Annotated in this window: 52 protein-coding genes and 1 tRNA gene (2 of these 53 only partly in view); 36 read left to right on the forward strand and 17 right to left on the reverse strand. The window is 61.7% G+C overall.

Annotated features, from left to right (window positions below; translation table 11 throughout):
* On the forward strand, positions 1-202 hold the 3' portion of the coding sequence (csgH, locus tag CO664_RS05985; protein WP_097538155.1) for a curli-like amyloid fiber formation chaperone CsgH. It extends 101 nt beyond the left edge of the window; only the last 202 of its 303 coding nucleotides appear in the window; its start codon lies off the left edge, out of view; the stop codon is at positions 200-202.
* A 33-nt stretch (positions 203-235) separates the two neighbouring features.
* On the opposite strand, the gene CO664_RS05990 is transcribed toward csgH, so the two are convergent.
* A complete protein-coding gene (locus tag CO664_RS05990) occupies positions 236-1,252 on the reverse strand; it encodes a LuxR C-terminal-related transcriptional regulator (RefSeq protein WP_234820101.1) in 1,017 nt (338 codons plus the stop codon).
* A 588-nt stretch (positions 1,253-1,840) separates the two neighbouring features.
* Positions 1,841-3,865, reverse strand: coding sequence for a BTAD domain-containing putative transcriptional regulator (locus CO664_RS05995; protein WP_097538156.1), 2,025 nt, complete (start codon positions 3,863-3,865; stop codon positions 1,841-1,843).
* A gap of 522 nt (positions 3,866-4,387) precedes the next feature.
* Between CO664_RS05995 and CO664_RS06000 the strand changes: the two genes are divergently transcribed.
* From CO664_RS06000 to CO664_RS06020, 4 genes are all read left to right on the forward strand, one after another.
* Entirely contained in the window at positions 4,388-7,306 is a 2,919-nt protein-coding gene (locus CO664_RS06000; RefSeq protein ID WP_176536500.1) for a calcium-binding protein, read from the forward strand.
* Between the two features lie 880 nt (positions 7,307-8,186).
* The gene (locus CO664_RS06010; protein WP_037423483.1) at positions 8,187-8,630 is read left to right on the forward strand and encodes a TIGR02594 family protein; all 444 of its coding nucleotides are present in this window, start codon (positions 8,187-8,189) and stop codon (positions 8,628-8,630) included.
* A gap of 194 nt (positions 8,631-8,824) precedes the next feature.
* Complete coding sequence (locus tag CO664_RS06015) at positions 8,825-9,931, forward strand: endonuclease/exonuclease/phosphatase family protein (RefSeq protein ID WP_097525009.1); 1,107 nt, start codon at positions 8,825-8,827, stop codon at positions 9,929-9,931.
* 2 nt (positions 9,932-9,933) lie between these two features.
* Entirely contained in the window at positions 9,934-10,674 is a 741-nt protein-coding gene (locus CO664_RS06020) for a DNA mismatch repair protein MutT (RefSeq protein WP_097538159.1), read from the forward strand.
* A 54-nt stretch (positions 10,675-10,728) separates the two neighbouring features.
* Here the strand turns inward: CO664_RS06020 and CO664_RS06025 are convergent, their stop codons facing one another.
* Positions 10,729-11,934 (reverse strand): MFS transporter, encoded by a 1,206-nt coding sequence (locus tag CO664_RS06025; RefSeq protein WP_097538160.1) that lies wholly within the window; start codon positions 11,932-11,934, stop codon positions 10,729-10,731.
* Positions 11,935-12,262: 328 nt separating this feature from the next.
* Between CO664_RS06025 and CO664_RS06030 the strand changes: the two genes are divergently transcribed.
* Positions 12,263-13,180, forward strand: coding sequence for a PhzF family phenazine biosynthesis protein (locus CO664_RS06030; protein ID WP_037423426.1), 918 nt, complete (start codon positions 12,263-12,265; stop codon positions 13,178-13,180).
* 108 nt (positions 13,181-13,288) lie between these two features.
* On the opposite strand, the gene fabI is transcribed toward CO664_RS06030, so the two are convergent.
* From fabI to CO664_RS06050, 4 genes are read right to left on the reverse strand one after another with little or no spacing between them, the layout of a single operon-like run.
* Positions 13,289-14,074, reverse strand: a complete 786-nt coding sequence (gene fabI / locus CO664_RS06035) for an enoyl-ACP reductase FabI (protein WP_097538161.1) — start codon at positions 14,072-14,074, stop codon at positions 13,289-13,291.
* Positions 14,075-14,092: 18 nt separating this feature from the next.
* The gene (locus CO664_RS06040; protein ID WP_097538162.1) at positions 14,093-15,277 is read right to left on the reverse strand and encodes an acetate kinase; all 1,185 of its coding nucleotides are present in this window, start codon (positions 15,275-15,277) and stop codon (positions 14,093-14,095) included.
* Positions 15,278-15,281: 4 nt separating this feature from the next.
* Positions 15,282-16,238: a phosphate acetyltransferase gene (locus CO664_RS06045; RefSeq protein ID WP_097525004.1), complete on the reverse strand. Its 957-nt coding sequence runs from the start codon at positions 16,236-16,238 to the stop codon at positions 15,282-15,284.
* Positions 16,239-16,260: 22 nt separating this feature from the next.
* Positions 16,261-18,471 (reverse strand): DUF3141 domain-containing protein, encoded by a 2,211-nt coding sequence (locus CO664_RS06050; protein ID WP_097538163.1) that lies wholly within the window; start codon positions 18,469-18,471, stop codon positions 16,261-16,263.
* 428 nt (positions 18,472-18,899) lie between these two features.
* Between CO664_RS06050 and CO664_RS06055 the strand changes: the two genes are divergently transcribed.
* The 6 genes from CO664_RS06055 (at position 18,900) to eutB (ending at position 30,783) form a co-directional block, all read left to right on the forward strand.
* The gene (locus CO664_RS06055; protein ID WP_097538164.1) at positions 18,900-19,571 is read left to right on the forward strand and encodes a CBS domain-containing protein; all 672 of its coding nucleotides are present in this window, start codon (positions 18,900-18,902) and stop codon (positions 19,569-19,571) included.
* Positions 19,572-19,639: 68 nt separating this feature from the next.
* Complete coding sequence (gene adhP, locus CO664_RS06060) at positions 19,640-20,668, forward strand: alcohol dehydrogenase AdhP (RefSeq protein WP_037423488.1); 1,029 nt, start codon at positions 19,640-19,642, stop codon at positions 20,666-20,668.
* A 33-nt stretch (positions 20,669-20,701) separates the two neighbouring features.
* On the forward strand, positions 20,702-23,158 hold the full coding sequence (locus CO664_RS06065) for a phosphoketolase family protein (protein WP_176536501.1): 2,457 nt from the start codon (positions 20,702-20,704) through the stop codon (positions 23,156-23,158).
* Between the two features lie 43 nt (positions 23,159-23,201).
* Positions 23,202-27,074 (forward strand): glycosyl transferase, encoded by a 3,873-nt coding sequence (locus CO664_RS06070; protein WP_097538165.1) that lies wholly within the window; start codon positions 23,202-23,204, stop codon positions 27,072-27,074.
* 2 nt (positions 27,075-27,076) lie between these two features.
* Positions 27,077-28,396 (forward strand): glucoamylase family protein, encoded by a 1,320-nt coding sequence (locus CO664_RS06075; RefSeq protein ID WP_097538166.1) that lies wholly within the window; start codon positions 27,077-27,079, stop codon positions 28,394-28,396.
* A gap of 35 nt (positions 28,397-28,431) precedes the next feature.
* On the forward strand, positions 28,432-30,783 hold the full coding sequence (gene eutB / locus CO664_RS06080; protein WP_097538167.1) for an ethanolamine ammonia-lyase subunit EutB: 2,352 nt from the start codon (positions 28,432-28,434) through the stop codon (positions 30,781-30,783).
* A 167-nt stretch (positions 30,784-30,950) separates the two neighbouring features.
* On the opposite strand, the gene CO664_RS06085 is transcribed toward eutB, so the two are convergent.
* Positions 30,951-31,026: transfer RNA gene (locus CO664_RS06085), tRNA-Lys, on the reverse strand.
* A gap of 276 nt (positions 31,027-31,302) precedes the next feature.
* Here CO664_RS06085 and CO664_RS06090 point away from each other — a divergent pair.
* The 4 genes from CO664_RS06090 (at position 31,303) to CO664_RS06105 (ending at position 35,310) form a co-directional block, all read left to right on the forward strand.
* On the forward strand, positions 31,303-32,073 hold the full coding sequence (locus tag CO664_RS06090) for a Stf0 family sulfotransferase (protein WP_097538168.1): 771 nt from the start codon (positions 31,303-31,305) through the stop codon (positions 32,071-32,073).
* Positions 32,074-32,269: 196 nt separating this feature from the next.
* On the forward strand, positions 32,270-33,277 hold the full coding sequence (locus CO664_RS06095) for a glycosyltransferase family 2 protein (protein WP_050988333.1): 1,008 nt from the start codon (positions 32,270-32,272) through the stop codon (positions 33,275-33,277).
* A 140-nt stretch (positions 33,278-33,417) separates the two neighbouring features.
* Positions 33,418-34,425: a Tim44 domain-containing protein gene (locus CO664_RS06100; RefSeq protein ID WP_097538169.1), complete on the forward strand. Its 1,008-nt coding sequence runs from the start codon at positions 33,418-33,420 to the stop codon at positions 34,423-34,425.
* Between the two features lie 168 nt (positions 34,426-34,593).
* Positions 34,594-35,310 (forward strand): pentapeptide repeat-containing protein, encoded by a 717-nt coding sequence (locus CO664_RS06105; RefSeq protein WP_037423499.1) that lies wholly within the window; start codon positions 34,594-34,596, stop codon positions 35,308-35,310.
* Between the two features lie 49 nt (positions 35,311-35,359).
* On the opposite strand, the gene CO664_RS06110 is transcribed toward CO664_RS06105, so the two are convergent.
* The 4 genes from CO664_RS06110 to CO664_RS06125 all read right to left on the reverse strand — a co-directional run bounded on the left by CO664_RS06110 (position 35,360) and on the right by CO664_RS06125 (position 37,378).
* Positions 35,360-35,854, reverse strand: coding sequence for a hypothetical protein (locus CO664_RS06110; protein WP_234820103.1), 495 nt, complete (start codon positions 35,852-35,854; stop codon positions 35,360-35,362).
* Between the two features lie 48 nt (positions 35,855-35,902).
* Complete coding sequence (locus CO664_RS06115; protein ID WP_097538172.1) at positions 35,903-36,166, reverse strand: hypothetical protein; 264 nt, start codon at positions 36,164-36,166, stop codon at positions 35,903-35,905.
* Positions 36,166-36,492, reverse strand: coding sequence for a hypothetical protein (locus CO664_RS06120; protein WP_037423442.1), 327 nt, complete (start codon positions 36,490-36,492; stop codon positions 36,166-36,168). Before CO664_RS06120 ends, CO664_RS06115 begins: the two co-directional genes overlap by 1 nt.
* Before the next feature lie 208 nt (positions 36,493-36,700).
* Entirely contained in the window at positions 36,701-37,378 is a 678-nt protein-coding gene (locus tag CO664_RS06125; protein WP_037423501.1) for a helix-turn-helix transcriptional regulator, read from the reverse strand.
* Positions 37,379-37,778: 400 nt separating this feature from the next.
* Here CO664_RS06125 and CO664_RS06130 point away from each other — a divergent pair, with 400 nt between their 5' ends.
* The 4 genes from CO664_RS06130 to CO664_RS06145 all read left to right on the forward strand — a co-directional run bounded on the left by CO664_RS06130 (position 37,779) and on the right by CO664_RS06145 (position 40,326).
* On the forward strand, positions 37,779-38,279 hold the full coding sequence (locus CO664_RS06130) for a helix-turn-helix domain-containing protein (protein WP_097538173.1): 501 nt from the start codon (positions 37,779-37,781) through the stop codon (positions 38,277-38,279).
* A 133-nt stretch (positions 38,280-38,412) separates the two neighbouring features.
* Positions 38,413-39,021 carry a hypothetical protein gene (locus tag CO664_RS06135; protein ID WP_097538174.1) on the forward strand — a complete coding sequence of 203 codons (609 nt, stop codon included), beginning with the start codon at positions 38,413-38,415 and terminating at the stop codon, positions 39,019-39,021.
* 196 nt (positions 39,022-39,217) lie between these two features.
* A complete protein-coding gene (locus tag CO664_RS06140) occupies positions 39,218-39,712 on the forward strand; it encodes a BA14K family protein (protein ID WP_083854219.1) in 495 nt (164 codons plus the stop codon).
* A gap of 245 nt (positions 39,713-39,957) precedes the next feature.
* A complete protein-coding gene (locus tag CO664_RS06145; RefSeq protein WP_050988334.1) occupies positions 39,958-40,326 on the forward strand; it encodes a BA14K family protein in 369 nt (122 codons plus the stop codon).
* Positions 40,327-40,354: 28 nt separating this feature from the next.
* On the opposite strand, the gene CO664_RS06150 is transcribed toward CO664_RS06145, so the two are convergent.
* A complete protein-coding gene (locus CO664_RS06150; RefSeq protein ID WP_097538175.1) occupies positions 40,355-40,534 on the reverse strand; it encodes a hypothetical protein in 180 nt (59 codons plus the stop codon).
* Positions 40,535-40,730: 196 nt separating this feature from the next.
* The gene (locus tag CO664_RS06155; RefSeq protein WP_037423450.1) at positions 40,731-40,925 is read right to left on the reverse strand and encodes a hypothetical protein; all 195 of its coding nucleotides are present in this window, start codon (positions 40,923-40,925) and stop codon (positions 40,731-40,733) included.
* An 887-nt stretch (positions 40,926-41,812) separates the two neighbouring features.
* Between CO664_RS06155 and CO664_RS06160 the strand changes: the two genes are divergently transcribed.
* Positions 41,813-42,178, forward strand: a complete 366-nt coding sequence (locus CO664_RS06160; RefSeq protein ID WP_083854223.1) for a hypothetical protein — start codon at positions 41,813-41,815, stop codon at positions 42,176-42,178.
* A gap of 70 nt (positions 42,179-42,248) precedes the next feature.
* On the opposite strand, the gene CO664_RS06165 is transcribed toward CO664_RS06160, so the two are convergent.
* Entirely contained in the window at positions 42,249-42,650 is a 402-nt protein-coding gene (locus tag CO664_RS06165; RefSeq protein WP_097538176.1) for a hypothetical protein, read from the reverse strand.
* 344 nt (positions 42,651-42,994) lie between these two features.
* On the opposite strand from CO664_RS06165, the gene CO664_RS06170 reads away from it, so the two are divergent.
* Positions 42,995-43,150 carry a DUF3309 family protein gene (locus CO664_RS06170; RefSeq protein ID WP_037423507.1) on the forward strand — a complete coding sequence of 52 codons (156 nt, stop codon included), beginning with the start codon at positions 42,995-42,997 and terminating at the stop codon, positions 43,148-43,150.
* A 33-nt stretch (positions 43,151-43,183) separates the two neighbouring features.
* Here the strand turns inward: CO664_RS06170 and CO664_RS06175 are convergent, their stop codons facing one another.
* The gene (locus CO664_RS06175; RefSeq protein WP_037423455.1) at positions 43,184-43,525 is read right to left on the reverse strand and encodes a GFA family protein; all 342 of its coding nucleotides are present in this window, start codon (positions 43,523-43,525) and stop codon (positions 43,184-43,186) included.
* Between the two features lie 159 nt (positions 43,526-43,684).
* On the opposite strand from CO664_RS06175, the gene CO664_RS06180 reads away from it, so the two are divergent.
* From CO664_RS06180 to CO664_RS06240, 14 genes are all read left to right on the forward strand, one after another.
* Positions 43,685-45,115 (forward strand): terminase large subunit, encoded by a 1,431-nt coding sequence (locus CO664_RS06180; protein WP_176536502.1) that lies wholly within the window; start codon positions 43,685-43,687, stop codon positions 45,113-45,115.
* Complete coding sequence (locus CO664_RS06185; protein WP_097538178.1) at positions 45,115-47,169, forward strand: phage portal protein; 2,055 nt, start codon at positions 45,115-45,117, stop codon at positions 47,167-47,169. The genes CO664_RS06180 and CO664_RS06185 overlap by 1 nt, the downstream gene beginning before the upstream one ends.
* Before the next feature lie 537 nt (positions 47,170-47,706).
* Positions 47,707-47,943 (forward strand): hypothetical protein, encoded by a 237-nt coding sequence (locus CO664_RS06190; RefSeq protein ID WP_037423463.1) that lies wholly within the window; start codon positions 47,707-47,709, stop codon positions 47,941-47,943.
* Positions 47,944-48,100: 157 nt separating this feature from the next.
* Positions 48,101-49,045, forward strand: a complete 945-nt coding sequence (locus tag CO664_RS06195; protein ID WP_097538179.1) for a hypothetical protein — start codon at positions 48,101-48,103, stop codon at positions 49,043-49,045.
* Between the two features lie 147 nt (positions 49,046-49,192).
* Positions 49,193-50,188: a DUF5309 domain-containing protein gene (locus CO664_RS06200; RefSeq protein WP_097538180.1), complete on the forward strand. Its 996-nt coding sequence runs from the start codon at positions 49,193-49,195 to the stop codon at positions 50,186-50,188.
* Positions 50,189-50,254: 66 nt separating this feature from the next.
* Complete coding sequence (locus tag CO664_RS30590; RefSeq protein WP_176536503.1) at positions 50,255-50,431, forward strand: hypothetical protein; 177 nt, start codon at positions 50,255-50,257, stop codon at positions 50,429-50,431.
* Complete coding sequence (locus CO664_RS06205) at positions 50,428-50,751, forward strand: hypothetical protein (RefSeq protein WP_097524988.1); 324 nt, start codon at positions 50,428-50,430, stop codon at positions 50,749-50,751. The genes CO664_RS30590 and CO664_RS06205 overlap by 4 nt, the downstream gene beginning before the upstream one ends.
* Positions 50,748-51,344: a hypothetical protein gene (locus CO664_RS06210; RefSeq protein ID WP_097538181.1), complete on the forward strand. Its 597-nt coding sequence runs from the start codon at positions 50,748-50,750 to the stop codon at positions 51,342-51,344. Before CO664_RS06205 ends, CO664_RS06210 begins: the two co-directional genes overlap by 4 nt.
* A complete protein-coding gene (locus tag CO664_RS06215) occupies positions 51,341-51,943 on the forward strand; it encodes a hypothetical protein (RefSeq protein ID WP_097538182.1) in 603 nt (200 codons plus the stop codon). Before CO664_RS06210 ends, CO664_RS06215 begins: the two co-directional genes overlap by 4 nt.
* Positions 51,940-53,568 (forward strand): hypothetical protein, encoded by a 1,629-nt coding sequence (locus CO664_RS06220; RefSeq protein ID WP_176536504.1) that lies wholly within the window; start codon positions 51,940-51,942, stop codon positions 53,566-53,568. The genes CO664_RS06215 and CO664_RS06220 overlap by 4 nt, the downstream gene beginning before the upstream one ends.
* On the forward strand, positions 53,565-54,011 hold the full coding sequence (locus CO664_RS06225; RefSeq protein ID WP_097524984.1) for a GNAT family N-acetyltransferase: 447 nt from the start codon (positions 53,565-53,567) through the stop codon (positions 54,009-54,011). Before CO664_RS06220 ends, CO664_RS06225 begins: the two co-directional genes overlap by 4 nt.
* A gap of 7 nt (positions 54,012-54,018) precedes the next feature.
* Positions 54,019-55,368, forward strand: coding sequence for a tail fiber domain-containing protein (locus CO664_RS06230; RefSeq protein WP_097524983.1), 1,350 nt, complete (start codon positions 54,019-54,021; stop codon positions 55,366-55,368).
* Between the two features lie 90 nt (positions 55,369-55,458).
* The gene (locus CO664_RS06235) at positions 55,459-56,673 is read left to right on the forward strand and encodes a hypothetical protein (protein ID WP_097538183.1); all 1,215 of its coding nucleotides are present in this window, start codon (positions 55,459-55,461) and stop codon (positions 56,671-56,673) included.
* A complete protein-coding gene (locus tag CO664_RS06240; RefSeq protein WP_097538184.1) occupies positions 56,673-57,143 on the forward strand; it encodes a hypothetical protein in 471 nt (156 codons plus the stop codon). Before CO664_RS06235 ends, CO664_RS06240 begins: the two co-directional genes overlap by 1 nt.
* 101 nt (positions 57,144-57,244) lie before the next feature.
* Here the strand turns inward: CO664_RS06240 and CO664_RS06245 are convergent, their stop codons facing one another.
* Positions 57,245-57,671 carry the 3' portion of a glycosyltransferase family 2 protein gene (locus CO664_RS06245; RefSeq protein WP_097538185.1) on the reverse strand. Its footprint extends 632 nt past the window's final position, so the window shows 427 of its 1,059 coding nt (coding positions 633-1,059); its start codon lies off the right edge, out of view — the gene reads right to left on this strand; the stop codon is at positions 57,245-57,247.

A 57,671-nucleotide genomic window follows, 5' to 3' on the forward strand; every position in this document is an offset into this window, starting at 1 on the left:
CTGGATGGAGACCGGGACCTACCACTTCAAGGTAACGACGGGATCGTCCACGAATGTGCAAGCGGGCGCGTTCGCGAGCGAACAGGCGGGACGGCAGGAGCTATCGACGATCCTGGTCAGTACCGCGCCCGACGTATGGACGGCCCGCCTGTCCGTCTATGCCGCCGACGGGACGCTGCTGTGCGAAAGTTCGGTTCCGTGATGCCAGGTCCACTCCTCGGAGCGCACCGTGCCGTCACTTGGTGAAAAACGAGAGAACGGCGAGCGAACTCAGGAGCTGTGCCTGCCGGCGCACGCCGAGCCGTCCCATCGCCGAAGCGAGCTGATTATGGACGGTGTTCTTGGAAACGCCCCGGCGCTTCGCGATGTCGGACGGCGCGTCGCCGTTGGCAAGCGAGTGGACCAGGGCAGCTTCGGTCGGCGTGAGCCCGAACACCGTCTTGATGTCGTCGGGAGTGAGCAAGGTGTTCCGGCTCAATTCCCGGATCGTCAGCAGAAAGCTCGGCTCATTGCTGGAGAAAACATTGCCGAACCGGTAGGTGTCACTGCCGAACGACAGGAAATCGACGCTGACAATCCAGCTCACGCCGGTTCGCTTGCTCTTCGCCCAGCGCAGGTGGTGATCGTGCTTGTTGACGCGCGCCTGTTCGATCAGATCCTCGACCTCCGACTGAAGCTCCTCGTCCTGGAACTCGAGCACCTCGTCCCGGAACTCGATGAAGGAGCCGGAGGCATCGACGAAGCGGCCGAAGCGGCGATTGGCGAATTTGACGCGAAGATCAGCGGTGACGATGGCCGACGAGGTGGCGCAGCTTCTGAGCGCCCGTTCGGTGCGGGTCGACCTTTCCCGTTCGTTGACCATCGCTTTCTGCAAAGCGAATGCCGTCTGGAAATGCGGGAGAACCTTCATCAGCGTTTCGGCGGCGATCGCCAGATGATTGTCGGCAGCGTGCGGGAAAAAACAGGCGACGACAATTCGCCGGCTTCCTTCCTTCGACACGAGCAGAACGATGATTTTGCCATCCTCGCCGAAGCAGCGCCGCAAGGCGGATGACCAAGGCGCTCTGTTCGCCAGCGTTACCGGCAATGTCGCAATCGCTCCCAAGCCCATCGCGAGCGTCGCTTCGTCCAGCGCCGAGAGCGTATCGACGTCGAGCAGAGCCGATCTCTGCACCCCCTTGACGGCGAGGCTGATTTTCCTGTTGTCGAGCCCCTCGAAACCGAGGATGGCGCCCGACTCCGCCCGTGCCAATTTCGTCAGATCTGCGACAATTCTATCCCAGGCGGAAGGCAGTAACACCGTTTCGTAAATTGCTTGAATGAGGCTAAGCAGTAACTTGTCTTGGTACGCATCCGACATCGTCCAGTACTCCGGTTACAAAACGCCCCTTTCAATGTCGACACACGCAATAGAAATTTGGTTCTCAATTTGTTCGAGATAAATCAGTGATGCAGCAATCGGCCTTTTATAGAAAAATGTCTGCTTTCGCAGGGCGTTAAAGAAGACTCAGAAATGTCATTCTTGCAGAATATGAGTATGCTAGCCCGAAGGCGTGAATCCGGGCTTGGTGCAGCAGATATTAGTCTTATCTCTTCGTTCAATCCGCGGGGATTTTCCCCCTCCCGGGACGATCTAGCTCGAAAGATACATGTATTTTAGCAATTCCTCCAGAATAATCTTGAAATTCCGACGGAGGAGTTGCCTTGCACTGCATCAAATGGACTCCACGGCGCCGAGGATCCTTCCTGGACTGGCGAGCAATATCAGTCAATTACCGAATGCTGCAATGCAATGCGGTCGGATATGAGATTGAAGGACTTTTTTCGGCACGAAGGCCGACTATTGGAGGCCTGCCCGTTGCAATGCTTCTATGATGCGCTGACGCGGCGCCGATGCCATTCGCCCGATCAGATTGTCGAGATTGGCGATTGACAGGTTCGGCATCAGCGCTTTTGCCTCGGCCACGGCTGCCCGTGCCTCGTCGGTCCGACCGCTCTCGACGAGTGCTGCGGCGAGCCCAAGGCGCGACCAACTTTCGCGCGCCTGGCGACCAATCGCAGCTCGGGCTGCGGCCTCCGCACCAGTCATGTCGCCCATCAGAAAAAGACAGACCGAACGCACGGTCATGAACATGCTGAGAAGGGGATCGCGCGGACTGAAACGGATGGCGCGATCGATGTGGGGAAGGGCCTCGGCCGGCTGACCCGACCAGATATGCACCTGCGCCACCGCGTAATGGGCGTGGGCGTAGCTCGGGTTAAGCTCTGTCGCGATGCGAAGGTGGTCATGCGCAAGGCCGAGTTCGCCCCGGCAGGTGAGAAGCCTCCCCAGCATGACGTGCGGGTAGGGGTGGGCGCCATCGAGGGCTACGGCATGACGGGCATGCACGAGGCCGGACTCAAGCGTGGCGGGGATGTCGTCCGACATTTGCCAGACAACGCGAACGACCGCTGCCTGCGCCAAGCCGGCATGTCCGAGAGCAAAACGCGGATTGAGCTCTGTCGCGCGCCTGAAGTAGTGCTCCGCCGCCTCGATTTGGTCCATGGAGAAATTGTAGACATGCCAGAGGCCGCGGTGGAAAAATTCCCAAGCATCCATGGTCTCGGGCAGTTTGCGCAGAGCCCGCTCGCGCTCCGACGAACGCACTTCTGCGTCGACGGCGGTGATGATGAGGCCGACGATTTCATCCTGAACCGCGAATAGCTCTTCGAGCTTGCGTGCATAGCGTTCGGCCCAGACGGTACGGTGGGTAGCAGTGTCGATGAGCTGGACGCCGAGGCTCAGATCATCTCCCCGACGCCTAAGATTTCCGGTAAGCACATAACGAACATCAAGAGCTTGGGCGGCGTGCTCCGCAAGCCGCGGGCCGGCGCCGAAGGCGAAGGTCGATTGGCGGGCAATGACGAGGAAATCCTTGTGACGCGAAAGCTCGTTGATCAGATCCTCTGCGAGCCCTTCCGCGAGGAACGACTGATCGGCATCCTCCACCGGACGAAGAAATGGCAGGACGGCGATGGAAATGCGGAAATCGGTATCCGCACCGCGTGCTGCTTTCTGCTGGATGGGGGAGGGCGCGACCTCCAGGCGTCTGGCTTCCCGCGTGGGCGTTGCGTCCAACGATAGTTCATGGGCCAGAGCGACGGTCTGCGGCGAGGGCGCGGTTCCGAGCTCGTCGGCAAGCAGTTGGCGACAGGTCTGGAATTGCGCTGCGGCAAGCGAACGCTCCCCTTGGCGTGCATAGAGGCGCATCAGCAATCGATGGCTCTTTTCTCGAAAGGGGTCGAGTGCGACCAGTTGCTGGGCGAGCGCCACGGCTGCCGCTTCGTCGCCGTGCTCGGCAAGCTGTTCCGCAGTCTTGGAAAGCAATGCTTCCGATAGATTGCGGCATCGCGTCCGCTCGAACTCGAGCCATTCCGTCAGCTCTTCCCCCGAGACCGTCAGGCCTTCCAAAAGCTCAGCGGCCAAGCGTCGCGCCGTCTCGGCTTCCGCGGTGGCCGAGGTTCGGCCCATGAGCGACTTGAGTTCATCGACGTCGGTGCATAGGAAATTCGGGTCGAGCATGACCGCCTCGCGGTTCGCGATCAAAATGTGATCCCCCAGGACGGCGCGGATCGCCGCCAGCGCATTGCGCAGGCTTGCCCGCGCCTGCTCAGCGCCCCGGTCCTCCCAGAAAAGCGCGCACAGCTTGGAGCGAGCCTGATACTGGCCCGCCGACAAAGCCAGATAGGCGGCGAGAAGCCGAGTCTTGGCGGTCGGCAGGATCAGTGCCTCACCGGTGGGGGAGCGCACAGCGAATCCTCCCAGCAGTTTGAACTCGATCTGCAACCCACGGAAGTTCTCTGAAAACCGCGGTACCTCGTTCATTTCACGCTCTTTTCACGAATGGCTGTTGTTCAATTTTCAATTGGGATGCGCACCAGTGAGACAAGCGGCCTCGAAGCGCGCGACGCCCTCGGCGCCTAGCGGTGAAATATGCATGCGGCAGCGCGGAGCAGGTTTCGGAAGGAATGTTGGGAACTGCCATTGTCGCGTCAGAGTAAAGTACAACGTGCATCACAAACGGGAAAGAAGCTCAAGTCTTTCAGCATGATCCGCTCACTCCATAGGCGGTATTTCTGACGATTGAAGTAAAGTCTTCGCCTATCGCCGGCTGTATCCATGGGAACACCGCGATAGTTTTTTCTGAACAATATGGCGGACATGGACGTAAGGCGTCCGGATTCGAGGAGAAAGATTAGCGATGAGCAAAATCCGCTAGCCAGCACATTCCAACCGCATGCCGCCATTTCCCAGCTGCGGCAGCAATTTCAAAAAGTTCAATTCGCTTCGACGCCGCACGCTGCCGGCGAACGGAGTTTCTATGTCAGAAATCCTCAGGAGATACTAATGGCAACAAATATAATGGGTACGGACGGCGCCGATACGCTGAACGGCAATTTCGGCGCTGACCAGATTATCGGCCTCGGAGGCAATGATACTCTCAGCGGCTCGTTCCAGGCCGATTTTATCTTGGGCGATACGGGCAAGGACACGCTGAACGGCAACAGCGGCAATGATTTTCTCGACGGCGGCGACGAAAGCGATACCGTCAATGGCGGCTCCGGTCAGGACACGATCATGGCCGACGTGCCGCTTTCCGGCGCCGGCGACATCGCTGACGGCGGTTCGGGCACTGATCGTCTCATGGTCGATTATTCCGACCTTACCGCTGGCGTGAACATCGCGATCAAGGATTGGATCGCCCCGCAGACGCTGGTCGGCAATATCAAGACCACCAATGTCGAAGCCTTCAGCATCACCGGGACCGATTTCGCCGATACGATCACCGGCGGCAACTATAGCGACATGTTCACCGGCGGGGCCGGCGACGACAAGCTGACCGGCGGTCGCGGCGCAGACCTGCTGATGGGCGGGCTCGGCAAGGACACGCTCAAGGGTGGCTATGGCACGGATTTCATCAACGGCGATGACGATGACGATATTCTCACCGGCGACCAGGGAATGGACTTTCTTTCCGGCGACGCCGGCAATGACGATGTCCGCGGCGGCACAGGCGACGATTCCGTAGCTGGCGGTATCGGCAATGACAGCCTCTTCGGTGACGTCGGCAACGACTCGCTGGATGGCGGCGCCGGCGACGACAAGGTCGAGGGCGGGGCAGGCAACGACACGATCACCTACCGCTATGGCGAGGGCAAGGACACGATCACCGACGCCGGCGGCAATGATCGCCTCGTGCTGACGAACTTTACGGGCAATTTCACCGCGAAAGCGGCGAATGTCGTCAACACGATTGCCGGCGGAACGACCTTCATCGGCATCGAAAACTACACCATCACCGCGGCTGGAAGTGGCGCCAACACGATCACCACCAGCACCGGTGCCGATATCATCGACAGCGCGGCCGGCGATGACATCGTCAACGCCGGTGCCGGTGATGATCATGTCAAGAGCGGTCTCGGCAAGGACAGCGTCGTTGCCGGCGACGGCAGCGACCGGGTGGAACTGGGCGATGGCGGGGCAGACAAGGCCGACGGCGGCCTCGGTACCGACCATGTGAATATCGACCGGCGGACAGCAACTGCCGACCTGAGCTTCTCTGCGACGGGCGCCAGCGCCGCGCTTTCCGAGGGAACGTCGCTCAAGAACTTCGAGCGCTATCAGGTGTCCTTCGGTTCCGGCAATGACGTGGTGAAGTCGGTCGGCGCCGCTCAAAGCGTCAGCTTCTCCGGCTATGCCGGCAACGACACGCTGATCGGCACCGCCGGCTCCGACGTGCTCGACGGCGGCACCGGCAATGACAACGTGTCCTCCGGCGCCGGCAACGACCGCCTCATTGACTTCGGCGGCACCAATGCCCTCAAGGCTGGCGACGGCAACGACACGGTCACTGTCGGCGACAGCGGCAGCGTGATTGGCCACAACACGGTCGATCTCGGCACCGGCAACGACTCCTTCGAGCGCAGCGCTTCGACCGGCAAGCTGACGCTCGACGGCGGCACCGGTACGGACTTCGCGTCGATCGATTTCTCCAAATACACGGCCGGCATCACGTTCAAGCTCGCCCCCTCGGTCAGCGTCAGCAATGCGCCGGTGACGGTCAAGAACATCGAGCGGGTGAAACTCGTCGGCGGCAGCGGCAACGACGTCTTTGTCGGCGGCGCGCTGAATGACGCGCTGCACGGCGGCATCGGCCACGACAGCCTGACCGGCGGCGCCGGCGACGACGTGCTTGCCGGCAATCTCGGCAACGACACGCTGAAGGGCGGCCTAGGCGACGACACGCTCTCCGGCGACGGCGTCGGTTTCTACGGCGGCCGCGACAAGATCTCCGGCGAAGACGGCAACGACCGCGTCTATGCCGGGATCGGCGACACGGCCGATGGCGGTGCCGGTACCGACACGCTCGACCTTGATGCAAGCAACCAGACGAAGGACATCGCCTTCAGCTTCGCAACCGGCAGCGCCACCGTCGATGCGACCACCTCCTTCAAGGCCTTCGAGGTGCTGAACTATCTCGGCAGCGCCGGCAAGGACACGATCACCGGCGGCAAGCTCGGCGACCGGCTCGAGGGCAATGGCGGCAACGACACGCTGCGCGGCGGCGACGGCAATGACGTGCTCACCGACGGCGCCGGCAGCGACAGCCTGTTCGGCGACGCCGGCAATGACACGCTGACGCGCACCGTCTTCACCGGAACCGATGTCTTCGACGGCGGCATCGGCACCGACACGCTCTCGTTCAAGGACACCAGCGACATCTCGGTCGTGCTTGACCTTCAGAGCCAGGCCTCGAACAGGGGCATGGCGCAGGGCCTGACGGTGAAAAATTTCGAGATCATCAACGGCAGCGCCAATGACGATGTCATCCGCGGCGATGCCCTTGCGAATACCTTCAACGGCGGCGGGGCCGACGACGTTCTCGACGGTCGCGCTGGTGTCGACCGACTGAACGGCGGCGCCGGCGACGACTGGCTGACCGGCGGTGCCGGCAACGACCTGTTCGTCTTCGACCGCTCCGGCCGGGACGGCGAGGGCGACGTCATCACCGACTTCACCCGCGGCCAGGACAAGCTGGTGATCGACAAAAGCGACTACGGCATTGCCGCCGCCGACGCGACCGTCACGCTCGTCGTCGGCGCCGATCCGGTGGCGACGAGCAGCAAGGGTACCTTCCTGTTCGAAAGCGACAACGGCCGGCTGTGGTTCGACGCCGACGGCAAGGGCACCGAGGCGGACCTCGAACTGGTGGCGATCCTCAAGGGTGTCACGACGCTTTCGACCAGCGACTTCTCGCTGTTCTAAGCGGCTTCGCTTACCCGGGCTGATCACGAAAGGGGCGGGATGGATGCATCCCGCCCCTCATTCGTCGTGTCGCAAGCGAATGAGCTTGGCATTTGCTGAGACGCAATGGCGGCGCTCATTTCAGCGCCGGCCGCGCGCAACGCCGGTGGCCCCGGGCAATTGCACGTGCACAAAATCCCGGTGCTTCGCGATGAGGACGCGCCATTTTTGGGCCAATCCCGCGAGTCCGATAGAGAAATGCGCGCCTCTCGCATCTTGGGCGCGATCTCTGCCACAATTTCGCTGCACCTCACCGGCAAAGTCCTGCCCGCTGACCAACGGCTGGCAGGGGAATTTCATCTCTCGTTGAGCGACCGCCATCAGGTTGGGGCACGGCCATTGCAGTTCGCAGGCCGGCTGCAACTTCAAGCTGGAACCGGCAACCGGGCTTCCGGCGACAGAAGACGTGCAGCCTCAAAGCGCTAGAGAGTCTTTCGTACGTCGTAGCGAAGGCGTGGTGTAGTTTGCGTGGTTGCTGCTGCATGTCTCCTTAAATCGACTCGATAGGGACAAAGACATGCAGGAATTCAAAGTGCTACGGCGACCTTTGCGCGTCTGACAAGACGCGGCGCCGTAGTGCGGTACCGCTCTCGGGCGGAGCCATGCAAAGTTTCGACCTCCCAGGCTTGGCCGGGGTTTGTCGCGCGCCTCGATTAAGGACGCTCTAGCCCTTTGATACCGGAGCTTTCGTTCGCGCGCCAGGGACGCTTCCCGAGCGCGGGTGGCTCTTTGCGCGCAGAAATTTGCGTGCCGGAGGAAGGCGAACCCGGTGCGATGGTCGGAGACGCAGAGCGGCGCAAGCCGGCATGAGGCCGGTCCGCGCACAAAGGAGACCCGAATCATGAAGGTTGTGGCGTTTCTGACTGCGGCATTTGTCGCGCTTACATCACCGGAGACCGCGTCCGCAGGCATGCTGGCCCAGGCCCAGCAATATGCAGGACTGCACGAGGTCAAGAACAACAAGCGGCTGCGTGCCGCCCTCGGCATCAATCCGGCACGCACGCCCTGGTGCGGACACTTCATGGGCATGATCGCCCGGAAAGCCGGTCGTCAACCACCGCAGAGCTATAGTTTTGCGCGGTCGTGGCTGAGGTTCGGTGCACCGATCAAACTTTCCTATGCCCGCCCGGGCGACGTCATCGTGGTCAGAACCGGCCGGAACTACCATGTCGGTATCCTGTCCGCGCTGTCGAAATCGACGGCCCGGGTGATCGGCGGCAATCAATCGGGTAGGGTGCAACTGTCCTATTTCAGCCGCGGCCAGGTGGTCGCCGTGAGACGTTAGGACGGACGTCGGTTGATATCGGACGCCGATGGGCGGGTTGCCTTCTTGCTCATCCCGCATGAGGAGCGGGATGCGCTTGCACGTTCGCTGCCGCTCTATCTGTTTGTTTTTGCCGCATTTGTGCGACGTCAGGTGTTTCCACCTGACTGCAAAATGCTCTAATCTCCGCGGCGTCTCCAACTGCGGATGGCCCGATGTCGCTTCGCCTCGCCACGTTCAATATCGAGAACCTTCTGAGCCGGTTCGACTTTTCCGGCTTCCGCAACCAACTCAAGCAGGACCGGGTGCTGAGGCTTTTCGATGTGCGGAGCGAGGCGGAGTATCAGCGGCTGGAGGAGGCGCGCACGATCGCCCACACCGACGACACGCGACAGATGTCGGCGCTTGCCATCGCCGACTGCGATGCCGACATTCTCTGCCTGCAGGAGGCGGACAACATGGCGGCCTTGCAGGCCTTCGAATATGGCTACCTCTTCCGCATGGTCGGCAACGGATACCGGCAGAAGCATCTGATCGAGGGCAACGATTCGCGCGGCATCGACGTGGCGGTTCTGATGCGCGAGGAGACGCGCGACGGGCAGAAAATCGAATGCCTCGAGGTCAAGAGCCATGCGGCGCTGACCTATGAGGATGTCGGCCTCTTCAACGACGAACTGGCTTTGACCAACCGCCCGCGCGATCGCATCTTCAAGCGCGACTGCCTGGAAGTGGATCTGAGGATCGGCGGCCGGCCGCTGACGCTCTATGTGGTGCATTTCAAATCGATGGGACCGGCGCGCGACGGCCTCGACGGCCGACGGGCAACCATGGCCATTCGCGAAGCCGAGGCGAAGGCGGTGCGCCATATCATCGAAAGCCGCTTCGGCCGCGGCCATGCGGCGGACAAGATGTTCGCCATTTGTGGGGACATGAATGATTATCAGGAGAAGGTCGTCATCCTCGGCGACCGCCGCAACGGCTACGAATTCGTGCCGAGCCAGGAAGAGGCGAGCGCCCTCGATATTCTCAGCCGTGACGGCTTCGTCGAGAATCCCATGTCGAGACGACCGGTGCTCGACCGCTGGACACTCTTCCACAGCCGCGGTCCGGAGGAACGGCACCTCTGCCAGCTCGACTATATCTGGCTGTCGCCGGCGCTTGCGCGGCGCAATGCCGGCCGTATTCCGGAGATCGTCCGCGCCGGCCAGCCTTTCCGGACGATCTTTCCCGCGGGGCAGGAGGTGAAGCGTTATCCGCGCACCGGCTGGGACCGGCCGAAGGCCTCCGACCATTGCCCGGTCGTCATGACGCTGGACATCTGACGATGACCCTTCTCGAGAGCAATCGGACCGGCTGGCCCCCGGAAGGTAAGGTTTTCCCGGTGTCGGAGATCGACATAGAGGTTTCCGCCGAACCGCACCCGTTCCACCTTGCCGAGTCGGAGCGCGCGCGGGAGAGCTGGCAGCGCGAGATCGCCGCCAATCCGCACCTGTTCGACGGCAGGATGGTACTGCAGCGGTCGATCCGCATCGCCGAAGGGCGCATCGCCGCCCGGGCGCATATCGTTCCGTACTCGACCTTTCTCTGGTGGCGAAAGACGCGGGGACCGGGGGCCTGCCACATCTTCGGCATGCCGATGCTGCTTTCCTCGGACGGTGCCCTGATCGCCATCCGCATGGGCGCCCACACGGCCAATGCCGGACGCGTCTACAGCCCCGGCGGCTCGCTGGAACCGGAAGACGTTGTCGATGGGCGTTGCGACGTCGCCGGCAATATTGCCCGCGAAGTGAAGGAGGAAACGGGCATTTCACTCTCCGAGGCCTCCGCCGAAACGGGCTGGCACGCCATTCACGTGGCCGGCACGATCACCGTGTTTCGCGTTTTCCGGCTCCCCGCTACAGCGGACGAGGTCGTCGCGCGGGTGGCGGTGCATATCGCAGCCGATCCGCATCCGGAGGTCGACGAGGCGCTGGCGATCCGTGGGCCCGAACCGCATGCGCACAACTATCCGGAGTTTATCCCGCCGATCCTCGCTTGGCTCTTTGCTCGGCGAGAAATCAAGTAGCCTTTGTCAATGCGCGCCCCGCGCGGCTTCTCTATCGAAGCGGGATTGTCGCACTCATGCTCTGTCACGCCGGGGGAGCCGGGAGCTGACCGGAACCAGCCCCAAAATAGTCAAGAGAGTGAAGGCAGCACCGGCGACGAAGGTTGCCTGCGGCCCGGCGATGTCCCAGAGAGCGCCGGCGATGATGCTGGCAAGCAGCAGGGCGATGCCAGTCACCAAGTTGAACATGCCGAAGGCGGTGCCACGCAGTTCCGCCGGCGCCGCGTCGGCGATCAAGGTCGCCAGCAATCCTTGCGTGAGGCCCATATGCAGCCCCCAAAGCGCGACGCCAATGCCGAGCGTTACGATACCCGTCGTGAAGGCGAGGACCAGGTCGGCCAAGACTAGGAGGACAAGGCCGAGCACGAGAAGGGGCAAGCGGTTCAGACGGTCGGAGAGCACGCCGGCAGGATAGGCCGAGAGCGCGTAGGCGAAGCTCATGATCACGAGGACGACCGGCGCCAGCGCCGGAGACAGGCCGATCGACTGGGCGCGCAGGATGAGGAAGGCCTCGCTGAAGCGGGCCAGCGTGAAGACCGCGGCGACGGCCACGACCCACCAATAGGCCGATCCGAGCCGACTGAGTTCATCACGGCGCAGCGGCATGCGCACCCGGCGCAATTCCTTCGGTCGCTCTGGCTCTTTAACCCAAACGACAAGCACCCCAACGGAAAAAAAGGCGGGAATCACCGCGAACCAGAACACGGCCTGAAAGTGATCCGCCGTCAGCCACATCAGGCCGATGGCGAGGAGGGGGCCGGTGAATGCGCCGACCGTATCGAGCGACTGGCGCAGGCCGAAGCTGGCGCCACGCAGGTGCGGTGGGGCGAGGTCGGCGACGAGCGCGTCGCGCGGCGCCCCGCGGATGCCTTTGCCGACGCGATCGATGAAACGCGCCCCCACCAGCCATTCCACGGAGGTGGCGAGCGGAAAGATCGGTTTGGTGAGCGCCGCCAGGCCATAGCCGAGAACGGCCAGGAACTTGCGCTTTCCCAGCCAATCGCTGAGTGCGCCTGAGAAAACCTTGGTGATCGAGGCCGTCGCCTCGGCTATGCCCTCGATAAGTCCGACCACGAGCGTCGATGTGCCGAGCACGGTGACCATGTAGAGGGGCAACAGCGCGTGGATCATCTCCGAGGAGATGTCCATGAACATCGAGACGAAGCCGAGGGCCCACACGCCGGCCGGAATAGTTCTGCGTGACATAACTTCGCTTGTCATGTTCCCGCCGCGTCCTTTCCTGCCAGCATCCGTGTATGCCGCTTCTGGCGTTCCCGTTCGGGAGGGCTTGCAGCAACGTCTCATAACGGTTGTCGTGAACGGCAGAAAGGTCGTCCTCGCGACAAAGGGTGTTTAAATTAACAGGTGCTATCGAGTTGATGATTTCCGATCGACGACGTGTCCGCAAAGCGGCCGCATCTCGCGTCGGAAAGTCATGGCCATCCGAGGAAATTTCGCCTTGCCGCGCGGACGAGGGCGTTGCAAGCTTCCTGCCAGTCCGGATCTCGGACTAAGGGCATCGGGTAACGTGCCGGCGACGGGGGGATGCATGGGACGACGCTACGCGATCTACGACGTTTTCACCGAGAAGCGTCTCGAGGGCAATCCGCTTGCGGTGGTGTTCGATGCCGAAGACCTGAGCGACGCGGCGATGCAGTCGATCGCCCAGGAATTCAATCTTTCGGAGACGGTGTTCATTCAGCGGCGGGGGAGCGCAACGCATGCGGTGCAGCTCAGGATCTACACGCCCTGGCACGAACTGCCCTTCGCCGGCCATCCGACCGTCGGCGCGGCCGTGGCAATAGCAGAGGCGCTCTACGGCGATACTGAGAAGCCGCTCGATCTCATGCAGATATTGGAACAGAAGGTCGGGCCGGTGCGGACGGCGGTGCGGCTGCGGCCCGGAGCCGCGACCTTCGCCGAGTTCGACCTGCCGCGCAAGCCGAGCCGGCTGGACGCGCGCTTCGACAAGCAGGCGATTGCCGATGCGCTGAGCCTCAAGGCGACGCAGATCGGCTTCGAGAACCATGTCATTTCCTTCTGGAGTGCCGGCGTTCCCTTCGTCATGGTGCCGTTGCACGATATCGCTGCCGTGGCGGCTGTGGAGTTCGACCCGCAGCGCTGGGAGCGACTGGCACCGCTGGCGGAAGGGCGGCTCGCCGCCGCCTATCTCTACTGCCGCGGCGGGATCAACCACATGGCCCGCTTCCACGCCCGCATGTTTGCCCCGGAGATGGGAATCGCCGAAGACCCGGCAACCGGCGCGGCCGTGGCGGCGCTATCCGGCGCGATTCACCTCTTCGACGAACTCGTCGACGGGCATCACGCCATCCTGGTGGAGCAAGGGGTCGAGATGGCGCGCCCTTCCTTCATCCACCTGCACCTCGACATTGCCGGCGGCAAGATTGCAACCGCCCGCATCGGCGGCCACGCGGTGAAGATGGCCGAGGGCGACCTGACGGTTTAGGCGGATTGGGGGCTTTTTGCGTCAGCAGGAAGCGGGAAGCGTTCCTTTCGCTTCGAGCAGGGACCGGCTCGCCTCGTTCAATGTCGCAGACAACCCGATTGCCGCTCTTCAATCGATGATGTGGTAGCCGCCGTCGACGTAGAGCACCTGACCCGTAATGAGCCGCGCGGCGTCGTGCGCAAGAAAGGCCGTCGCGACGCCGACGTCGTCGATGTCGACCAGTTCGCGCGTCGGCGATTTCACTTTCGTCTTCTCCAGAAGCGTATCGAACTCGGGAATGCCGGAGGCGGCACGGGTGGCAAGGGCGCCGGGAGAGATCGCGTGCACGCGGATGCCTTTGGGGCCGAGCTCCGCAGCAATGTACCGCACGGCGCTTTCGAGTGCGGCCTTGGCGACGCCCATGATGTTGTAGTTCTCCACCACCACCTGCGAGCCGTGATAGGTCATGGTGAAGAGCGTTCCGCCGCGCTTCATCAGCGGTTCGGCCAGATGCGCCATGCGGATGAAGGACCAGCAGGAGATCTCCATTGTCGTCAGGAAGCCCTCGCGGGGGACGTCGGTCACCCGCCCGCCGAGCGCATCCTTCGGCGAAAAGGCGATCGAGTGGACGAGGAAGTCGAGCTCTCCCCAGGTCTCCGCGATGCGTTCGAAGACAGCCTCGATCTGGCCGGGCACGGCGACGTCCAGCGGCAGAAAGAGCGGCGCGTCGAGCTCGCGCGCCAGGGGCTCCACATGGGGCCTGGCTTTGTCGTTAAGATAGGTCACCGCGACTTCCGCCCCGAACGCATGGAATGCGCGCGCACAGCCCCAGGCAATCGAGCGGTCGTTGGCGATGCCGACGATGAGGCCCTTGCGGCCTTCGAGAAGCTTGGCCTTTACGGCGGGAATGGACATCTCGGCTTTCCTCCGGGATCAGGCGTTGGGGGCACTGATCAGCGCGAGCGTGTGGCGTGCGATCATCAGTTCCTCGTCGGTCGGAATGACATGAAGCGCGACGCGGCTCGCAGCAGTCGATATCAGCGCGGCGCCCCCCTCGTTTGCGGCTGGCTCGAGTTCGGCGCCAAGCCAGGCGAGGCGCTCGGCGATCCGTGCGCGGATCGGCGCCGAGTTCTCCCCGACACCCGCTGTGAAGACGAAAGCATCGACACCGCCGAGCGCCGCGGCGAGCATGCCGGCGCTGAGGCTGCAGCGGTGCACGAAATGGTCGATCGCGAAGGAGGCGCGCTTGTCGTCGCTCTCCAGAAGTTCGCGCATGTCGTTCGAAATGCCGGAAAGACCTTTTAGGCCGGCATCGTGATAGAGGAGGTCAGACACGGCCTCGGCACTCATGCCCTTTTGCGAGATGAGGTAGAGCACGACGCCCGGGTCGAGTTGGCCTGGACGTGTTCCCATCGGCAATCCGTCGAGGGCAGTGAAGCCCATCGTACTCTCGATGCTGTGGCCGTCGCGTAGCGCGCACATCGAAGCGCCGCTGCCGAGATGCGCGACGATGACTTTGCCGCGCGCTGCGTCCGGCGCGATTTCGCGCATCCGCTCGGCGACGTATTCGTAGGAAAGGCCATGGAAGCCGTAACGCCGCACGCCCTGGTCGTAAAACGCCCGTGGCAACGCGTAACAATCGGCATCCTTTGGGTGCCCGCGGTGGAAGGCCGTATCGAAACAGGCGACCTGTGGCACGTCCGGGTTAATCTCCATGGCAAGCCGAATGGGCGCGAGATTGTTGGGCTGGTGCAGCGGCGCCAAATTCTGATAGCTGGCAAGGCGGTCGAGCACTGTCGCGTCGATCAGTACGGGCTGCGCGTAGTCGGGGCCGCCATGGACGACGCGATGGCCGATTGCGCAAAGTTCGACACCCTCAAGCGTCAGCAGCCATTCGCGTGCGGACGCGATGGCGGCCGGAAGGTCGCGAACGGCCTCCGCGGGGTAGTTCTGATCGATCAGGATTGCCCCATCGGCGCCTTTGGCATAGAGGCGCGGTCGCGAGCCGATGCCGCCGATCTGGCCGCGCACCTGCCGCGTCAGGCTCGCCCCGCCGACGCTGAAGACCTGGAACTTCAGGCTCGATGAACCGGCATTGACGACGAGGATCGCGTCCATGGCGCTAGACCGCCGCGACTTGTGCTGCACGCCGCCGGGCCGCGAAAAGCGCGGCGACGGCGCAGGAAGCGAGGCGGGTTCTGATCGAATCCGCCCGCGACGTCAGCACGATCGGCACGCGGGCGCCGAGGACGATGCCGGCTGCATCCGCATGGGAAAGGAAGGTCAGGTTCTTTGCGAGCATGTTGCCGGCCTCCAGATCCGGCACGACGATGATCTGGGCGTGGCCGGCAACCGGCGACCTGATGCCCTTGATGCGGGCCGCTTCGGGATCGATTGCGTTGTCGAAGGCGAGCGGCCCGTCGAGCAGGCCGCCGGTGATCTGGCCGCGCTCGGCCATCTTGCAGAGCGCCGCCGCTTCGATCGTCGATGGGATCTTGGCGGTGACCGTCTCCACCGCCGAAACGATCGCGACCCGCGGCTCGCCGAGGCCGATCGTCACCCAGAGATCGATCGCGTTCTGAACGATGTCGCGCTTGGCTTCGAGGTCCGGGAAGATATTGATCGCTGCGTCGGTGATGAACAGCGTCTCTGGATGACCGGGGACGTCCATGACGAAGACGTGACTGATCCGCCGATCGGTCCTGAGGCCGGTGGCGGAGGCGGCGACCTCATGCATCAGCTCGTCGGTATGCAGGCTGCCCTTCATCAGAAGTTCGCCCTTGCCCTCGCGAACGAGCGCAACCGACTTGGCGGCGGCGGCATGGCTGTGCGGCGCATCGACGATTTCCCAGCCGCCGATTTCGAGCCCATGCTCGGCCGCCACAGAACGGATCTTCACTTCCGGCCCCACGAGAACAGGTTTGATGAGCCCCGTTTCCGCCGCTTGAAGCGCACCGCGCAGCGAAGTCTCGTCGCAGGGATGAACGACAATCGTCACCGCCGACGTTTCGGCCTGTGCGGCTGCGATCAGGCGGTCGTACTTGGACGGCTCGGCCGTCAGTGCAGTGACCTCGGACACTTCGAAACCTCCAAATGGTCGATCAGGACGTCTTACGCTCGCGTGCGCTCTTGCGCGCCGCGAACGGCACCGTTTCGCTGCCGAGGCCAAAAAGCCTCTCGACGCGTTCCATACGCTCTGCGGCTGCCCCGGCAATGGCTGCGGATGCCTCCAGCACCTCACGCAGGACATTGAAGGCGGAGTGGCGTTCATCGAGGTCTTCCGGGAGCAATTTGGGGATCGCTGCGAGTGCCGCTTCCTCGTCGATCAGCAAGATGAAGTACTGCTTGCGCAACAGCGCCTTGAACTGCGGAAGCGTCAACTGGCTTGCTGTCGGGTGGGCGCGGCGCAACCGGCGGATTGCCTCGAAGCCGCGCTCGTCGGCGCCGTCGCGCGCTTTCCCGACGAACAGCAGGGCCCTGGCAAGGGCCTCGCGCAGCCCGCCCTCGGCGATCTCGGCTCTGAGCGAAGCGATCCGGGTTTTGACAAGTTCCTGGTGCAGAGGGCTCTTCGCCGGCCTGCGCGGGCGATCGGATGTGCTGTCGATGCCGAGCGCGGTCTGCAGGACCGGGGAGCCGTAGATGGCGCGGAAGGTCTCCTCCGAAAGTTGCTCTACCGTCCTTCGCCAAGCCTCAAGACCACTGACGATCTGTTGCGACATGTTTTCCTGCAGGGCGAGGAACGGGTTCTCGGCGACCGCCGGCTTGCGGTTTTCGCGGGCATGCTCCGCGGCCGCCTGGATCCAGGCCATGAAGGGATTGCTCGGCCCGAAGAGCTCGTATTGCAGGCGTAGCGGATGCGTGCGGCGCATCGCCTCGGCAAAGGTCGGCGTGACCATGGCTCGGACCGCGGGCTGCAGGAAGGTGCGGTAGAGGGCGAGATTGACCTCCGAGAGCTTCGCCGCCGCGGCAAAGCGATGTTCGTCTTCGATGTCATTTCCACCGAGGGCACGGATATCGTCCAGCGTTCGCGCTTCGCAACGCATCACCCATTCTCCGGCAACCAAGGCCCGGCCCTCGGCGACCTCGCTCGCCGGCTCAAGGACTGCCTCGTAGAGGCCGGGCGGCAGCACGTCGATCAGATCGATGTTGGACGCGAACTCGTCGTGTTCCTTCCGGGCGACCCCGGCCGAGACAAAGATGCCGAGGTGGCCGATCTTGTCGTGCACGGCGTAGACGATTGTCTGGCCGTAGGCACGGATCTCGTCGACGCTGTCGTAAAGATCGAGGATCCAATCGAGCGCCTGCTGTGGCGGCGTGATGTTGTCGCCTTTCGAGCAGAAGACGACGATGGGCGAGCGGATGTTGCGCAAGTCGATGGCGGTGCCGTCGGAGGTGCGGATTTCGCCCGCGGCGAGCTTGTTGCCGACGAAGAGTTCATCGACGATGAACTGCATCTCCTCGGCATTCAGCGTCACATGGCCACCCCACCAACGCTCGAAGCCGAGGTAGCGCTCGGGCTCCGTGTCTATTTTCGAGTAGAGATTGTACTGCTTGCTCCAGAGGGTATTGGCGGGATTCTGGTTCTCGAAATTCTGGACGAGCCAGGCGCCGTCGAACAGGCCGCCGCCGAGATCGCCGGTGAGCGCCGTCAGCCAACTGCCGCCAAGCAGTCCACCCGAATAGCGCATCGGATACTGCCCCCTGACGCCGGCCCAATAGGAAAGCGGCGTACCCGCAATGATGATCGGACCGAACAGTTCCGGGCGCAGGGATGCGAGGATCATCACCGCCCAGCCGGCCTGGCAGTTGCCGATCACGCAAGGCTTGCCGTCGGCGTTCGGATGGCGGGCAATGACCGTCTCGAGGAAAACCGCTTCGGCGCGGGCGATGTCCTCGATCGTCTGGCCGGGGACCGGTTCGGGAAGGAAGCCGATGAAATAGCAGGGGTGGCCGGCCTTCATCGCCACGCCGATCTCGCTGTCGGCCTTGAACCCGCCGATGCCGGGCCCGTGGCCGGCGCGCGGGTCGACGACGACGAACGGACGCTTCAGCGGGTCGAGGACGATGTCTTCGGGAATGCCTTCGGGCGGGATTATACGGACGAGTGCGTAGTTGACCGGCCTATCAAGCGTCCGGCCGTCGAGGACAAGTTCCGCGTCGTAGCTCAGCACGTGCGGAGCGGTTTGCGCAGCATGTTCCTCGTACTGTTCACCACGCTGGCGCATGACATCGAGAAACAGGATGGAACGCTGCCAGGCATCGAACGAATAGGCGAATGCGTCTGCAAAGGACGGGATGGTCGGCTGAGCCATTCGGTCTACTCCTCGGCTTGAACGGAGGGCGGTCCCAGTCTCTGAACGCACATACAGCAACACTGCTTTTCGAGCATTGATCTCCGTCAAATCCAGGCGGACCGGTGCGTTTCCGGGGCGCCGAGCGCGATGAACTGCACTGCGGCATCATACTATGCGATCCCGCTGCGACGCTGTCGAGAAGCGCCCGCAATGCGGCAATATGACGGAATCGGCACGGCGAGAGCGTCCCGATTCGCCGGAGCCGAGTGTCGTTATTGATTGCGGTCAATGCCGGCCCGTCTTTTTTGGCCTATCGTTCCTTTCGAGCGGCATCTTTCCGCGGCAGTTCGCTTCATGCCGGATTTGTCGAATGGGAGCGCAGGAACGGAGGGAGTCGGGTTCAGGCGGGGAATGACGGAAGGGATTCTTACCGGAGTTGGATCGATATGCTTGTCAAGGATGTGATGACGACAAAGGTCGTCAAACTGTCGCCTGACAACAGCGTCAGACAGGCAGCCAAGCTGATGTTCGAGCATCACGTTAGCGGCATTCCCGTCGTTGACGACGAAGGGCACTTGCTCGGCGTCATCAGCGAAGGCGACCTGATCCGTCGGACGGAACTCTGCAGTGAAGCATCCGCCTTGATGGCCGACATGAGCCTTGCCCCCGATGACAGAGCCAACGCCTTTATGAGGCGGTGCTCGTGGAGAGTCGGCGACGTCATGACAGCCGATCCCGTGACCATCAACGAAGATGCGCCCCTTGCGCGTGTCGCAAGGCTCATGCAGGAACGCGCCATCAAGCGCATCCCCGTCATGCGGAATGGAGAACTGGTCGGCATCGTCAGCCGCGCCGACCTGTTGGAGGCGATTTTTGCGGCAAAGCAGGACGAAACAGCAGCCGGCGATGACGCCATTCGACGCAGCATCCTTGTTCGCCTCGGCGAGAACACCGGCCTGGAAGGATTGGATGTGACGGTCACGGTGACCGAGGGGATCGTGCACTTTTGGGGCGAGGTCGAGCCAGCCGCTTGCCGGAAGGCCGCGCACGTCCTGGCTGAGAGCGTTCACGGCGTTCGGGGCGTGGTGGAGCATTTCCCAGATCCTTATACTCAATAGCTTGCCCGCCTGATCATACCGACCCCGCGAAGCGTCTCTGTACTCATGCGAGATGAAGGGGAATGGAAATGGCACAGATGATGAAGGCGGCTGTCGTTCGGCAGTTCCGCACCCCGCTCACGATCGAGGACGTGGAGGTCCCAGCTCCTCGATCGGGGCAGATACTCGTGAAATATGAAGCAACCGGCGTGTGTCACACCGACCTGCACGCGGCGAACGGCGATTGGCCGGTAAAGCCAAGCCCGCCCTTCATTCCGGGGCATGAGGGTGTCGGCTTCGTCGCTGCTGCGGGCGCCGGCGTGAAAAGAGTAAAGGAGGGTGACCGGGTTGGCGTGCCCTGGCTCCACACCGCCTGCGGCTATTGCCCCTATTGCCGGACCGGTTGGGAAACCTTGTGCGCGTCACAGTCGAACACCGGGTACTCGGTGAATGGCACATTCGCGGAATTCGGGCTGGCGGACCCCGACTTCGTCGGCAGCCTTCCGGATGGGTTGGAATTCGGAGCCGCTGCCCCCGTTCTCTGTGCGGGGGTGACCGTTTACAAGGGGCTGAAGGAAACGGAAGTCCGTCCGGGTGAATGGGTGGCCATTTCGGGTGTCGGCGGTCTGGGCCACATGGCGGTGCAATATGCCAAGGCGATGGGCATGCACGTCGTAGCCGCCGACATATTCGAGGACAAACTGGCCCTGGCGAGGCAACTCGGCGCCGACATCACGGTCAACGGCAAGGCAGCCGATGCCATTGAGCAGGTAGCAAAGGCCACCAACGGCGGCGTTCATGGAGCGCTCGTGACCGCGGTCTCGCCCGCCGCGATGGAACAGGCCTTCGGATTCATGCGCTCGAAGGGCACGATGGTCCTTGTCGGCCTTCCGCCCGGGATGGTTTCCCTGCCTGTGTTCGAAACAGTCCTGAAGCGCATAACCGTGCGCGGATCGATCGTCGGCACCCGCCAGGACCTGGAAGAATCGCTCCTCTTCGCGGCGGAGGGCAAGGTGACGCCGCATTACTCCTGGGAAAACCTGGAGAACATCAACGACATCTTCCATCGCATGGAAGCAGGCAAGATCGACGGCCGCATAGTCATGAGACTGCAATAGCCTTGCATGACGGATTTGGATGGGGAGGCTCAGATGGCTGAAACGGCAGTGATGAACGAAACAGCATCAGGCAAGTCACAGGCAGCGACCGCGCTGTCATCGGAGGAGCTTCGCCTGATGGACGCCTACTGGCGGGCTTCGAACTACCTCTCGGTCGGCCAGATCTACCTGCTCGACAACCCCCTGCTGCGAGAGCCGTTGAAACGCGAGCACGTAAAGCCACGTCTGCTCGGCCATTGGGGAACGTCGCCGGGCCTGAACATGCTCTACGTGCACCTCAACCGGATCATCAAGCGCGACGATCTCAACATGATCTACGTCATCGGTCCGGGGCATGGTGGGCCGTCGCTGGTGGCGCATGCCTATCTGGAGGGGACATACAGCGAATTTTATCCGGACATCGGCCAAACCACCGAGGGAATGCAGCGGCTCTTCAAGCAGTTCAGCTTTCCCGGCGGCATTCCCAGCCATGTCGCCCCGGAGACCCCCGGCAGCATTCACGAGGGCGGCGAGCTCGGATATGCGCTGAGCCACGCCTATGGCGCGGCATTCGACAACCCCGACCTGATCGTCGCCTGTGTCGTTGGCGATGGCGAGGCCGAGACAGGACCTCTCGCGACCGGTTGGCAAGGCAACAAGTTCCTGAACCCGGCGCGCGACGGCTGTGTGCTGCCGATCCTGCACTTGAACGGATACAAGATCGCCAATCCGTGTTTTCTCGCCCGGATACCTCATGATGAATTGCGGAAATTCTTCGAGGGCATGGGTTACAAGCCCTATTTCGTCGAAGGCCATGAGCCGGGTAACGTTCACCAGCAATTGGCCGGCGTGCTCGATACAGCCGTCGCCGACATTCGCGAAATCTGGGACGGCGCCCGCACCAGCGGCAATCTGAAACGCCCGGCATGGCCGATGATCGTCTTTCGAACGCCGAAAGGCTGGACCTGCCCCTCAGAGATCGATGGCAAGAAGTGTGAGGACTATTGGCGATCGCACCAGGTGCCGATGGGCGAGATGGACAAGCCGGAGCATATCCTCGTCCTCGAGCAATGGATGAAAAGCTACTGTCCGGAGGAGCTTTTCAATGACGAGGGGCGGCTGAAGCCGGAACTGGTCGCGCTGGCACCGAGCGGACGTCGTCGAATGAGCGACAACCCCCACGCCAATGGCGGGCTGCTGCTGCGCGACCTCAAGATGCCGGCTTTCCGGGACTATGCCGTGGATGTTCCGCGCCCCGGAGCAACGACGGTGGAAGCCGCGCGCCTCATGGGCAAGTTCTTGCGGGACGTGATGAAGCTCAACATGGACAGCCGGAACTTCCGCCTGTTCAGCCCGGACGAAAACAACTCCAATCGATGGCAGGACGTGCTCGAGGTCACCGATCGTTGCTACATGGCCGAGATCCTTCCGGAGGACGACCACCTGTCGCCGGATGGCCGCATCATGGAGGTCCTGAGCGAGCACCAGTGCCAGGGCTGGCTGGAAGGCTATCTGCTAACGGGCCGCCATGGGTTCTTCTCCTGCTATGAAGCCTTCATCCACATCATAGATTCGATGTTCAATCAGCACGCCAAATGGCTGAAGGTGTGCAACGAGATCCAGTGGCGCAGGCCGGTCGCCTCCCTGAACTATTTCCTCAGTTCCCATGTCTGGCGGCAGGATCACAACGGGTTCAGCCATCAGGATCCCGGGTTCATCGACCACGTCGTCAACAAGAAGGCCGACGTCATTCGCGTCTACCTGCCGCCGGACGCCAATACGCTTCTTTCCGTGACCGACCATTGCCTGCGCAGCCGCAACTACATCAACGTCGTCGTCGCCGGCAAGCAGCCCGCTCCGCAATGGCTGACCATGGAGCAAGCCGTGCGGCATTGCAGCATGGGCCTCAGCATATGGGACTGGGCGAGCAACGACAGAGACGGCGAACCCGATGTCGTCATGGCCTGTTGCGGCGACGTCCCGACGCTTGAGACCTTGGCTGCGGTCCAGTTGCTGCGCGAGCACCTGCCGGAGGTGAAGGTGCGGGTCATCAATGTCGTCAACCTGATGAAGCTGCAGCCGGCGGAGGAGCACCCGCACGGGCTGTCTGACCGGGATTTCGATGGCCTTTTCACCAGGGACAAGCCGATCATCTTCGCCTTCCACGGCTATCCGTGGCTCATCCACCGGCTGACCTATCGCCGGACGAACCATGGAAATCTTCACGTGCGCGGCTACAAGGAAGAGGGCACGACGACGACGCCGTTCGATATGGTTGTCCTCAACGAGCTCGATCGCTTCCATCTCGTCAGCGACGTCATCGATCGGCTGCCGCAGCTCGGTGCACGCGCTGCCTATTTCAAGCAAGCCATTCAGGCAAAGCTGATCGAGCACCGGGAATATATCGAGAAGTATGGCGACGACATGCCGTCCATCAGCGGATGGCAATGGGGCGTCAAGGGCATGGAGCAAGTGCGGGGAGCGACATCCACGGAAGGCGACAATGCCTAGCTGCGACAGGAGCTCTGCCCGCATCGATTGAGGGATCGGTCTGATGGCCCAGTCGGTTGACAGGAAAGAAGACGTCGCTGCGGCGCATCCGGTGGGCTCGCGCCCCGACACGGCCTTGCTTTCGAACGGCCGATACAGCCTGCTCCTTACGGAGTCCGGTGCCGGATTTGCATCCTGGTGCGGCCACGATGTCACCCGTTGGCGGGAGGATGGCACGCGAGATTGCTGGGGCCAGTTCTGCTACATCCGTGATCTTGAGGACGGGAAGGTGTGGACAATCGGCCGGCAGCCGATCTGTCGGGCGGATGCCATTTACGAGCGCAGCTTTCGCGGCGACCGCGCGGAGTTTCGCTGTTCGGCCGGGGACATCGACATTTGGTGGGAGGTCTGCGTCGCAACGGATTGCGATGCCGAGGTGCGTCTGCTCCGGCTGTTCAACAGGGGCACGACGGCGAAAGAACTTGACCTGACGAGCTATGCTGAAGTCTGCCTGAATGGCCGACGCGCCGACAGTGCGCATCCGGCCTTTGCCAAGCTCTTCGTCGAAACGTGGTTCGACGAACAAACTTCCGCATTGTTCGCCCGGCGCCGGCCACGCAGCGCATCGGAGAAGCCGATCTGGGCGGTGCACGTTTCCGCAGCGAGCGCGGATGACCAGCCTGCGGTCGAGTACGAGACGGACCGCCGCAGGTTTCTTGGCCGCGGACGGACGCCATCGAACCCCAGCGCACTCGGACGTGGAAAGAGCCTGTCAGCCACGACGGGTCCCGTGCTCGACCCAATCTTCAGCCTACGCAGGAGAGTTCTTCTAAAACCCTCTGAAACGCAGCGTATCGCCTTCGCGACGGGCGCGGCTGACAGCGAGGCGGCGGTTGCAGCCATCGCAAAGCGGTTTGCAGACGTCAATGCCGCTGGCCGGGCGCTGTCAGATGCGTTTGAAACCTATGCCACGGAACTCGCGTCCTCTAAGCTCTCCCCGGAAAAGGTGGACGTCTGCAATCAACTCGCAGGAAGCCTGGCATTCTTTGATTCCGATCTTCGAGATAGCGGCGCTCTAAGACAAGAGCCGCTGAGCACTGGGAACCTGTGGTCGGTGGGGATATCCGGCGATCTCCCTATAATGCTGCTGCGCATCGACAAGACGGATGCAAACGCGCTCGTCGAGGAGGTTATCGACGCTCACGCCTTCATCACCAACCGTGGGCTTTCCTTCGACCTGGTCCTGCTCGACGAGAGCGGCGCGATCGAGGCGATGCAGTTGAGCGACAAGGCGAAGGGCCAAATGGAGAGGGCGCCTGGCGGCCCCGGAGGCGTTCACGTCCTGTCCGCGTCCGCTATTTCGAGTGCCGCAGCGGATGCCATCGCCGCCGCGGCGCGCGTCCTCCTTTGTTGCAGACGAGGATCGCTTGCCGATCAGCTCGAGCCGAAGTCGACGGCCAAGCTCTCCGCTTCGAAGCACACCGAGCCGAACTTCCGTGACGCTCCCGTAAGACAAGGCGGCGCAGCCCGGACCGACTTGCTTTTTTGGAACGGTCGCGGGGGATTCACCCGGGATGGGCGCGAATATGTGATCGCGATGGGCGACGGCGCAGAGACGCCGACGCCCTGGTGCAACGTCATAGCCAATCACGCATGTGGCTGCATGACCAGCGAAAGCGGCCTTGGCTACAGCTGGGCGGGCAACAGCCAATTGAACAGGCTCACGCCCTGGTCGAACGATCCGGTGTCGGATCCCCCGAGTGAGATCATCTACCTGCGCGATGAGCGAACCGGAGAGCTCTGGACGCCGACGCACTTGCCTCTTGGGCATACTTCGACGAGCACCGTTAGACATGGGCAGGGTTACAGCCTCTACGAGAGCGCCGACAGGCTGCTGCACCAGGAAATGACGGTCCATGTCCCGGTGTCGGAACCGATCAAGATCGTCCGCCTCGCCATACGCAACGAGGGAGCGGAAACGCGCACGCTTACCGCCACCTATTTCATCGAATGGGTTCTCGGTACGCTGCGTGAGAACGCTTCCGGTCGGGTGGAATGTGAGTTTGACACCGATACCGGTGCCGTTATTGCGCGGAACGTCTGGGAAAGTGATTTCTCCGGAAAACTGGCATTCGTTGCCTCGAGCGCGCCGCTGCGGTCGTTTACCTGCGACCGGCGTGAGTTTCTCGGCAGCAACGGCTCCGCATTTCTGCCGGCGGGACTGGAGGGTCCCAATCTCAGCGGCAGCGTCGGATCCCCCATCGACCCCTGCGCTGCGCTGATGGTCGGGGCGTCGGTTCCACCCGGCGAAAGCGTCGAACTGGTTTTCGTGCTCGGGCAAGCAGATAGCCTCGATGATGTCCGCCGGCTGGTTCGCGAATATGCCGCGCCAGAGAGTGCCCGAAACTCTCTGGCGATCGTCACTCGCCAATGGGACCGGCTGCTGAGCTCCGTTACGGTTCGAACGCCCGACACCGCCTTTGACCTCATGATGAACCGCTGGCTGATTTATCAGGTGTTGTGTTGCCGCGTCTGGGCTCGAACGGGCTTCTATCAGTCAGGTGGCGCATACGGATTTCGCGATCAACTCCAGGATGTGGCGGCCCTGGTGCATTGCGCGCCCCATGAAGCGCGCGCCCACATCCTTCGAGCCGCTGCGCGTCAGTTCACCGAGGGGGACGTTCAACACTGGTGGCATCCTCCGTCGGGCGTCGGGGTGCGGACGCGCATGACCGATGACCTCTATTTCCTGCCCTACGTCGTCCAGCACTACGTATCGGTCACAGGGGACCACGGGCTTCTGGGCGAGCGGGTTCCTTTCATCACCTCGCCGCTGCTAGCCGACGATCAGGAGGAGAGCTTCGGCGTTCCGCAGGTGAGCGAGGAAAGCGGGACCATATATGAGCACTGCTGCCGCGCGCTGGATTGGGGTTTCCGGCTCGGCAGCCATGGGCTTCCGCTTATGGGAACGGGCGACTGGAACGACGGCATGAACAAGGTGGGCGCCGAAGGCAAGGGCGAGAGCGTCTGGAACGCCTGGTTCTTCCTGACTGTGCTCAACTCTTTTGACGCCATCGCGTCGGCAATGGGAGACGAAGAACGCGCCGCGTGGTGCCGCGAGTCCGCCGAGGCGTTGCGCACTGCCCTGGAGGCCGAGGCCTGGGACGGCGACTGGTATCGGCGTGCCTATTTCGACGACGGTACTCCCCTTGGCTCACACCTGAATGACGAGTGCCAGATCGACGCCATCCCTCAGGCATGGGCGGTGATCTCCGGTGCCGCTGATGCCGAGCGGGCTTCCAGGGCAATGCGGGCAGTCTGGGAGCGGCTCGTTCGTTCCGACGACAAGCTGATCCAGCTTTTCGATCCGCCCTTCGACAAGGGGGCGCTGCAGCCGGGTTACATAAGAGGCTATGTGCCGGGAATTCGAGAAAATGGCGGGCAATATACCCATGCGGCCGCCTGGGTTGTGTGGGCGACTGCATTGCTGGGGGATGGAGATCGGGCGTTTGAACTCTGGAGCCTGCTCAATCCCATCAACCATGCCCTTTCTCCCGAGGAAACCGAGCATTACATGGTCGAACCCTATGTGGTCAGCGCCGACGTCTATGGTGCTTTTCCGCATACCGGACGCGGGGGCTGGACCTGGTATACGGGATCGGCCGGCTGGCTCTACCGGGTCGGCCTTGAAGCTATTCTCGGCCTCCGCCGGGAGGGAGACCATCTCTTCGTCGAGCCGCGCATTCCGGCGCAGTGGCCCGGGTACGAGGTGGACTTTCGGTATGGCGCAGCCACCTATCGGATACGGATCAACCGCGAACCAGAAGCTGGCGGAAGGCCGCGCCCGCTGACCCTTGACGGCAAGGACCTCGCTGAACGGTACGTTCCGCTCGTGGACGACGGACGAAACCATGACGTCCACTTGGTGGTCGGCTAGCCATGTCGCAATTGCTGTCGACCGATCCCGACCTGAACCGCATGCCGACCGATCAGGATCTCGCTCGGCTGCAGTTCACGACGCTCCTCTACTATCTGCACTGCACCAACCCGGACAACGGGCTCGTTCGTGACAAGACGCAGGCCGAGGCTCCGGCCAGCATTGCCGCGATCGGCATGGCCCTTGCCACAATCCCCGTGCTCGTGGAGCGGAGGATTATCATCCGCAAGTTCGCCTCGAAGATAGCGCGCCGACGGCTCAGATGTCTTCTGGAATGCCCCCAGGGACCTGATCCCGACGCGTCCGGCTATAAAGGCTTCTTCTATCATTTCCTTGATATCGAAACCGGCAGGCGCGTGTGGGAGTGCGAATTGTCCACGATCGATTCAGCCTTCCTTTTCGCCGGTGCACTGACAGTCGCCGCCTATTTTGACGGAGACGCGGATGAAGAAATCGAAATTCGCCGCCTGGCAAACGCGCTCTACGAACGCGCCGACTGGAACTGGGCCTGCGATCACGGCCTGACGCTGACCCACGGCTGGAGGCCGGAGGACGGGTTCATTCCCTATCGGTGGCGCGGCTACGACGAGGGCTTGCTCCTCTACATCCTTGGCCTCGGTTCACCCGCTCATCCGCTGCCGCCGGAATCCTATGCCGCCTACACCGAGAGCTACGAGTGGCGGAACCTTTATGGCCGGGACCTGCTCTATTCGGGACCGCTGTTCACCCACCAGCTCTCGCACATGTGGATCGACTTCCGCGGCATCCGCGACGAATTCATGCGGGAGCACAACAGCGACTATTTCCAGAACAGCCGGCATGCGACCTTTGTCCAGCAGGAATACGCCATCCGCAATCCCCTGAACTTTGTCGGCTATGGCGAGCACTGCTGGGGGTTCACGGCCAGCGACGGGCCTGGCTGGACCAAGAGAAACATCGACGGCGTCGACAGGGAGTTCTTCGACTACATCGCCCGCGGCGCGCCATATGGACCGGACGACGGGACCGTATCCCCGTGGGCAGTCGTCGCTTCGCTGCCATTTGCGCCAGAGATCGTCATCCCGACCGTTTGGAACTGTGCGCGCATGAATCTCGGCATGACGCGGCTTTACGGATTCAAACCCTCGTTCAACCAGACCTATGCGGTGGAAGACAGCGAAACCGGGTGGTGGGTCAGCCCCTATCATTTCGGCATCGATCAAGGTCCCGTCGTTCTGATGATCGAAAACTACAGAACCGGATTGCTGTGGAACATCATGCGTCGCTGCGAGCCGCTGGTCGTGGGACTGAGGCGAGCCGGGTTCTCGGGCGGCTGGCTATGAGGTCGATGCAACTCAATGGGCGGAAAGGAATAGCCATGAACAAGGGCTTGCTCTTCGATCAGCATGAAGGGATTTCCAGAAGAGATCTCCTCGTGATGGCGGGAACTGCCGCCGCTACGCTCGCGAGCTATCGCCCTAGCGCCAGAGCGGCGCTTGGCGAAGGTGTTTTTGCAATTGAGGAGGTCAAGCAGGGCGAGGACGTCTTTGGCTATATCGGCAGGATTAAAGGCGGGTTTGACCAGACGGCTTACCAGCAGGTGATAGGCGCCGCGAATGCCTTCAAGGAAGGAGATGAGGCTATTGAAGTGGGGGCCGAAGATGAGACGACGCGACGGAATGCGCGCGCCCTTCTGGCAAACACGAAAATCAATGACCTCCACCAGCGCCCGCTGTTTGAGGATGATCTGCATAAATTGATCTGGCAGACGACGGACCGGGCCCAGTACGAAAAGGTCAAGGACTGGACCATGGGACAACTCAAGGAATTTCTTCTGGCCGAACCAGAGGAGAACATCAAAGGCATCATGAATGGCCTGACCAGCGACACGATCGGCTTTGTCCCGAAACTGATGAGCAACGAGGAACTGGTCTCGCTCAGCCAGAAGATCTTCAACGTAATGCCTGGCACCAGGATGGGAGCCAAAGGGTACATGGGCGCCCGGATCCAGCCCAATTCTCCGACAGACCACCCCGATGACATCGTCTGGCAGGTTTTCGATGCCTTCTCCTATGCAACCGGGGACATCGTCATCGGTACCAACCCGGTGGACAGCACGGTCGCGAGCGTCGTCGCCGTTCAACGCGCGCTCAAGGATATCGTCGATACGTTCGGGCTTGGCGAAGTGATCCCTTGGTGCGTGCTCGCACATATCGATGTCCAGGCCGAAGTCAGCGACAGTTTCCCGGGAACAGTCTCCACGATGTTCCAAAGCCTTGCTGGGACGGATGACTGCAACAAGATTTTCGACATCACGAATGAGAAAATCCTGAAATATGCGCGCGCAAAGGAGGGAGAAAGATACGGCCTCTACTTCGAAACCGGGCAGGGCTCGGAATTTACCAATGGCGCAGCAAACGGCGTCGACATGATGGTGCTCGAGTCGCGAAAATACGGCTTCAGCAGAGCGGTCGGCCTCGAACTCGCAAAGGTACAGCCGAGCGGCGCATGGCTGCATGTCAACGATGTTGCCGGTTTCATTGGACCGGAGGTCTTCAAGAGCCGCGAACAACTGGTGAGATGCTGCCTCGAAGACATGGTCATGGGCAAGCTCCATGGGCTTACTATCGGTCTGGATATCTGTACGACCCTGCACATGACGGTCAGCCTCGAAGACCTGGATTGGTGCCAGGACCAGATCATGCCGGCCAATCCCGCCTACCTGATTGCGCTGCCCACCAAGAACGACCCGATGCTGAGCTATCTCACCACGTCGTTCCAGGATCACGTCCGGATCAGGGAAAGATTTGGCTTCAAGGTCAACGATGCGATGTGGGACTTCTACAAACGGATCGGGATCGTTGGCGAAGACAACAGCTACACAGCGAATTATGGAGATCCCCTCTGGGTGTATTACCAGTATCGCCTCGCCAAAGGGGATGGGCGTTCCAAGGATGCTATTTACGTCGAGGGCGGCCGGAAGATGCGAGAAGTTGAAGCAAGAGGTGTCGACCTGGCCACGGGGCACGGGGAGAAAATCTGGGACCTCAATCCAACGCTCGCGGCCAAGGTGAAGGCCCTCTACGACGACGCCAAGCAGTCTCTATGGGCCGAGCTCACGCCGGAATTTATCGCCGCCGTACCCGACGTCGTGCCCGTCCGCACCCTGTCCAAGGACCGCAACGATTACATTGCCCACCCGAACACAGGTGAAACGCTCGGTCCCGAAGCAGTCGCGGAGATCGAAAGAATAAGAGATGCGTGGGGAGACGGCATGCCCAAGGGCCAGATCGTCATCTCGGACGGTCTGAACGCCAAAGCCATCATGGACGAAGGACATCTCGCGCCTTACCTCGAGGAAATGCGCCGGTTGCTCGCCGAGGCGGGTGTCACGATGGGCGACAAGAACATCATGGTCACCAGCGGAAGGGTGCGGGCCGGCTACCGGATTGGTGAAGTGCTTTTCGAAAATGCGGATCCCAACAGCTTCAGGGGGATTCTTCACATCATCGGTGAGCGGCCCGGAACCATGCACCACGCCTACTCGGTCTACATCACCGTCGCCAAGGGCAAGCAATGGTCCGAGAAGAAGATCGACCATGACATGACGAAGCTGGTGAGCAATGTCGCAGACACGGCCTTGGCACCAAAAGAAGCCGCCAGGGAAACCCTGACCATTATCCGTGAGATCGTCGGCAAGGACGTGAATGGCAGCCGTCGTTATGGGTAATGCCAAATCGCGCTAACGTCGATGCGAAAGCCAGCTCGGCGGCAAGGCGTTCGTCGATACGCATTCGGCGTGCCAGAGATGCAGATTTCGGGCCTCGCCAAATGCGAGCATTAGCCAGGAATATTCCGGCTATGATTTCTGTAAAGCTCTGGTTTCTTAGAAGTTTTTGGTGGGTGATCACGGGCTCGAACCGTGGACCCGCTGATTAAGAGTCAGCTGCTCTACCAACTGAGCTAATCACCCGTCCAAGACCGCGTCGCAGCGATCTGGTGGGGCGTATAATGGCGTTGGCCCGGCTTGTCCAGCACCCTCTGCAAAATTCTTGGCAAAAAATTCTTCGCCCTTCGGGACCAACGGCCCCGCAAGCGCGCTCCGCGAATTTTTCGGTGGTCGGCGTCAATGCTCCAGTTGGCGGTGCTCTCCCGCTGAAGCGGACGGTACGCTCCAAAAAAACGCCGACATTTTTGACTAGAACACGCGCCGGCTGGGGAGGCTGCACGGCGAATCGAATGGAGAATTATGCGCGGCTATCTACTTTTGACCGAGGCGAGAAGCGGCTCCAACTGGCTCGGCTCACTCATCAATGGTTCGGGGAACATGGGGCGGTCGAGCGAATGGCTGTCGCCGAAAATCCATCGTCTGGATGCCGGTTCATTGTCGTGGGAGGTGTTCTTCGACCAAATTATCAGAAAGAGTTCCAGCGATAATGGAAATTTCGGGCTGAAGATCTTCCCCAATCATCTTTTCGTCACGCGTGAAAAATACGGCATGGACTTCATTCAATATTGCCTGTCCGTGCATGACGTGGCGCTCATCTTCTTGCGGCGCAAGGATACGCTGCGCCAAGCAATCTCCTATGCCCGGGCAAGACAAACGCGCAGTTTCGCTGCTCATATCGAAAGCAAGGCCGAGCCCCAATACGATTTCGAAGAAATCGCGAAATGCTTCTTCTATATCCGCGACAGCAATAGCTTCTGGCAGAGCTATCTCGAACTCACGGGCGCGAAATTCACCGAGTTCGTCTATGAGGAGCTTGTCGCGGACCCAACTCCGTTCGTCACTTGCGTTGCGGAACATCTGAGAGTGCCTCCTCCGATTGAGCTTCAAACATCGATGGCGGTTCAGCGTGACGACCTGACCGACGAATGGGTAGCCCGGTTCAACAAGGACCGCAGATCTGCACACCTGCTGGACGCCTATGATCGCCGCGAACACATCCCCGGCAAGATCAAGAACTTCTTCAAGCTGGCGACGCGGAGTCTCGAGCCGCGCCATCCTTTCGCGTTTTGACGGGAGAGGTTCGCAATCTGGAAGCGGCGAGCGGGCAGGGTGCCGCTACGCTCCTATTCCCGTGGAGTTGAATTATCGAGGCGATGCCGATAAACGCTCGCATCGTGGCAGCCGACTGGAGCGCATGGTGGGCGATCTTCATTATCCTTTTCGTCTTTCCGGCACCGGGCGGAGCCAAAGGAGCCTTCTGGACCGGTTGCTGACCCGTTACGAGACCCACAAGCTGACGGCTCGGGTGCGCAAGAGAAAACGGGCGATCGAGATCGTCTGCCTTCGGGAAGGTGGTCATCGGCCCCTCGCGAAGAATGATATTCCGCTCGTTTTCAATACGCACAACGACATAAAGCTGATGCCGTCCTTCCTGGCGCATTACAGGAAGCTTGGCGTTTCGCGCTTCATCTGTGTCGATGACGTTTCATCGGACGGGACACGCGAATACCTGCTTTCTCAAGCCGATGTCGATGTGTGGCGGTCACCCCTGCGTTACCGCGACGCTCGACGCGGCCGCGAGTGGCGCGAAGCCCTGTTCGATCGCTACGGCGGCGATCGTTGGTATCTCAATGTCGATTCCGATGAATTCCTGATCTATCAGGATTGTGAGCATCAACGTCTCGACAGGCTCATACAGGTTCTCGAACGGCGGGGCGAAAAGCGCCTCGCTGCTCCCATGATCGACATGTATCCGATCGAACCGCTGGGCTCGGCCACGTTTGGCACCGATGACCAGCGCATGCCGTGGGAAATCGCGGATCATTTCGATGGCGACGGATATGAAATCGGCTACACCAAGCGGGCGATAAGCATCACGGGCGGCCCGCGCAAACGCAAGTTCGCGCATATATTGGAGCTCATCAAATACCCGCTGATCTTCTGGGACAGGAATTGCAGCCTTAGCGTCAGCATCCACCAGCCGCTGCCGTGCGAGCGAAACTTCCTGGAGATTTGCGGGGTGCTGCTGCATTTCAAGTTCTTTTCCGACTACCGAGAGAAGATCGAGCAGGCGGTCAGCGACGGGCAATATTTCGATGGGGCTGCGATCTACCGCAAGATGCTGGATGACCTGGAGAAAGCCGGCGAATTCGATTTTGCGCATGAGCATTCCGTCCGGTTCTCCGGGTCAAGGCAGCTGCTTGAACTCGGTTTCATAGCGCCTATCCCATTTGAGCGAGACGCAGCGCGGGAAGCAGCGCGGCAGATGAGGTAACGCTACAGCGCTGGGCGCTTTAGCGTTGCACCCGCGACCGCCTATAATTCGCACGAAGCTCTTAAACTCCCGCACCGCAAGCTCTATATGCCCCTTGCGTGGCCGCCTCGCGGTCGGGATTTGTAACGGGAAGCAGAAGAATGCAGCGTATTCTGTCGATAATGGCGGTTGCCCTTGTGGTCATGGTGACGGCGGTGGACTTCGCCGAGGCACGGCGGGCGGGCGGCGGCTTTGGCTCACGCGGTAGCCGGACGTTCTCGACCGCGCCGGTGACGCGCACGGCGCCCACTCCGGCCGCGCCGATCGAGCGGACCATGACGCCGCGGCAGAATGCGCCGGCCGCGACCAGCCCGACAACCCAGAATCCAGCGGCAAACCGTCCCGGCTTCTTCAACAGCTTCGGAGGATCGATGCTGGGCGGTCTGCTCATGGGCGGACTGTTCGGCATGCTGCTCGGGCACGGGTTTGGAGGCGGCATCGGTTTCCTCGGATTGCTGCTGCAACTTGGCCTGATCGTCCTCGTCGTGTCCTTCGCGATGCGGCTCTTTGGCCGCGGGCAGAGGCCGGCCTATTCGGCACCCTCGGCTTCAGCGTCCTCCTCACAGTCCCCTGCATCCGCTGCGGCGCCCGGATCCTTCCGCATTCCGCGGATTGGGGAGGGGTTCGGCGGCCTTGGCGCGAGCGCCGCCCCAGCTTCCGCAACGGCGTCTGCGGCCGCCACGAACGGGAAGACGGATGAGATCGGAATCGCCCAGAACGACCTCGACCGGTTCGAAGCCATGCTAAAGGAGTTGCAGGCGGCCTATGCTGCGGAAGACTACGCAGCCTTGCGCCGGCTAACGACGCCCGAAGCCATGTCCTATCTCGCCGAAGAGCTTAGCGAAAACGCGACGAAGGGGCTCAAGAACGACGTGCGCGACGTTCATCTTGTCCAGGGCGATGTCGCCGAGGCTTGGCGCGAAGGCAGCAGCGACTATGCGACGGTCGCCATGCGCTACGAGAGCATCGACGTGATGCGCGACCGGGCGACCGGTCGCGTCGTCAGCGGCGACGCCGAACGCCCGACCGAAGCCGTGGAACTGTGGACCTTCCTTCGCAAGCCGGCTGGCGACTGGCAGATTTCCGCGATTCAGGCGGTCGAGGAATAGGCGAGGGCCAGGCAGACGTGTCGCATTTTCTTTCGCAAGAATGGCGGCGTTCGGGATATCCGGAGCAGCGGCGGACTTTCGTCGGGGCGTGTTGGGTAATAAAATAGGCATTCCTCTCAAGGAGCGGACTATATGGTCTTGTGGGCGGCGACATCGGCCGAGCATGCGATGACTTCACGCGAGGCCGTCAAACAGCGCGGCCTCATTGCATGCCTTGTCGCTTTTGCGGTGTCGGGCTTTGCCAGCGGTGCGGCGGCTGCGGATTGCAAGAGCCTGCCGGGACCGGGGGTGGACTGGCGGCAATGCAACAAGCGGCAGCTGATGCTCGGTGGGAGCAATCTCCAAGGCAGCAATCTGGTCGATACGGATTTTGCCGCCACGGATCTGAACGGCGCCGATCTTACGGCGGCGAATCTGGAAAAGGCCACATTGGTGCGTGCCTCGCTTGCCGGCGCCAGGGCCGATAAGGCGAATTTCTCCAGAGTGGAGGCCTATCGCGGTGACTTCTCCGGCATTTCTGCCGAGGGTGCGCTGTTCGTCAGTTCCGAGCTGCAGCGTGCCGATTTCACCGGCGCAAAGCTGAAGGGGGCCGACTTCGAGAAGGCTGAACTTGGCCGTGCAAACTTCGACAAGGCCGTTCTGACCGGCACGCGCTTCTCCGTTGCGAATCTCTCGCGGGCCAATTTGAGCGGAGCTCTTTTCGAGGGGCCGATCGATTTCGACCGCGCCTTCATGTTCCTGACGAGGATCGAGGGACTGGACCTGGCGGCCGCGAAGGGGCTTAGCCAGGAGCAGGTCGATCTCGCTTGCGGTGACGCCGCAACGAAGCTGCCCACTGGCCTGACTGCCCCCGCCAAATGGCCGTGCCCTCCCGATGACGACTGATGATGTTTGGTCAATCAGGCGACTGAGAAGACGCGAGCCGCGGAAGAATTCAGTTGATGCGTTTGCCGAAGGAACGCTCGGGGAACAGGCAAAACATCGGCTTGCAGCGAAGCGCGATCGCCGATCTCGCGCGTGAGGCCAGCCACCGCCGCACGGCGTCCTCGGCAGTTTCGTCGCTCGCCACCTCGATCGATCGGCCCATGAGGTCGAGGCGGCGGCCGGAATAGCCGGCATCCGCGGGATGCCTGCCGAAACGCGACGGACCGAGGTCGCTGCACCAGCGTTTTCGGTGCGGAAATGGCTTTGCGGGACCGGCCTCGAAGAATGCCCAGACGTCGAAGTCCTTGATGCCGTTCGCGCCATCGAGGTAGTGGAGCGCGCTTCCCTGTGCGAGAGCCAGCAGGATCAGACGGTGGCGGTGGAGGCCGGCGACCGCTGCACGATCAAAAATAGCGCAAAGTTCGCGCATGGCGGCCGAGGCGAGCATGCTCAGATCGGCCGAGGTCAGCGGTTCGTAGGACCTTTCGGTGACGTCTCCAATCACGTCTGCTCCTGCCGGTTCCCTGGACATCGCGCAACTATATCTGAATTCCTATTCCACGAGTGCGTTGGGCACGAGCCTCAGGCCACCGTTGGCTGACGGACGGCTTCCCTTTAGACCCTCCGCGGATACGTCGCCTGGAACGACCGCGGTCACTTCATATCCCAACGCCGTGGCGACCTTCTTCAGCATTTCGCGCGCCCGGAACTCGTGGCGGGCGGCAGATTCCTCTTCCGTGACGAAATAGGCGGCGCTCACGGCTTCGATGAGGTTCAAGGCAGCGAGATTGACGACGGCATATGTCTCGGCGTGCATTACAACGAGCCCCCGAATTGCTGGCGATGATTGTGTGTTCCGTGTGATTTCTGCGGTTGATCGTCTCGCCCAGCTGAAAACTGATCCTCGAGATTTCTTTCGAAGTAAGCCTCGTCGGCGATCTCTGCCGCAGGGACGGCCTCGCGCTGAAAAACGTGGCCGTCGGCGCCAAGGTGCCAGGTCAGCGAGGCGAGGCTTGAATAGGTGCAGGAGAGAAATGTCTTTAACGCCCTCTGATTTTCCGCGTCGCTCGAGCGCAGCAGATCCGCGGAGAAGAGTTCTTCCACATGGTCGTGGAGATTGGATCTTATTACGGGAATGGACATCCGGCGCTCCTGTTATCCCAGCCGGCAGGAACCCCGCCGCAGCCGAGATGTTGTGTCGAAGACAGCATTCCGCACAACACGACTGATGTCAACATTGTGCATGTTGTTTTTTGTGTTGCAGCGCGGGCGGTTGTGACAGCCTGGGCAGGATTGGACGTCCGCTTCTTGCGATATGCTGGCGTTCAGTGACGCAGGCAGGCAATGAACTTCAGGCGTTTCCGGCGAGGGCGATGTAGTGGACAGAGTGCACTGTGTGAGCCTCAAAGCGCAGTTCTTTTTGCGGGTTGAACTGCTCGAGCACCAGCTCGGAACTATTGTGCCGGACGAATTTCTTCACATAGGCGAGCAGGGCGCCGCCCTCTTCCAGGCGGATCTGGGCGATCACATAGTCGCCCTTCCGGACGCGGCGCTCGGGGTCGACGAAGCAAACTTCGCCGTCTTCATAGCGGGGAGACATGGAATCGCCGGATACCGAGACAGCATAGGCTCCTGAGATGTCCGAAAGAATAGGCGGCGCCATGACTTCGTACAACATGGTACCGTTCATCAGAAACTCACCATCTACACCGCCGACGGCTTGCCCGAAGACAGGGATCTTCTTGCCCTGTCCGACCACCTTCGCGCCCACCTCGGCGTTCGGTGGGTCGATCACTCGTGTCGAGGGGATGGAGATCGGGTCCCCGGCCTTGCCACGCATGAGCCAATAGGGATCGACGTTGAACTTGCGGGCGTAAATCTCGGCCTCGGCAAGCTCGAACTCATTCTGACCGTTCTCATGGGCGCGATAGGTCGAGGCGACGATGCCAAGGGCGTTCGCCGCATCGGAGGCGAAGCGGTAGCCCGCCCTGATGCGCGCCTGCCGTAGTCGTTCAGCTTTTTCATTCATGACATGGGGCATAACAACATGTATAACACAAATCATGTTGACATTGCAACATGTAAGATGTCATTGGTAGTCGAGCCAAAGAAGGGAGCCGAGCGCCTATGAACAACCCATATCCGATCTCTAAAGGGGAGAACGCGATTGCCCAGCGTGCCATCGAGCATCGTGGGTATCCGATCCGGAGCGACCGACCTTCGGGCTGCGGCATTTGCTTGCTGCGCTTGGTTTCGATGCGGGCTTCTTCTTGAGTGGTCGAACGGGCAGCGCCGCAAGCGCTGCGGACGCTAAAGCGCGCTGCGTTCAGACGACCTCACGCGGCGCGCTTTAGGTCTTTGTTTTTGTGCATGTCGTCATCCGAAGACCCTGCACACCTTTGGTCGACATTGTATTAGAGGAGAAACGCATGACGAACTCGCAACTCGCAAGACAACACCGGCATTATCTCGCGGTGCGCGAGCGACTGGCCGGCTCTACCGCAGCACCAAGCCGATCGGCGGCAATAGCCGAACTCGAAATGCAGGTGGTCGAACTCGCCACCGAAAGTGCAGCAAAAACACGCCGGATCGCTGCGCTCGAGGAGGATTTGGCCGATGCGGAAGCGCGACTGCTCGCGCAGGCTCAAATGCTGCTTTCCGGCAGGCTTGCGGATGACAGCGACGGCGAAGCGAATGACGAGCAATCCTCGATCGAAGAGATCGTTGCCGCCGTCCTTGCGGATTTCCCAGGGGTGACATGGGCGGACATTATCAGCGTGCGGCGCGATCGCCGGCTGGTGAAGCCACGGCACGCCTGCATGCGGGCGGTATATGAGAAGCGCAAGGATTTATCGCTGCCGCGGATCGGCCGCATCTTTCATCGCGACCACACGACGGTGCTCGCGGCAGTGAAAGGCGTGGCTCCCTAATCCACCTCACTTGGCACAATTTCGATCTACGACCCGTGGCCGAGGCTGACACGCTGTCGGTCCGCGCCGAGGCCGTCCTCAAGGACGGAAATCGACTGCCATTTTTCTCGTTCCGATATCGAAAGGATAAAACATGATGAGCAAGGCTCAGAAGCTCCGTGCCAAGCGAAAAGCGCAACTTGGACGTCCGCGCAAAGCAAACGCCGAGCGCTTCGCCTGCGGCAAGATCAAGCCCGGTTGGTCCAAGCGGGAGAGCGAGAAGGAGGCGATGGCGGTGGCGCTTGCGGCGCGCAAGCGCATGCACGGGCTCGAAACGAGCAGCAGCTTTGCCGGCTACACGCTGGGACGCCTGTTCCTCGACGGGCGGATCACCGAGGCGCAACGGGAGGCGGGAGATGACTATGCGAAGGGGATGGCGCGATACTATCACCTGACCGGTATCCCCTTTCCAAGCGTCCGCGCCCAAGCGATCGACCGGGTGCGGGGACATGCCCCCGAAACGAACGAGGAGCGCCATCGTCGGACCAAGCGGGCGACAGAAAGAATGATGCGGCTCGAAGGCGTGTTGCTCGGATGCGACGAGGGGCGACAGGTCAAGACGACCGTCTTCAACGTGTGCGTGATGGACTATGAAGGCTTGCGGATGATGCCGGAGGCGCAATTGCTGTGGCTGAAGCGTGGCTTGAACGCCCTTGTCTTCGAAAAGGGCTTGCGCGACTACGGCGAGAGAGTATCCATTTAACTAATGATAGGAAAATAAACCTACTGATGGATTTCGAGAATCGGCCGGCCGGAAACTGAGCTGTAACCATTCCGGCCAGGCCAGGCTGGTCGAGACCGATCAACACTTCGTGATCGGTTTCTAAGTGCTGGCACAAAAACAGAATTCGGCCATTCTCTCTTTCGAAGGGATTAATATCCTACGAAAGGTGTAGGCAATGAAAAGGCTAGCAATCATTGCCCTGTCGCTGGCGACGGCGATGAGCAGCGTTCCTCCTCCCGCAGAGGCGTTTCCAACAATGCCCACGATAAGGGCTGAGACCGCCGATGTTCAGCGGGTGCAGTTTTCCTACGAACGGGGCGAACAGTTCAAAGGGCGGGGATGCCGATATCCGTGTTTTCGCGGGCGCGATTATCGGCGCGGGCACTACAGCAACCGCCACTATCGGAACGGATACCGTCGCCATCACTATCGCCATTACGATGACGACGATGACGATATAGGCGCGCTGTTCGGCGGTCTGGCGGCCGGCGCACTGATCGGCGGGCTGCTCGCGCAGCCGCGATACTATGCTCCTGCGCCACGATATTACGCCGGCGGCAATGGCCATACCCAATGGTGCTATGCACGCTATCGGTCCTATCGGGCATACGACAATACGTTCCAGCCCTACTACGGTCCGCGGCGACAGTGTGTTTCACCTTATATGTAAGGTGAGACCTGCTTAGCCCGAACTCCATGATCGCCGCCCGTCTCGTGAATTTCGAGGCGGGCTGGCTTCGGTTCGATGTTTTCCGGCCCCTAAAGGCACGCCAGGAAATGAGGGGAAGTGCGGCTGACAATCTGCTAATATCGAAGCCCGATCAAGGCTGCGCCTGGGGCGATCTCCGGCGTAGGGGCATTTCTGCGAGACTGACGGCTAGGCCTGTGAAAACATCATCAATCATCTCCCTGGCGATGTTGAGTGCGCTGGCAGTTGCTGCCCCGGTGGAGGGGCAAACATGCATCGGCATTTGCGGGGGACCTTCCAAGCATGAACTCTTTGTCGAGCGGCAATACAGGGACTTTGTCCTGCCCCGCTACCCAAGCTATGGCATGCGCTATCAAGGGCAAAGACCGGATATCAGCATCGGGCCGGGGGCGACGGTCGGCGGGCCTTTGCCCGGGGCCGCCGGGACGCGGATGCGCCCCCGCCGCGAAATCCGCCTCGACTTGAACGCCCATCTGCGCTGGTGCCTCGAGCGCTATGCCTCATATCGCTTCGACGACAACAGCTATCAGCCCTTCCGTGGCCGTCGCCGCCAGTGCAATTCGCCCTACGACTGACACGCGAAGCGAGCCGAAAAGGCGCTCGTCAGCCGCGCCTCTCAAGCAATTTCATTGCGGCCTCTGCCGCCGCTTGCGCCTGAAGCTCGCTGCCAAATTGGCCCTGGGCAGGGTAGGTCACCCCGCGATAGGTGAGCACGAAGGCCCAGCGGCCGTTCATGCGCTTTTCGACCCGGATCGTCGCAGCGGGTTTCTTGTCAGAATTCAAGGCGGACTCCCTCGCTTCCACTGCATGTTTTCTTCAATCAGAGCCGTGAAGGAAACATGCAGTATTTCCAATTGCTACAAGCGACTTTGCTCGTCCGAAAGGACGCGCGGCGCTTTAGTGCCGGCAGGTTGCGAGTACCTTGCGCATCCTTCTCAGAAACGCAAGAGCGCTGGAGGACGAGGGAACCGTGGAGTCGTTACTCTACCGCTGTGGCAGGGCCGAAGCGCTCCATGACGAACGAGGTCTGGATGGTGGGCGCATGCAGACGGCTGGTTTTTTCGAGCTTCAGGGTGACCTCCTGGACCGGCGGCGTGCGCTGCCAGGCAGTCGAGAGAAACAACGCAGCGCCGGCGATAAATCCGATGGCGACATAGATCCAATGGTTGCGCATGTGGACAACTCCTTCTCCCGCGAGGCAATGCGTTGAGGGCCTTTCTGGTTCCCGGCGCGACCGGGACGCGGGCAAAATGTTTAGCTTCTAAAAATAACCGCGGTTGGCACCGCGTCTTGGCAGTCAGTTTAAATAGCGCCGTCAGCTTCCGTGGGGGTGCTGACGGCATTCAAATGATAGTATGGCTCGCCCGGAGTGGGCATCAGTCCAGCGTCCGCAAATCGGTGCGATGCCGGGGTATTCGTTAGCGTCATGCGGTTTGAAGCATTCCTCAAGAGACCTAGGCCCAAGCCCTTTTGCATCAACCCTTCGAGGATTGAAACAGAGCCCAATGTATTATGCAAGCAGATTGTAATATACGCCTGTATAACAGCATTGGCTGAGGATAATCGGGGAGCATCACCCCGGAGAAGGCAGGGAAAAGGCGCATGCCGCGCTTCATGACTTGGCGGTGCAGGCTGCTCGCACAATTCTGTGGCTAACCGGAAAATCGAACCGAAAGCCGCGGCGCGCGGCTTGCGCGTTCAGGGTTCTCGGAGTATTCCTTAAGTCAAGGATAGGAATTTTGTCCTCCTCCTGCAGCAACAGCAGTTGATGCCGGCACTTCGACCCGGGATAGGTTGTCAGTCCAGCACTGCGTAGTTTTCTACTAATCAAAGCTTACGGCGGCCAGCGCGTCTCTAGACGCCGCGGTGCCGTACGCGGCCGGCGATGCGTCTTCGCGTCGATCCGAATCCGCATGGCGGTTCGGAAGTATTACGGTGCGTGGCTCGCTCGATGCCTGCTCTTCCAGAGAGCGGCACGCGAGCTGGTGGCATCGCCGGCCGCGATGTCGACGCCAGCGTTTTGGCGCCGCGAAAGGGATGACGAAGACAAGCGGGGTCGCAATGGTGGGTCATGAAACGCAGCCGGCTACAGAAACGGCTGACGATCTGGCGGTCGCGGAGGGACTTGCTTCGAAACAGGCTGCTGGTGGACGTGGCCGACTTGGCGGTGCATTCCTGGATGCTGTTCAGGCGGACTTCGCTGCGCACGGCGCTGGTGTGATCGCTCGCATTCGGGAGGAGAAGCCGGAGACTTACTTGAAGCTCGTTGCTGCGGTCACGCCGAAGGATTTGAGTGCAAGCACGAACGCCATGGACGAGCTTTCGAACGAACAGCTAATCGAACGGATTCGCGCGCTGGACACGGTGATACGGCCGTTGCTCGAAAAGAAGGCGCGCGCCCGGCGAAAGCCGACCTCCAAGCCCTGATCGCCAGTGCGTGAGAGGCAGCGACTAGGCGCCGCTGGGTGCGGCGCCATTATCCGTCGTGGAGCACTGATCAGCGTGCTGGAGATGCCGCAACCGCGACAGGCTCGTTGCTCGAAAAGATGATCACGGCGAACAGGAGAACTCCGGCAAAGGCGATGAGCGACGAGCCGGCGACAATCGGCTCCATCGCGCTATTGCCGGAGAGCAACAGATAGAGAGACGGGATCAAGACGGCCACGCCGAATGTGTAGACGGCGTATTGAATCGTCGCCAGACGTCTTGCCGCCTTCTGCGGATTGAGCGCGTGATAGCCGCCGAAGATCGCCATCGTGACCCAGCCGAGCAGGTTGGCATGCGCGTGGGCGCCAGTGGCGGCGTGATTCCCCGAAATCGACATATGGAGCCCGATCGAGATGCCCAAGATCAAGAAGACGATGGCGGTTCTGAAATAAAGATTTGCAATAGGTGGCATTTGGATTCCTCCCCCGTGTAGCCAAGAGAACATTAGCACGCTCTCAAAATGCTGAGAATGAGCCCATAGGAGCGCCTTTTCAGCTTCTCGGCTGTTCCCGACGGTACAATTCGGACGATCCGATGTCGTTGGGCGCGTTCGATGCTCACCGCCGCGCCGCGCTCTCATGAAGGTGCGGGCTTTCCCGTACGGAACTAACAGAGACCCTTCGGCATTCCGTAAGCGTGAAACACTGGTTGCAGCGCGCCGTCCTCTTTCAGGACGCGACAAAATCGCTGCAGTAACTTGGAATGCTGCATGAAATTTTCGCCAAAATCGCGAAACGTGCAGCGGAGGATCGCGATATGCTTGGAACCGTCCTTCTTATTATTCTGGTACTGCTCCTGATCGGTGCCATTCCGGCCTGGCCCTATTCGGCCAACTGGGGGTATGGCCCTTCCGGGCTGCTCGGAGTGGTGGTCGTCATACTCCTGATCCTGTTGCTGATGGGCAGGATATGATGTGCGGCGGGTCCGATCAGGACCCGCCGGCTTTCACCAAGCCGCGCCGTCGATAAGGCGGTGCGGGATATCTTCCCAGACCGAGCGATCGAACATCCGCAGGTTCACGCCCATCTTCGTCGCGCTGCGACCGATCGGCGACCAGTGGGTGATGCAGCCGCAGATGCTGCAATGGAACATGGTAAGCGTCTTGTCGCCCTGGACATAGCCGACGAGGCGCTTCTCCTCATCGCTGACCGTAACGTCGCTCGGGGCGTAATAGCCCCAGAGCCCGCCAACCCTGCTGCAGAGCGAACAATTGCAATCACCGAGCGTTTCAGGGCGGACCGGCACGGTGATGCGAACCGACCTGCAATGGCAATGGCCTTCGATCATTTTCGAGTCTCCCCATCGGCGCCCCGTGAGCGGGCAGTCGTCGATTGAGGCATTATCGACCTTATCCGACCGCAGTCCAGCGGCGCCACCTCGGCCGACATTCCTCTGCTGACGAACGACACGCGCGCGGACCTCTATCCAGACAGGGCATCGCCACCGATGACACCCTCCAGCACATCCGCCGCGGGCGCGCCCGAGATTTCGGCGATGCTGAAAGAGCAGGCCATGCTCATGGCGGAGCTCGACCGGCGCCGAAGGACCGATATTCTGGCGCGGTACCGGCCGTACTCCAAGCAGAGGGACTTTCATTCGGCCGGAGCCAGCTATCGCGAGCGGCTGTTCATGGCGGGCAACCAGCTCGGCAAGACGCTGGCGGGAGCGGCCGAAGCGGCGATGCATCTGACGGGGCGTTACCCGGACTGGTGGCAGGGGAGGCGCTTCGAGAAGCCGATCGTCATGCTCGCCGGCTCGGAATCCTACGAGCTGACGCGCGACGGCGTGCAGCGGCTGCTCGTCGGGCCGCCGTTGACCGAGGAGGACTGGGGCACGGGCTTCATTCCGAAGGCGGCGATCCATGCGACAACCCGGCGCTCCGGCGCGTCCGGGGCACTCGACAGCGTAACGGTGCGGCATGTCTCAGGCGGCGTCTCGACGCTGCTTTTCAAGGCCTATGAGCAGGGGCGCGGCAAGTGGCAGGCGAACACGGTGGACTATGTCTGGTTCGACGAGGAGCCGCCGGAAAACGTCTATTTCGAGGGCATCACCCGCACCAATGCGACGCGCGGCTCGGTTGCCGTAACCTTCACGCCGCTCAAGGGCCTGAGCGGCGTCGTGGCGCGATATCTCATGGAAAAGTCGCCGGATCGCCAAGTGATCACCATGACGATCGATGAGGCCGAGCACTATACGGCCGAAGAACGCCAAAGGATCATCGACAGCTACCCTGCCCATGAGCGCGAAGCGCGCACCAAGGGGGTACCGGCTCTCGGCTCCGGCCGCATCTTTCCCGTGACGGAGGAGGCGATCCGCGTCGAGCCCTTCGATGTGCCGAAACATTGGGTGCAGATCGGCGGCATCGACTTCGGCTGGGACCACCCCTTCGCCGCCGCCGGCTGTGCCTGGGACCGCGACGCCGACGTCTTCTATTTGACCAAACTCTATCGCGAGCGGGAGGCGACGCCGATCATCCATGCGGCGGCGCTGAAGCCCTGGGGAGCCTGGCTGCCTTTCGCCTGGCCGCATGACGGGCTGCAGCACGACAAGGGCAGCGGCGAGCAGCTTGCCGCCCAATATCGCGCACAGGGACTGGCGCTGCTTTCCGAGCGGGCGACCTTCGACGACGGCACCAACGGTGTCGAGGCCGGGCTTTCCGACATGCTGCAAAGGATGCAGACCGGGCGCTGGAAGGTGTTTTCCACCTGTACGGAATGGTTCGAGGAATTCCGTCTCTACCACCGAAAGAATGGCAGGATTGTCAAGGAGCGCGACGACCTGATCTCCGCCTCGCGCTACGCGCTGATGATGAAGCGCTATGCGAGAGCGAACAACGGCAACGCAAACTGGAATTTCACCGCCCGAAAGGTTCTCTGATGGCCGCGATGACCGATGAACGCCTGTGCGCCCTTGTGAGCGAGCTCGTCAAGGACTGCGAAAACTATCGCGATGAGCTTGCGATCGATCGCATCAAGGCGATGGAATATTACGACGGCACGATGAAGGACGTGCCGGCCGATGCCAACCGCTCGAAAGTCGTCTCTCGCGACGTGCGCGCGGCGATCAAGAAGGTGCTGCCGTCGCTGATCCGCACCATTCTCGGCAACGACAAGGTGGTGGAATACTTCCCCGTCAACGAGGGCGACGAGGCGGCGGCAGAACAGGCGACCGACTACATCAACTATGTCGTCTTTCCCGAAAGCAATGGTTACGACGCCGTGCAGGACGCGGCGCATGATGCGCTGAAGCTCCGGAACGGCGTGATCCGCTGGTGGTATGAGAAGGAGGCCACGGTTCAGGTCTCGACCCATACGGGGCTCGACGAGGCGGCGCTGATCCAGCTTGTCGGCGACGACGCGGTGGAGGTGCTGGAGCAATCGAAAACGGTCGAAGTGCTGGAAACGCTACAGGGTCCGGTCGAGCAGCCGCTCTACAATGTGAAGATCCGCCGCCGGAGCGAGCAGGGCACGCCGCGGCTGGCCGGGGTGCCTTTGGAAGAATTCCTGATCCATCCGGATGCGATTTCGATCGAGGATAGCCCGATCACCGGCATTGCCACGCGCATGCGCCGCACGGACCTGATTGCGATGGGACACGACCGGGATCTCATCGAGAGCCTGCCGGCTTCGACCCGCGACGGCGGCCGCGACGACGAGGAATTCACCCGCCGGCGCGGTGCCTTCGAGGCCAAGGATGCCGTGCCGAAGGCGCTCGAGGAGGTGGACTATTACGAGCTCTACGTGAAGGTGGATGCCGACGACGACGGCATCGCGGAGCTTCGCCGCATCGTGCTCGCCGGCGGCACGGGCGAGGAGAACCTCATCTCCAACGACGAGTGGGACGAGGTGCCCTTCGCCGACCTGATCGTCGAGCGGCGCCCGCACCAGCGTGAGGGCGGCTCGGTGACCGACGATCTGGCGGAAATCCAGCGCGTGAAGACCGTGCTGATGCGCCAGACGCTCGACAATCTCTACTGGCAGAACAACCAGCAGCCGATCGTCCAGGAGGGCGCGATCGCCAATCCGGAAAGCGTGCTCAACCCGAAATTCGGCCAGCCGATCCGCGTCAGCCAGGGCATCGATGCGCGCGCCGCACTCGGCTACACCATGGTGCCCTTCGTCGCGAAGGAATCCTTCGCCATGCTCTCCTATCTCGACCAGGAGGCGACCGACCGCACCGGCATTTCGGACGCTTCGAGCGGGCTTGCCCCGGACGCGCTCACGAACATGACGGCGCGGGCAACGGCGCTGATCGAGCAGGCGGGGATCGGCCAGACGGAGCTGATGGTGCGCACCTTCGCACAGGGCCTGCGGCGCGTGTTCAAGGGCCTGCTTCGGCTCGTCATCAAGCACCAGGACCGGCCGCGCATGGTGAGGCTGCGCGGCCAATGGGTGAGCTTCGACCCGCGCCACTGGAACGCCGGGATGGACGCGACGGTGAATGTGGGGCTCGGCGCCGGGACCCGCGAGCGCGACATGATGATGGTGCAGATGGTCCAGCAGCTTCAGGAAAAACTGCTGATGACACTCGGGCCGGACAACCCCTATGTCTCGCCGGACAACCTTTATAACGGCATCGCCAAATCGGTGGAGGCCGCGGGGCTGAAATCGCCCGACCTCTATTTTTCGAAGCCCTCGCCGGAGGAGATCCAGCGGCGGATGCAGGCGAGCGCCAACCAGCCGAACCCGGAAATGCAGAAGCTTGAGATGCGGGCACACGTGGACGCCGAGAAGGCGCGGCTTTCAGCCGAAAACAACCGGCGGAAGCTGGAGATCGAGCGCGAGCTGAAGCTTGCCGAACTCCAGCAGAACGGCGCCCTGAAGCGCTACCAGATCGACGCCGAACTGAACCTGAAGCGACAACAGAGCCTGGCGGAGGCAGTGAGCGGCGAGCCGGTAACGTCGGTCCATATCGGAGGACGAACGGGATGAAAGTTGGGGGGTTGAAACCCGCTACGCCTCAGAATATGCCTACTGCATGAAAAATGTTCGCTACCTTTGCTTGTTCTTTGCAACGCTCCCTTTCATCCTTGCATCTTGCAGCGAATCGACTGTGACCGCGGTGCCCGCACGTGCAGCGGTCAAGGCCCAAGCGCTGGCAACCAAAACGGCGGGCAAGCCGAGTCCCCGACAATGCTCGACACCGGCCCAAGTCTGCCCCTATGGCACCGGTTCCGCCGGTGAGCCATGCTCCTGTTGGGCAACCGACGGCACGCCGGATGTAGGCGTTACGACGCTAGGCGCGAAGGTTTCCCCCGAGACGCGTGACTAAAAGCTGATCGGAGGCACCTTTCGTCGGGGTGCCCGCTCGTCTTTGGGAAAATCGACGACGGCTCTTTTTGGCTCGCATCCTCGCGCAGCCGAGGGTGTCTGCACCACTCCTTTCCGAGCAACTGGTAGAGAATCAACATACTGCCGTGTGCCCGCTCGGTTGGTCCGTCGGGCTGCTCGCAAGAAAGAGCACTGGATATGAAGGCAGAAGAAAAAAAGGCGGCTGCGCGAGCGCTTCTCGACAATCCGCTGTTCGAGCGCTTGATGGAGGAGTTGGAGGCGGCGGCCATCAACGGCTGCATCAACGCGAATCTCACGGACCACGAAGCGCGCGCCGCCTTCGCGGCAGAAGCTCGGGCAGTCCGCAACTTCCGCGCAAGGCTGAAGTTCTTCGCGGAGCAAGCCAAATCCGAAGGCATGAACGCCCCGGTGTGAAGGTGTGCACTGCGCGGCAGGCCTGCCTTCCTGAAGCGCCTCATTGTCAAACTGATTCAAGAAATCGGGGCGGCATCTGAAATCTCCCCAAATTTCTCGGTGCGGGAGTGCGCGAAAGCGGCACCTCCGCTCCGAATCTCTCTCAAGAGGTCTTTCCATGATGAACGATAGTGCCAACCCGCCTTCCGGCGGGAGCAAAGCCGTTGTCGACTCGCATGAGCTCCCAAGTATCGACAACCTCGACTTCTGGGAGCCGCACAAGGCGAACCCGCACGACGAGGAAGAGCGGCACGGCGAGGGGGCCGTAGACGACGAGCGAGACGAGGCCCACGTCGAAGGCGAAGAGCCAACCCTTCCTGATGAGGAGGAGGCAACGAATGAAGCCGAGAACATGATCGTCACGCTCAAGGGCGGGGAAGAGGTTCCGCTCAAGGAATTGAAGCTCGGCTACATGCGGGACCGCGACTATCGCCATAAGACCCAGGATCTCGCCAAGCGGGGGCGGGCCTTGGAAAGCATGAGCAGCAGGGTCGCCGCAACTGCCAGTGCCGTTGCGGAACTGGTTGCGGCCCAAATCCCCTTGGAGCCGCCGGAGGAACTGCGGGTCCACAATCCGGATGCCTATCAGCGACAGTGGGCGCTACACCAGGCCGGGCGGGAACAGCTTGCGCGGGTGATGGCCCTGGGCGAAGAACCGGCGGACGTTGCGGCGGAGCTTCAGGCCGCGGCGAGCGAGGAGAGGCTGGAGGCAGAAAATGCCAAACTCCTCGAGGCTTTCCCGCAGACCGGGCATGACGAGGGTCGGCAGGCCTTCTTCGCCGAAGCCTTCGAGGCGGCGAAGGACCTCGGCTTTTCCGACGAGGAGGTGCGCGAGGTCGTCGATCATCGGCTGTTCAAGCTCGCGCATTACGCTCGCCTCGGCCTGCTTGCGGAACGGTCGCGGGCAAGGGCCTTGCAGAAGGTGGCCGCGGCGCCTGCCGCCGCGCCGCGCATGAAAGCAAAGAACCAGGCGCAGCGGCAGCAGCGCGAAAGCCGCGAGGCAATGCAGCGACTTGCAAGAACGGGATCGATCCGCGACGCGATGGCGGTCGATTTCGAGTAATTCGACAAGCGTTGGCCGAGCGGCAAGCGTTCACGAAGCGCTGCTCAGCGATCGCTCGCATGCACCTTCATTCGACACAGTGACCGCCTTCCATGTGCCTGTCCGGGCGCGTGGCGACGGATCACGTCACCACATAAGGACCATCAAATGGCAGTTCTCACCAATACCTTTCAGACAACGCAGGCCGTCGGCAACCGCGAGGAGCTTTCCGACGTGGTGTCGCGGATCACTCCAGAAGATACCCCCATCTATTCACTGATCGAAAAGGGCAAGTGCACGACCTATCACCCGGAATGGGAGACGGACGAACTTGCCGCGCCCGGCGCAAATATCCGTGAAGAAGGCGAGGAATACGCCTTCGGCGCGATCACTCCGCCGATGCGGCTTGGTAACTACACCCAGATCATGCGCAAGGACTGGATTATCTCCGCGACGCAGGAGGTGACGGCTGAGGCTGGTAACGTGCAGAAGCGGAAATACCAGAAGCTAAAGAAGGGCGTCGAAATTCGCAAGGACGTGGAGTTCGCGATCGTCGATACTAACGCAACGGTCGCCGGCAGTACCCGTGAATTCGGGTCGCTCAGCACTTGGACCACTAGCAACGTCTCTCGCGGCGCCGGTGGCGCAAATGGCGGCTTTAACGTTGGCACCGGTCTGACTGTGGCGCCGACCGAAGGGACGCAGCGTCCCTTTACCAAGGCCATCCTCGATGCTGTGATGCAGCAGGGCTATCAGAACGGCGCCAATTTCCGTCACGTCTCCGTCTCTCCGTATGTGAAATCCGTCTTCGTCACCTTCATGTCCGACAGCAACGTAGCGCCTTTCCGCTATGCGGTGTCGCAAAGCGGTGAGCGCAACACCATTGTCGCGACGGCGGACTATTACGAAGGCCCGTTCGGCACGGTGATGATCCACCCGAACCGGGTCCAGGCGGTGAACGGCGGGGTCGCCCGCAACGCCTTCTTCATCGACACCGACATGCTCTCCTTCCTGTGGCTGCGCCAGATCCAGGAGGATCGCGACGTTGCCAAAACTGGCGATGCCGACAAGGGCGTCATCATCGGCGAAGGCACGCTGAAGGTACACAACGAGAGGGGCATTGGCGTTGCCGCCGACCTCTTCGGACTGAGCTCCGCCAGCTAGCCCGGGTTCCAAGTTTCGGCTCAAGCGCACCGACTGCGCGTCGGTCCCTGTTTCCGGGAGAAATGAATGGCAGACACAAAGACCACCACGGTACCCGTTAAACTTCTCTATGATACCTGGGCGATTGACGAGGAACGGATTCCAGCCGGCACCGTACTCGATTTGCCGGTCAAGGCGGCGAAAATCCTGATCGCCCAGGGCAAAGCCGAACGCAACGATCCTCTTCCAGGTGAAGAGGGATGATTGTACGCGACGGCGACTGGAAGCTCTACGACTATGATTTTCAGACCGGCCGCTCCGTCTGGGTGATGGAGGACGGCAACAGGACCCATTGGCGGACGGACTATCCGGTCGAAAACCTCGTCCGCCAGAACGCCTTCACCCGCCATGCAACTGCCGGCAACGCTTTCGGCGACTGGACCAAGGTCGCCTCGGTCCCGCTCAACCTGGCGCATTCCGAAAGCCTGGTCAGGGCGCATTCCGAAGGCGACGACCGCTATGTGAAGCGGTGGCTGAACGACGGCGACAACCGCGCCTGGCGCAGCTTCGAGGGACATCTATGACCCTATTCGATTATGCGTCGCTTCTCGTCGATGCAGGCGACTACTCCGGCCGGGACGACGTCGCGCATCTTTTTCCACGCTTTCTCGCGCTTGCCGAACTCAAGCTCAACCGCGTGATGCGCGTTGCCGACATGGAGAAGACGGTGGCGGTGCCGCTGACGGAAGGCGAAGGCAGATTGCCGGCGGATTTCCTGGAGGCGCGGCAGGTGCTTGCCGCCAGCGGCCGGGCGCTTCGGGCGCTGCCGCTGCAGGAACTCAGCAATCACGTGACCTCCGACGGTGCTCCGATCGGCTACGCGATCGTCGGCAGCGCCATCCAGGTGCGGCCGAAGCGCGGCGAGAACATCCAACTGACCTATTACGGGAAAATCCCGCCGCTGACGGCCGGAGCGCCAGGCAACTGGCTGATCGAAAGGGCGCCGGACGTCTATCTCTACGCGCTCGTCGAGGTGATAGCCATCTGGGAGCGGGACGCAGCCAAGGCGGGTGCGGCCGAGGCGCTGAAGCGACAGGCGATGGCCGGGCTCGGGCTTGCCGACGAGCGGCTGCGCTTCGGTAATGCCGCAATCGTCATCGGAGGGCTGACGCCATGACGCTTCTGACCGTGATCAACGAGGTCGCGGACATCGTTTCGCTCGACCGCTTCGACAGCGTTTACGGCACGAACGATCCGAATGCGCAGACGATGGTGGCGCTGGCCGAGGAGGCGGGTGCCGAGATTGCGCGGCGCGCCGACTGGAAGAGGATGCTGACGACGCATGCCGTCTCCGCTTCGCCGGAGCTCCTGCCTGCCGACTATCAGCGGCTGGCGCCCGGCGGGGCGGTGCGGGCGGCTGACGGCCACTTCTTCCGACCTATCGCCAACGGCGCGCAATGGGCGGTGATCGTCGGCATCGCCTCGGCAGAGCCCTACTGCCACCTCCGCGGCAGGGAGATGCATTTTTCGCCGGCCGCTTTCGCCGCCGGTGCGACGATCGAATACGTCTCGAAAAATTGGGTACTCGGCGATCCTTACGAGGAGCGGGATACCTTCCGGGCCGACGACGACACGACGCTCTTTCCCGAGCGGCTGCTGAAGAAGGGGCTGATCTGGCGCTGGAAGCGCCAGAAGGGCCTCTCCTTCGAAGACAACCTCGCAGAGTTCGAGGCGGATCTCCTGCAGGAGATCAACGCGGACAGGGGAACATCATGATGACAGTTCGCACGAATACAGTCCGGCCGGGCCGCCTAGCGCAGACCAACCGGGGGCAGGCGAGAATCGGCCGGCCGCAGGCCTCGCAATCGGTCACATTCCCGGCTCCGAAAGAGGGGCTCGTCACGACCGCTGACATGGCATCGCAGACCCCGGGCTCGGCCACGGTGCTCACGAACTTCCTGCCGACGCTTGCCGGCTGCAGGATCCGTGGCGGCTCGCGCAAGGTCGGGCTTGCGGCAGACGGCGGCGCCATCCGCAGCGCCTTCAAATACAAGTTCGGCAGCAACGAAAAGCTGTTCATGGCGACGGAGAGCGCGATCTACGATATGACCGCGCCGGCCGCTCCGCCGGCAACGACTGCGGCGGCGGTTGGCGGGCTTTCCGGCGGCGACTGGTGCGCCTTCCAACACACGACCGCCGGCGGCTCGTTTCTCGTCTGCCTCAATGGCGCCGACACGCGCCGCATCTATGACGGCACCACCTGGACGACGACGCCGACGATCACATTTTCCGACTCGACCACCATGGCGCAGCTCAACTACGGCTGGCTGTTCAAGAACCGCGAATTCTTCCTGAAGAACGCGACGCTCGACGCCTACTATTTGCCGGTGAACGCGATCGGCGGCGCGGCGGCCGTGTTTCCGCTTGGCGGGGTGATGAAGAAGGGCGGGTCGCTCATCACCGGCTTTTCCTGGTCGCTCGAAAGCGGCGACGGGCTTTCCGATCTCTGCGTCTTCGTCTCGACGGAAGGGGAGATCGCCGTCTATGCAGGCTCTGACCCCTCCAGCGCCAGCGACTTCGCGTTGAAGGGCGTCTACCAGATCGGCAAGCCGCTTGGAAAGAACGCCTGGATCCGCGTTGGGGGTGACGTGCTGATTGCGACTTCGGACGGGCTGACGCCGATGTCGCAGGTGTTTCAGCGCGACCGGCAGGCTCTGATCCAGGTCTCGGTCTCGCGGTCGATCGAGGACGACTGGCGGCGGGCGGCGAACGCCACCGGCTCCGGCTGGACACTGGAACCGTGGGCCGAACAGAACCTGGTCTTCATCGCCTTTCCCGAGAACAGCGTCGTGAGCGACAAGACCTTTGTCCTGAATGTGCTCAGCGGGCGCTGGGCGACGATCAGCAACTGGCGGGCCAACTGCTTCGAGACGCTGCAGGGCGGACTCTTCTTCGGCTCGCGCGAGGGCTATTGCTGGCAGGGCGACACCGGCGGCACCGACGACGGGCTGACCTTCGCGGCCACCTATCTCTCGCAGTTCGCGCCGGTCGGACAGTTCGGTCAGCGGACGGCGGCGACGATGGCACATATGTATTTCCGCGCCAAGACGAAGCCAAAGGTGCAGCTCTTCGCCCGCGCCGACTTCGACCGGAGGGTGCCGCCCTTCGCCCGGGTGACGGAGGGGGATGCGGGTTCGCCGGAATGGGATGTCGGCCTCTGGGATGTGGCGCGCTGGGACGGCGTGTCGGAGGCGCTGCGCTACGATTTTCGCCAGAATGTGCGGGCGAGCGGCGACATGCTGGCCGTCGGTTGCGTGATCACCTCAGGCGGCGCGGTGAAACTCGACATCGAAGTGGACGTCGCGACGTTGCAAGTAGCAGCGGGGGAGGCGAGCGCTTGAACATCATTTGGGGCGGGGCGGGCGACCCTGCAACCAATCAGGGGATCGCCGCTTTTGTTGCCGACCGGATCGACGGCTGCGAGAGGGGCTTTGCCGACTTTACGGCGCTCGGCGTGACGGAGGAGGGCAGGCTCCTCGCCGGCGTCGTCTTTCACAACTATTCGCCCGAAGCGGGCGTCATCGAGCTTTCGGCCGCGGCCACCAGCAAACGCTGGCTGACGCGGCCGGTGCTGAAGGCCATGTTCGGCTATCCATTCGACGAGATCGGCTGCCAGATGGCGGTGCTGCGCGTCTCGGAAGAGAACCGCGGCATGGTCTCGATCGCCCGCCGCTTCGGGTTCACGAGCTACCGCATCCCCCGCCTTCGCGGGCGGGAAGAGGCGGAAATCATCTTCACTCTGACAGACAACGACTGGCGGGCACATCCCGTCAATCGAAGGTAGGTGTGCTATCGGAAAGTCAAAAGCTCCCACGCCCCCCGATCCGAAGGCGACGGCGGCGGCACAGACCGCCACCAATATCGGCACTGCCGTTGCCAACGGATATATGGGCAATGTCAACCAGGTGACGCCGGACGGCAGCCTCAGCTACAGCTACACGACGCAGAAATGGACCGATCCACTGAGCGGCAACGTCTATGATCTGCCCGTGGCGACGGCGACGCAGAAGCTTTCGGAGATGCAGCAGAAGATCAAGGATCAGAACGATGTGGCGAGCCTCAACTTAGCGACGCTCGCCACATCGCAATCGAGCCGGCTGAACGATCTGCTCGGCAAGCCGATGGACATATCGAAAGCTCCGGTCGCCGGTGACCCTTCGAAGCTGAGGTTGCCGCAATACCAGCAGTTTGCTGCTGGGCCCAGGCTTCAGACCTCCATCGGCAATGCCGGCGACATCATGCGAAGCTACGAGACGGATTTCGATACTTCGACATACGAGAACGCGCTGATGGCCCGGCTCAATCCGCAGCTCGAGCGCGACCGCGCGGCGCTGGAGACGCGGCTTGCCAATCAGGGCCTGCAGCCGGGGTCTGAGGCCTATAACCGGGCGATCGACGAGGCGAACCGGACGTCGAACGACGCCCGCATCGCCGCCGTGCTCAATGCCGGCCAGGAGCAGACGCGGCTTGCCAACGTCGCGAACCAGAAGGCGAGCTTCGAGAATGCGGCGCAGGCGCAGGCCTACGGACAGGCATTGCAGAACGCCGATTTCGGCAACAACGCAAACCAGCAGATGTACCAGAACGGCCAATCGGCGACGGCGGCCAACAATGCGCTCCAGGACCAGAGCTTCAACGCTCAGCAGGCGCAGATCAATGCCCAGAACACCGCCCGCTCGAACTATCTCAACGAGCAATATGCGAGCCGCAACCAGCCGATCAACGAGATCGCGGCGCTGCTTTCAGGCGCACAGGTGACGAGCCCGAATTTCGTGCAGACGCAGGGGCAGTCGATCCAGCCGGTCGATTATGCCGGGTTGGTGCAGCAGAACTACCAGAACCAGATGGCGGCCTATAACGCCCGGCAGCAGGCGGGCGGCAATTTGCTCGACTCCCTGCTGGGCTTTCTTCCGAAGTCCGACCGCCGCGCCAAGAAGAACATCGAGAAGGTCGGCAGGCTCAAGGGCCACAACCTCTATGAGTTCCAATACAAGGGCGAACCCACCTCCGGGCCGAAGCATATCGGCGTGATGGCGCAGGAGGTGGAAAAGACCCGGCCAGAGGCGGTGCTGCGCGGGGCTGACGGTATGCGCCGGGTGGATTATGGCCGGCTTTTCGCGGCGGGGAGGGGGCGGAAGTAAAGGCAGCCGCGGCAAGGTGCGGAGGTGGCGGGCGCCATTCCAATCCATGTTCCATTCGTTTCGCGGGCCTCCCATCGGGGGTCTTTTTTCATGGAGGCTATCTTGCCAAGGACAGGCGGAGTCTATTCCCCACCGGCCGGCACCAAGGGGGTGCCGAACACCACGATCCAGAGCGTCCCCTACAATGCGCTGATCGACGACCTGACGGCCGACGCCAATGCGGCGCGGCCGATCACCGCGGGCGGAACGGGCGCCACAAGCGCCAGCGCCGCCCGCGCAGCTCTCGGCGCGCAGGCTGCGAGCGCGGCGCTCGCCTCGATTGCCGGACTTGCAACGGGCGCGGACAAAATGATCTACACGACCGCGGCGGACGCCTATACGACGACCGCTTTGACGCTGTTTGCGCGCACACTTCTGGACGATGCGACTGCCGGAGCCGCCCTTACGACGTTGGGCGTCTCAGCTTTTGCGCAGACCGTGCTCGACGATGCGGACGCTGCCGCGGCGCGGGCAACGCTCGGTGCCAATAACGCATCGAATCTCACGGCGGGCACGGTACCCTCAGCTCGACTCGATGGCGCCTATGTCGACTTCATACAGATTGCCGTAACCACGGATGGCGAAGCGGTCAAACTCGTGGGCTCGGCGACGGGCGACCCGTATGTCGGATTCTGGAAGGCGACCGCGCGCCAGGGCTACATTCAGCATCGCGACGGCACGGCGAATGGCGACGGTCTTCGCGCAGCCAACGACGTGACCGGCGACTATTTGTACCTTTCGAATGTGAACAGCACCGATGCGTTGAAATTCTACGACAGCTCCGTTGCGGCGCATAACACCGTCTGGCATTCGGGCAACCTCGCTGCTGCAGACGTCAACGCGCTCTATGGCTACACGCCTGCAAGCAATGCGGTACAGGTGATCGCCGGCAGCGGGCTTACTGGCGGCGGCGCGATTTCGGCAAACCGCACGCTGACGCTGGGCACGCCATCCGACATCACCAACTCAACCACCAATTCAGTTAGCGGGACGAGCCATACGCATGCGCTGGGGTTCGTCGCGGCGGAGGTCTCCACGGCGACCAGCAGCAGTACGACGAGTTTTCCGTTGGGGCACGTGATCAGTTGTTATTCGGCCGCGGGGATAGCAAGACGCGCCCCCATTGCTCCATGCCTATATAGCGCCGACACGATGCAATACGTCGCAAGCGGCACCTCTGGGGCAGGTACTTCCTTGTCAGGGACGTGGCGATCTTGTGGTGTTGTGGGCGGTACCGATCGTTACATTTTGCAAAGGGTAGCTTAATGCAATTAAACCAAGTGCATTCTGTCAGGGCGACGCAGAACCAAGATGTCTACGAGCTGTCGTGTAATATTACCGACATCACTGGAGCTAGCTATGACACCATCTATTTGAGCCGCCCGGAGGATCGCTACGGTCTCAATCCATCTATCCGGAAATGGCTGCAGGAAAATCTGGACGCAACGCTTGAGCCGTATGTTCCGCCGACGAGTGAGCAGATACGGGCCTCGATGCCGCCTCTGACTGCGCGGCAATTGCGGCTTGGCCTGCTCGCAAGTGGGATTTCGGTGCGCCAGGTCTCGGTGGCGATCGGCGCTATGCCGGCCGGCGCAGACAAGGATCGAGCGCAGATAGAGTGGGAATATGCGAGCACCTTTAACCGCACCCATCACCTGATTGGCGCTATTGGCGCAGTCCTCGGGCTCCCGCTTGAGCAGATCGACACAATGTGGGAGGCGGCAGCTTTCTTATAAACTGCGGCTGGATTAATTCACTTAGGGTCGGCCACCAGTCCGCCGCCATCCCCGCGAGTGCATTACCAGCCCGCGGCGCCAAAAGCCGTTCCAGCCCTCAGTCACAGGCTCGAGTAGCCCCAATTCCGTGTGGGGCCAATCCGCTCATCGTCCGGATCAAATTCAATCGTTGGCATAAATCCCAGCTCAATCAATTGTTCCGGACCATAAAATCGGATCGTCGATTCTGCAGCAAATTCGATAGCGCCAGACTTATCGATCTCTCTCTTGAGCGCTTGATAATGTTGCGAACTATTATAGTGCTGCTTATTTGTAACGGCTTCGGCGATCTTTTCTCTGTAGTTCGTGAACAACTTGAAGTGCAACAACACGCCCCATATCGGCGAAAAATTTCGAGTGTAAGGGAGCGGACGATGGATACTGCTACCAAAGTAGCAATCCTTGTCCCAGTATATAAGCGGGTATTTAATCAGCTCATTCTCCTCGTTGAAGAGCCGCTTTCTTGGGCCTCCTTTTACGCTTATCCCG

The organism is Sinorhizobium sp. NG07B, assembly GCF_002532005.1.
GTDB classification, from domain to species: domain Bacteria; phylum Pseudomonadota; class Alphaproteobacteria; order Rhizobiales; family Rhizobiaceae; genus Sinorhizobium; species Sinorhizobium fredii_C.

Bases quoted from the DNA above. Each gene is read 5' to 3' on its own strand.
- CO664_RS05995 (WP_097538156.1), bottom strand. From the start codon at position 3,865: ATGAACGAGGTACCGCGGTTTTCAGAGAACTTCCGTGGGTTGCAGATC.
- CO664_RS06000 (WP_176536500.1), top strand. From the start codon at position 4,388: ATGGCAACAAATATAATGGGTACGGACGGCGCCGATACGCTGAACGGC.
- CO664_RS06010 (WP_037423483.1), top strand. From the start codon at position 8,187: ATGAAGGTTGTGGCGTTTCTGACTGCGGCATTTGTCGCGCTTACATCA.
- CO664_RS06015 (WP_097525009.1), top strand. From the start codon at position 8,825: ATGTCGCTTCGCCTCGCCACGTTCAATATCGAGAACCTTCTGAGCCGG.
- CO664_RS06020 (WP_097538159.1), top strand. From the start codon at position 9,934: ATGACCCTTCTCGAGAGCAATCGGACCGGCTGGCCCCCGGAAGGTAAG.
- CO664_RS06025 (WP_097538160.1), bottom strand. From the start codon at position 11,934: ATGACAAGCGAAGTTATGTCACGCAGAACTATTCCGGCCGGCGTGTGG.
- CO664_RS06030 (WP_037423426.1), top strand. From the start codon at position 12,263: ATGGGACGACGCTACGCGATCTACGACGTTTTCACCGAGAAGCGTCTC.
- fabI (WP_097538161.1), bottom strand. From the start codon at position 14,074: ATGTCCATTCCCGCCGTAAAGGCCAAGCTTCTCGAAGGCCGCAAGGGC.
- CO664_RS06040 (WP_097538162.1), bottom strand. From the start codon at position 15,277: ATGGACGCGATCCTCGTCGTCAATGCCGGTTCATCGAGCCTGAAGTTC.
- CO664_RS06050 (WP_097538163.1), bottom strand. From the start codon at position 18,471: ATGGCTCAGCCGACCATCCCGTCCTTTGCAGACGCATTCGCCTATTCG.
- CO664_RS06055 (WP_097538164.1), top strand. From the start codon at position 18,900: ATGCTTGTCAAGGATGTGATGACGACAAAGGTCGTCAAACTGTCGCCT.
- adhP (WP_037423488.1), top strand. From the start codon at position 19,640: ATGGCACAGATGATGAAGGCGGCTGTCGTTCGGCAGTTCCGCACCCCG.
- CO664_RS06065 (WP_176536501.1), top strand. From the start codon at position 20,702: ATGGCTGAAACGGCAGTGATGAACGAAACAGCATCAGGCAAGTCACAG.
- CO664_RS06070 (WP_097538165.1), top strand. From the start codon at position 23,202: ATGGCCCAGTCGGTTGACAGGAAAGAAGACGTCGCTGCGGCGCATCCG.
- CO664_RS06075 (WP_097538166.1), top strand. From the start codon at position 27,077: ATGTCGCAATTGCTGTCGACCGATCCCGACCTGAACCGCATGCCGACC.
- eutB (WP_097538167.1), top strand. From the start codon at position 28,432: ATGAACAAGGGCTTGCTCTTCGATCAGCATGAAGGGATTTCCAGAAGA.
- CO664_RS06090 (WP_097538168.1), top strand. From the start codon at position 31,303: ATGCGCGGCTATCTACTTTTGACCGAGGCGAGAAGCGGCTCCAACTGG.
- CO664_RS06100 (WP_097538169.1), top strand. From the start codon at position 33,418: ATGCAGCGTATTCTGTCGATAATGGCGGTTGCCCTTGTGGTCATGGTG.
- CO664_RS06105 (WP_037423499.1), top strand. From the start codon at position 34,594: ATGACTTCACGCGAGGCCGTCAAACAGCGCGGCCTCATTGCATGCCTT.
- CO664_RS06115 (WP_097538172.1), bottom strand. From the start codon at position 36,166: ATGCACGCCGAGACATATGCCGTCGTCAATCTCGCTGCCTTGAACCTC.
- CO664_RS06120 (WP_037423442.1), bottom strand. From the start codon at position 36,492: ATGTCCATTCCCGTAATAAGATCCAATCTCCACGACCATGTGGAAGAA.
- CO664_RS06125 (WP_037423501.1), bottom strand. From the start codon at position 37,378: ATGAATGAAAAAGCTGAACGACTACGGCAGGCGCGCATCAGGGCGGGC.
- CO664_RS06130 (WP_097538173.1), top strand. From the start codon at position 37,779: ATGACGAACTCGCAACTCGCAAGACAACACCGGCATTATCTCGCGGTG.
- CO664_RS06135 (WP_097538174.1), top strand. From the start codon at position 38,413: ATGATGAGCAAGGCTCAGAAGCTCCGTGCCAAGCGAAAAGCGCAACTT.
- CO664_RS06140 (WP_083854219.1), top strand. From the start codon at position 39,218: ATGAAAAGGCTAGCAATCATTGCCCTGTCGCTGGCGACGGCGATGAGC.
- CO664_RS06145 (WP_050988334.1), top strand. From the start codon at position 39,958: ATGTTGAGTGCGCTGGCAGTTGCTGCCCCGGTGGAGGGGCAAACATGC.
- CO664_RS06155 (WP_037423450.1), bottom strand. From the start codon at position 40,925: ATGCGCAACCATTGGATCTATGTCGCCATCGGATTTATCGCCGGCGCT.
- CO664_RS06160 (WP_083854223.1), top strand. From the start codon at position 41,813: ATGGTGGGTCATGAAACGCAGCCGGCTACAGAAACGGCTGACGATCTG.
- CO664_RS06165 (WP_097538176.1), bottom strand. From the start codon at position 42,650: ATGCCACCTATTGCAAATCTTTATTTCAGAACCGCCATCGTCTTCTTG.
- CO664_RS06170 (WP_037423507.1), top strand. From the start codon at position 42,995: ATGCTTGGAACCGTCCTTCTTATTATTCTGGTACTGCTCCTGATCGGT.
- CO664_RS06175 (WP_037423455.1), bottom strand. From the start codon at position 43,525: ATGATCGAAGGCCATTGCCATTGCAGGTCGGTTCGCATCACCGTGCCG.
- CO664_RS06180 (WP_176536502.1), top strand. From the start codon at position 43,685: ATGACACCCTCCAGCACATCCGCCGCGGGCGCGCCCGAGATTTCGGCG.
- CO664_RS06185 (WP_097538178.1), top strand. From the start codon at position 45,115: ATGGCCGCGATGACCGATGAACGCCTGTGCGCCCTTGTGAGCGAGCTC.
- CO664_RS06190 (WP_037423463.1), top strand. From the start codon at position 47,707: ATGAAGGCAGAAGAAAAAAAGGCGGCTGCGCGAGCGCTTCTCGACAAT.
- CO664_RS06195 (WP_097538179.1), top strand. From the start codon at position 48,101: ATGATGAACGATAGTGCCAACCCGCCTTCCGGCGGGAGCAAAGCCGTT.
- CO664_RS06200 (WP_097538180.1), top strand. From the start codon at position 49,193: ATGGCAGTTCTCACCAATACCTTTCAGACAACGCAGGCCGTCGGCAAC.
- CO664_RS30590 (WP_176536503.1), top strand. From the start codon at position 50,255: ATGGCAGACACAAAGACCACCACGGTACCCGTTAAACTTCTCTATGAT.
- CO664_RS06205 (WP_097524988.1), top strand. From the start codon at position 50,428: ATGATTGTACGCGACGGCGACTGGAAGCTCTACGACTATGATTTTCAG.
- CO664_RS06210 (WP_097538181.1), top strand. From the start codon at position 50,748: ATGACCCTATTCGATTATGCGTCGCTTCTCGTCGATGCAGGCGACTAC.
- CO664_RS06215 (WP_097538182.1), top strand. From the start codon at position 51,341: ATGACGCTTCTGACCGTGATCAACGAGGTCGCGGACATCGTTTCGCTC.
- CO664_RS06220 (WP_176536504.1), top strand. From the start codon at position 51,940: ATGATGACAGTTCGCACGAATACAGTCCGGCCGGGCCGCCTAGCGCAG.
- CO664_RS06235 (WP_097538183.1), top strand. From the start codon at position 55,459: ATGGAGGCTATCTTGCCAAGGACAGGCGGAGTCTATTCCCCACCGGCC.
- CO664_RS06240 (WP_097538184.1), top strand. From the start codon at position 56,673: ATGCAATTAAACCAAGTGCATTCTGTCAGGGCGACGCAGAACCAAGAT.